The sequence below is a fragment of the Sphingobacterium allocomposti genome (assembly GCF_008124885.1).
In the GTDB taxonomy this organism is placed as follows: Bacteria; Bacteroidota; Bacteroidia; order Sphingobacteriales; family Sphingobacteriaceae; genus Sphingobacterium; species Sphingobacterium allocomposti.
Window position 1 is genome coordinate 1 of sequence record NZ_VNHX01000004.1, and the last position, 57671, is coordinate 57671.

Consider the following 57671-nt stretch of genomic DNA (forward strand, 5'->3'; position numbering starts at 1 on the left):
TCCATAAAGGACGTCGCCCACCTATGTTTTTTGCTTTACCGGCCTCTTAAAACCAAATATGCACCAATGTTTATTTAGGTTAATTGACTCGGTAACGACATTTTTATTCTAGCACTATAAAAATACTTTTTCCGTTTCAATACTCCAAATTGATTTTGGTGATATTTTCCTTTTCGTAGTGAAAGGGAGAGGTCGGTTCTTATCTAGAATGCGACAGTCGAAACCGTATTAGCCCAGCATCAGAAACCGCTGCAGTCGCATTCTTCTTCTTCAACTTTATTACTAACCGGGAACAGGGCAGGAGGCCTGCTGCTTGTCAGCGCCGTACCCGTTCCATAACCAACAACACGAATGCGAAAATTACGCAAAGGGGAGCGGTATGCACTTATGCGATGCCGGCTTGCCCGCACATGGAAGAGATTTTTTTGCTCTCGCTACAACAGGAGCCGCACGTTATTTTGTTCTGCCATCTACTCTTTACTAGATAGTATAAAATTAACCGATCTATCTATGACTCTACATCTACCTATAGTATATAGGCGGGCGGCCGTGTGCCGCCTGCTGACGATCTTTGTGTTTTCGTTGTTTAGTAATCTAGTTCATGCCCAGGAGCCCCGCAAGGACAGCAGGGCCGATGGGCGGCTAGAGATCAGGCCATTAGTTCCAGGGCAGCCTATTCCCGAAGAAATATGGAACAGGACGTTCACCCTGCATTATTTCGATGGCGGTACGAAAGAAGTGAAGTTTAGTGACTTCCGGGGAAAAACGATCTTACTGGATTTTTGGTCAACTGGCTGCGTGTCGTGTATCAAGGGGATACCGAAGATGGAACGGTATCAGCGCCACTACAAGGATGAGTTGGTCGTTTTATTGGTGAACAGCAAACGGAACAAAGACACGCCGGAAAGGATAGCGAACCGATTCAAGGTCTATAAAGAGGTCAATAAGTACGTTCCGGAACTTCCGACCATACTGGACGATACCATCTTTACAGCACTTTTGCCGCATAATACTATCCCGAATATCGCGTGGATAAACCAAGATGGGATTTATCTGGCAAATACGATGAGCGGCTTAGTCTCGGAAAAGCAGTTAGAAGAGGTTGTAAAGACTGGAAATGCAAACCTCATACATAACGGTGTCATGGAGAACCACGGTCGGCGTACGGAAACACCGCCGTTAGTTGACACTGTCGGGTTAACCTCCGTATCCTTATTCGCCTCTTACATACCGAAATACCTTTCCGTTTATCCCAATCTGGTACACAAGAACGGTACGTCGTTTTATCAGTTTGTAAACCAGGACCTGGCTATGGTGCTATTTTTCGCCTTTGGAGAAGAGCTCGATGGGTATAGATGGAATGATTACGTATTCGAATCTGATCTAAAAGAAAACTTAAGAGACAAGGCACTCTTTGGAACGAGGAATGCCGATATGTACAGCTATCAGTTTTTTATTAGAGATTCTGTCGATCAGGCTACCGCACAAAAGATTCTGAAGGAAAATTTTAAAAGGACATTTGGATTTACAGTGGAACGAAAAACTGGCGTAGTAGATGTTTATCGACTGGAGTTGACGAAAGCGATTACCAATATCATGACGAAAAATGAAATGGCTATCGTGAGCGTACAATCAGCTGATTATCCGGTTATGTATGTTAATACACCGCTCTCGATCGTCGTAGGTAACCTTTATTATTGGCTCGATCGTCCCTTGGTCATTGACGACGCGGACAAAGAAAAAATGAATCAATTATATGTGGATCTCACCATACCGGCAAACTTTGATAAACTTCCGTTAGACGAACGTCTAGCATATCTAGAGAAACATGGTATCAAATTGATACCAACACGTACAACCAAAGAATACCCTGTGTTCATGCGAAAATCGATCTGAAATGAAAGCATATTGGTCTTTAATTATAACGATTTTATGGGCAAGCTTGTGCCAGGCACAGGAAAGCTCTGTAATATGGATAGAAGGAACGGTGCTCGCAAAAGACGATAAAACACCTATCCAACATGCCACGGTTTTTGCTAAAGTTCGGGATTACGGTGTATCAACCGCCGCCGATGGTGGATTCCGTATCCTGGTAAACAGCCCCGAAGATTCATTACGTATATCGTCGGTGGGGTTTCGTCAAGTAATGGTCGTCGCTTCTTTCTTCAAGGAGAACAAAACAATCTTTTTGGAGCGGGAAAAGAATACTTTAGAAGAGGTGGTCGTAGAAACAGGCTATCAGCAATTGCGATCAGGGGAATCCACAGGAGCCGCAGAAGTATTGGATAAGGAGATGCTGAATGTGCAGACGGGTACCAATATACTAGATCGTCTGAATAACATGGCGTCGTCCGTTCGTTTTGATAATCAACCGATAGAGAATGCCGACTTACAGAAACTCAATATATCCGTTCGTGGGCTGAGCACTATCAACGGTGCTCGGGACCCTTTGATAGTGCTGGATGGATTCATCTATGAAGGTGATATCAATAATATCGATCCAAACAGTATCGAGAGCGTATCTATATTGAAGGATGCCGCCGCTAGCGCGATATGGGGAGCCAGAGCGGGTAATGGCGTGATTGTCATGACTTCTAAGAAAGGTGCTCTTGGAGCCGCGAGTACAACCAAAGTATCGCTGAATAACACCTTGATATGGAAAGAGCGTTCCGATTATGGGCAACTCTATCAACCGGAGAATCGAGATTTTATTGAGATCGAGCAGATGTTGTATAACGAAGGTTTCTATACACGCCAATTATCCCGATCTCCGTTTACGGCTGTTACGCCTGCCATAGAGATATTCCATAACAGGCAATTGGGACGGATTTCAGCAGCAGACTCGGCCCAGATGATCGAGCGGTTAATGACGGGGAATGGAAGGAAACAATATATGGACAATTTTCTAAGTACACCGCTTATTAACCAACATGCACTTTCAATAACGGGTGGTAACCCCAAAAATGCATATGGATTTGGGTTGGGCTATACGGGAGACCGTAATGAAAATGAAGGACAAAGCAGAAAGCTGAATATTCAGCTATCAAACAGCTTTAAGCCAACGGACAAATTACAGCTGGATGTATTAGTACTTTTTACAAATCAGCGGGAGGAGAGCGGAAAACCGCCATTTTCATCTTTCACTTATGGAAACAAGGCGGTTCCCTACATGTCATTCTTTGATGAAAATGGAGCTCCTCAGCCTTTTGAAAAGGAATATCGCCGATCGTATATGCAGGAGATGTTCGGCGAAGGGTATTTGGATTGGGATTATTACCCACTTTCCGACTATCTGTATTCCCGGACAAACCGGCAGCTCAACGAATGGTTTGCCTCCTTTCGTACACAGTACCGTATCACCCCGTTCCTTGATGCGAATGTCTCGGTCCAATATCAGAACCAACGAAATGAGCGGGTGACGTTGGATGAACAGCAAAGCTATTTTGCTAGAACGTATATCAATCAGTATATGCAGGTTGATCCGAATACGGGTTTGAAGACATATCCCGTACCGATAGGAGGTATAAGGAGTTCCGCTATAAATAGTGGAGCATCCTACACCGTTCGGGGTCAATTAAATTTCGATAAGCTGTTTGCTGATCATAAGATTGTCGGTATGGCAGGGGTAGAGGCAAGGGAAAACAAGATCAATGGACATACCGTAACGGCCTATGGGTATAAGGAAAATCCGCTGATAGCTGTTCCGGTCAATTACGCGGATACCTATACGCTTACTCCTTCGAATAGAAGCCGAACCATTGCGGGAGCACCGGGTTTTTCCCAGCTGACTAATCGCTTTGTGTCTATGTACACGAATTGGAATTATGTATGGCGGCAACGATATGGCGCATCGGCAAGTTTCCGTCAGGACGGCGCGAATATCTTTGGCGCGGCGACCAACGATCGATGGTCGCCATTGTGGTCGGTAGGCACGTTCTGGGATGTGCGGCAGGAAGAATTTATGAAAATAGATTGGGTTGATCAGTTGAAGCTTCGGATCACATACGGGTATAGTGGCAATGTGGATCTAAGGAAAACACCGGAACCTGTCGCGAACATAGGGGGGAGTATGTATACCAACTATCCCGGACAGGTTATCGGTATGTTGAACGATCCGAATCTGCGATGGGAAAAGGTCGGGACGAGCAACTTCGGCGTAGATTTTTCGTTTCTGAACAATCGTATTCACGGTACAATGGATTACTTTATTAAGAATGGAAAAGACCTGTATGGTCTTTCGGAGTACGATTATACGGTCTGGGGACTGCAGGGGACGATCACTAAAAATGTTGCCCGAATGCAGACAAAAGGTTGGGATTTGGTACTTAATACGCGTAACCTCACACAAGGGTTTAAATGGGATAGTCGCTTGGTGCTTAATGTGAATAAAAATAAGACAGTAGAATATTACAATTCACTTAACACGGGGCTGGCATCATTTCTCGGAAATGCAAATATGATTTCTCCGGTTGTCGGCAAGCCATTATATGCACTTGCAGCCTACCGTTGGATGGGGTTGGACAACCAAGGCAATCCGCAAGGCATATTAAACGGAGAGACGAGCACGGATTATTACGAAATTCAGAACCAGTCATACCTCAATTCCGAATCCAGTGGAAGTATCGTATACTTTGGTTCGGCTAAACCGGAGGTTTTTGGTTCGCTAATGAATACGTTCTCTTATAGCGATTTTAGTCTGTCGTTGAACGTCAGCTACCGGGGAGGTTACTTTTTTAATCGGCCCGTAACATGGTATTACGATCTCTATAACCGCGGCATTGCTTTTCCAGATTTCGAAAGGCGTTGGTTAAAAAGCGGAGATGAGCTCATTACTGATGTTCCCAGTATACAATACCCGCTCGATGGAAGTAGGGATGCATTCTACGCAAATTCAGAAATAAATGTATTGCGGGCGGATCACCTCCGGTTGGAGTTCGTATCGCTTCGGTGGAACCATCGATTGAAACTATCGGGACGTACTTATGATATACGGTTGTACACGAATGTAAACAACTTGGGATTGCTCTGGACGCTAAACGACGATGGTATAGATCCTGAATTCCCTTACCAGATTACACCGCCACGCACATATTCCGTAGGCGTTCAGTTTGACTTTTAAAGTAAAAAACTATGAGACAGAAATTGAATATATATATCAGGGGCATTGCATTGAGTTTACTTTTTGCTTTTGTCGCCTGCAATAAATTTCTAGATGTCCAGTCCAACAGTGGATTGGAAGTACCTAATAGTCTGGAAAGCTTTCAGAAATTGCTGGACGCTTCAGGTTTCATCAACATGAATCTTTGCTCTTATGGCGAGATTTCAGCGGATGATTATTTTCTGGAAGAAAACACTGTAAACAGGTTATCCAACGTTTTTCGCCCCTTTTATTATTGGGAAGGTTTTTCTTACTTCTATGGAAATGATTGGGCGACAGCATACATTCCAGTCTACACGGCAAACTTAGTGCTGGATAAGTTAGGTGACATTGAGCGCACACCGGAGAATGCGCTGGAGTGGGATAGGATCAAAGGTAGTGCATTGTTCTATCGTTCCACACAATTCTTAAGTTTGGTCTGGACCTTTGCGCATGTATACGATGAGTCCAGTGCGTCAGAAGATTTAGGAATTGTACTCCGTAAGACGTCAAACCCGAACGTCCCATCAGAACGGGCAAGCGTTGCAGAATGTTACGGGCAGATTCTGCATGATTTCAAAGAAGCTTTGGCATTACTTCCGGAGAAAGCAGATCACGTTATGCGGCCATCAAAAACAGCATGTTTAGCGAGTTTAGCAAGGACATACCTGTCGATGAGTGAATTTGATTCCGCCTATGTGTATGCGGATCGAGCGCTGGCGATAGAGAATGCGTTACTAGATTTTAATGATTTGGCGGACGTAGCCGTAGACGCCGCTATTCCATTCACCCGGTTCAACAAGGAAACACTCGCTTATTTTGAACTGATATCATCGAACCCACAGTTGCATTTTAACAATTTATTGGTAGATACCACGTTATATTCATTATATGAAGACATTGATTTGCGCCTTAAGGCTTATTTTGTCAAGAATAATAATGGTTATGCCTCATTTAAAGGTAGCTATACCGGAGATCAACGGCTTTTCGGCGGCCTCGCAACCAATGAGCTATTTTTGATAAGGGCAGAATGCCTGGCGAGGTTGGAACGTCCGGCGGAAGCATTGGCAGATTTAAATAGACTTCTTAGCAAGCGGTATAAAAAAGATTTGTTCGTCCCTTATTCGAGCGTGGATGGGAAAGAACTTGTAGAGTTGATATTAACGGAAAGAAGAAAGGAGTTGGTCTTCCGTGGATTGCGTTGGATCGATATCAAACGTTTAAATAAAGAAGGGCATAATATTGTATTAAAGAGAAACGTGGGATCTAAAGAATATACCTTATTGCCCAACGAAAATAGGTATGCGCTGCCTCTACCTGAAGATATTATCCGGCAAACAGGAATGCCGCAGAATCCGAGATAAAGAGAGAATGGCAGCCGACAAACGGGCTGCCATTCCTCTTTTTTATTCGCTTCTGTTAATAGGATTAAACAGCGTTTGGCTGCTCCCGCCTGTCCGGGTTGGTGTAAAACCGGAACTTGTACTTGAAGCTCCCAATTGGATTTTAGACGGATCCAATTGGCCACTTGCTGTTAGATCTGTTTCATCAACGATCATTGAACAGGCAAGTTCATTTGCATTATTGCAATTTTCATCATTTGGCTCATCAGTCCATAGTGATTCATTGGAAACCTGTGACGCATTGGCCGGATTGCCATGAAAATAGATCGTGACAGGAGCGAGCGGTTTTCCCGTTTTATCTTCGGCCATTTTAAATGCCGAGAACCCGACTATAGTTGCCATGGCTACGATGGCCATGGCGTTCTTTTGAAGAATTGATGTAATTTTCATATAATGGCCTTTTTTTTACGCTTAAAAAAAGTTTACCGCAAAAAACGCTATGTTTTACGTTTATGGGCTGCGCCGTTTCTTTTACGAGGCGGCGCAGCCTATTTTAACCTCGGTGGCATTTTCTACGGCAACGCCACAAACGTATAATTTAGGTTTACGCGCACCGGCCTGCCCGGGAAGGGCGCAAACTTCTTTGGAAAGCGTTTTCTGAGGATGATTATGGCGTGGTACACCGCCACGGCCCTCAGCGGCACGTGACGGCGGAATCCTATGGCGGCCCTGGGGCGTCCCCGCCCGCTCATGGAGATGGATGGGCCGGTGGTATACCAGCCCAGGATAGACAGGCCGAGGAGCCCGAGGTTGACCGCCAGATGCCATGTCCAGGACAGCCCGCTAAATACCGACGCGCATCCGCACGGACGCTGCACATACAAGCCGGCGACACCCAGGCCTATGTAGATCGTGAAGATAAGCAGCAGCAGGGCGGACAGCAGGAAGGCCGGGCGCCGGCGCTGCAGCACAAAGAGCATGGCGATGCCCAGCTCGGCCAGCGGCAGGCTCCAGTACAGCACATCGGCCCACCAGTCCGGAAAGGGCTGCCGCAGCAAGGCCGCCCGAAACCGTGCCGGCGCCCAGAGCTTGTCCAGCGACACATACAGCCAGAAGACAATATGGAAAACCTGCAGAGCGGCTGGGGCGATATGGTTGAAACGGTTCTTCATGTGCAGCGGTTTTTAGCTGTGCTGTTGGCACGACAATTTTAGGTCACTTTGTGTGGGTAACTATTTGGTTGTCAGTGTTTTATTTGATTTTTTTCTTGCTTTTTCTTTTCTGGTTATGTACTTTTGTTTTAACTAATTGATTATTGATTCTTTTCTATAGGTTACTTGCACACGTAGCACCGTCGTACCTGATATACATGAGTTTTATTTGTAAGTAGCTGATGCACAGTCATAAAAAATTATTGTTTATGGTAAGAGCATAGCCATGAAAGAAGAAAACGGACATAGCATTGGGGATCTGTGGAGAGGATCGACCGAACGGCCGGGTGGAGCGTTGGAGGCTGTCTATGCGCGCTACCGTAGGCCGCTGCTCCGGTACGTACGTTCCGTGATGGGCGATAGCGTGGACGATGAACTCGTGAAAGATGTGGTGTCCGAAACACTGATCGTGTTGTGGGAAGACTGGGAGAAGATTTCCGGGCTGGAGGAGCCCTACTTTTGGATGATGCGCGTAGCGAAGAACAAAGCCCTGCACCGGCTGCGCGAGGCGAAGCGGCATAGGAAAGTGCCGCTCGACGGATACGAAGACCTTCCGGCCGACGAGCGGGCCGACAGGGAGCTCCTGAAGGCGGAGCTGAAACAGCTGATAGAGCAGGCCTGCGAGACGCTGACGCCGGCAGAGCGTGCGATATTCGTGGGATCCAAGATTGAGGAGCTGACCAACGAAGAGCTGGAAAAGCGGTATAAGCTGGCAAAGCAGACGGTGCGGAACAGGCTGTCGCAAGCGCTCAGGAAGGTGCGGGTGGCACTGAGCGAACTACTGGGTGTGGTATTATAGTAAAGCATATAGCGAGTATGGGGATGGTTCAAAACAGAGATTACGTTAAGGGGCTGCTGCGGAAGAAGGTGGAAGGCCGGCTGACGCTGCCCGGGCGGGCGGAGCTGATCGTCGCCCGCGAGATTCATGGCGAGGAGGCATTTGACCGCATGGAGGCCGAGGTGCTCCTCGAGCTGGGCAGCGCGCTGCCCAAAGATCGGCTCGAGGGCTGGGCGCCCGACTTCGCCGCCATACGTGCTGCAGCGGCACGGCGGAGAGAAGGCCACGCCGCCCGGCTGAGGCGCAACGCGGGATGGGCTGCAGCAGCGGTGCTGCTGCCGTTTATCGGCCTGCTCATGTACTGGTATGGGGCACGTGAGCCTGCACCCGACTTGCTGCATGGCCCCTGCGCTGGCCTGTCACGCGATGTGGAGGTGCCGCTCGCCGAGTCGGCACTGACCGTCGTCTGGGACGACGACCGGCATATGGAGGTGGGCCCGGGGGAGCATGGCGAAATACTGCGCTACGGCGCCCTGCAGCTTTTCCGGACCGCCGCGGGCACCTTACAGCTGCGGCAGGCCCGCAGCCAGCAGACGGACACCGTGCCGGCACACAGCGTCATGCTGATGACGGGCGCGCAGCAGCAGGCACTGGTCGAGCTGCCCGACGGCACACGCATACGCCTCAACGCGCAGTCGGCCCTGCGCTACGACCCCCAACGGCCGGAAGGGGAGCGCCTCACCGTACATGGCGAGATGTATGTGCAGCGGCCAACGGACATGCCCATAGCGCCGCTGCTGATCGGCACGGCGAACGGCGTGGTTAAAGCATTTGAAGGTGGCTTTGCGCTGTATGTCGGACGGCAGATCACACGGGCGGCGGCGCTCGACGGGCGCCTGATCCTACTGGACAGCGCCCGGACGCACGAGGTGCTGCTCGACTGTTACGGGGCGCAGGGGGCCGTGACCCGCGTGGCGGCGGCAGGGCAGGAGCTACCGCGCGATACGGTAGCGTATGAGGGCGTGGCCGATCCGGACGACATCCTCGTCTGGACGAAGGCTGTACGCCGCTATGTCGATACGCCCCTGCCTGTATTCGTGGCGCAGATGAGCCGCTGGTATGGCTTCCGCGTGAAGGACTATCGCTGCCTGCCGGCAAGCCGGCGTATCACAGCAACGGTATGCTACCGCCGGGATGCGGAGGCCGTCTTTGCGGCCCTGCGGGAGGCCGGCGTGCTGCTCTATGAAAGCCGCGGGATGATCAGCTTCTGCCCGGAGGATGCCGAAGGCCGGCGGCCCTCCGGCGGCATGCTCGCCCTCCGCAGGAAGCAGGCGCAAGCACCGGCAAAAAGTAAATAGGTGGATGCGCGAAGCCGCCATCTGGTCGTGTCCGTACCGTCCTCGCTGAAGATGAGGAGAGCGTAAGGTTTTGTGTAAGGCTATGTATTCAGCCGTGGGGTTAAACGTTGGCTTCCCCGTCGGCCTCAAGGCTTGAAAACCGTTTGCCGATGACATCCCGCAGCTTCTCGGCATGCGCATCTCCCCATTCGCCGATGGCGCCGATGACAGGTATCAGGCTTTTACCTAATGGTGTGAGGCTGTATTCTACTTTCGGCGGAACGACGGGATAGACCTCACGTGAAATGAGCTCATGCTGCTCCAGCTCTTTCAGCTGCATGTTTAATACGCGGCGTGATGCATCTGGTATTTTGCGCTGCAGCTCGCTGGGCCGTTGATGTCCCTGGTCAATGAACCAGAGCAGGCGCATCTTCCACTTGCCGTATAGTACCTCGCCGATCAGGTCCAGTCCGCAGTTTAAATTGGGGAGTATCTTTCGCTCATACATACAGCAAAGGTAAGGCTATGGGCATATTCCTGCAATAGGCCCTGGGCAACAACGTGGGGAAGGTTGTGTCACCTTCGTTCCTCAGGGCAGATAGCAGATGGCAGATGGCTTATGGCAGATGGCTTATGGCAGATGGCGAATGGCTATAAGCCGTAAAGTCGTTGGTTTGTAAAGTCGTAAATCGAAGGTGTAAAGTTGTTGATTTGTAAGCGGCCTAACTTCTAACTTCTCACTTCTTACTTTCCACTTCTCACTACTCAAATCTCACGTCTAGAATCTGACTTCTCACTTCTTTATAGCCCCTCAACCCGGGGCGGGGTTTTACTTGGAAGGACCCAAGTAAACAAGGTCCTTCGGCCGAGGTTCTTGATGCTACCGTACCTTATCCTAGCCTAAACCGTTCCAAACTCACTTCGTTCAGACAAGGAACGGTTCTTAACGGCTATTATGGCGGCCCGCTGACGCAGTCGAACCGATGCCGGTCCTTTCCCCACGCACAAGGCTGCCTCGCTATGGCATAGCGGCAAAGTCGTAAAGTGAGAGGCTAATAGCGGATGGCTAATGGCAGATGGCTTATGGCAGATAGCAGATGGCTAATGGCAGATAGCAAATGGCTAATGGCAGATAGCAAATGGCTAATGGCGAATGGCTATAAGCCGTAAAGTTGTTGATTCGTAAAGGCCCGAGCTCCTAGGATGAACCGAAAATTACTTCATCCCTAGTTTCTAACTACTCAAATCTCACTACTAACATCTATCTTCTCACTTCTCCATACTAACTACTCAAATCTCACGTCTAATATCTGATTTCTCACTTCTTTATAGCCCCTCAACCCGGGGCGGGGGTTTTACTTGGAAGGACCCAAGTAAACAAGGTCCTCCGGCCGAGGTTCTTGATGCTACCGGGCCTTATCCTAGCCTAAACCGTTCCAAACTCACTTCGTTCAGACAAGGAACGGTTCTTCACGGCTATTATTGCGGCCCGCTGACGCAGTCGAACCGATGCCTGTCCTTTCCGACGCTAATAGCAGATGGCTTATGGCAGATGGCTTATGGCAGATAGCAAATGGCAGATGCAGATAGCTAATGGCAGATGGCAGATGGCGAATGGCTATAAGCCGTAAAGTCGTGGATTTGTAAAGATGTAAAGGCCCCAATGGCTAATGGCAGATGGCAGATGGCAAGTGGCTATAAGCCGTAAAGTTGTTGATTAGTAAAGGCCCGAGCTCCTAGGATGAACCGAAAATTACTTCATCCCTAGTTTCTAACTACTCAAATCTCACTACTAACATCTATCTTCTCACTTCTCCATACTCACTACTCAAATCTCACGTCTAATATCTGATTTCTCACTTCTTTATAGCCCCTCAACCCGGGGCGGGGTTTTACTTGGAAGGACCCAAGTAAACAAGGTCCTTCGGCCGAGGTTCTTGATGCTACCGTGCCTTATCCTAGCCTAAACCGTTCCAAACTCACTTCGTTCAGACAAGGAACGGTTCTTCACGGCTATTATTGCGGCCCGCTGACGCAGTCGAACCGATGCCTGTCCTTTCCGACGCTAATAGCAGATGGCTTATGGCAGATAGCAAATGGCAGATGGCTATAAATCGTGAAGTGGTTTTTGATAGCAACGAGCGTCATCTAACCATTCTAACCCATCTAACTACTCTAACTCCTAATAATAGCCGTAAAGTCGTTGATTTGTAAAGATGTAAAGTGAGAGGCTGATAGCGGATGGCAGATGGCGAATGGCTATAAGCCGTAAAGTTGTTGATTCGTAAAGATGTAAAGTGAGAGGCTGATAGCGGATGGCAGATGGCGAATGGCTATAAGCCGTAAAGTCGTCGATTTGTAAAGTCGTGAGGTGAAGTTAGATGAGTGAGATTTCTCACTTCTGATTTCTCACTTCTAATATCTATTATTGCGGCCCGCTGGCGCAGTCGAACCGATGCCTGTCCTTTCCGACGCACAGGGCTGCCGTGGAATAAAGTCAACCTCTTGCTTTAATAAGATTGCCTCGGTATTCTGCCCCGTAAATTAATCCTCTCTCGAGCCATCGTCGGCCATACGCACAATTTTAGGTACGAAGGTGGCCACAACATCTACAAGGTCCGACTGGGCCGACATGACGGTATGGATATCTTTGTACGCCATCGGGGCTTCGTCCATGCCTGCGCCAAGCAGCGTGATGCCATAGTCGCTGAGCATGGTTTTCAACGCCGTGGGCGACAGCGTTTTGATGGCCTGCGTACGGCTCATCAGGCGTCCGGCCCCGTGGGAGGCGGAGTTGATCGAAGCCTCCTCGCCTTTGCCGCGCACTAAAAAGCCCGGTGTTGCCATGGAGCCGGGGATTATCCCCATCGTTCCACGGCTGGCCGGCGTAGCTCCTTTGCGGTGAACGATGACCTCTTCGCCGTCAAACTGCTCCTTCCACGCAAAGTTGTGGTGGTTCTCCACCTTGGCCAACAGCCCGGCGCCAAGTGCCGTCCTGATCTTATCGTGGATCACCTCATGGCAGGCCGACGCATAGTCGCCTGCGAGGTTCATGGCCAGCCAGTACTCCTGGCCTTCGGCCGTGTTGAGGTCCAGATAAGCCAGATTTTGGGCCTCGTAGGGCAGTTTGCAGATCTCTTTTGCCAGCTTCGTATAATGGCCTGCTATGGTAGCGCCCAGTCCGCGGGAACCGGAATGCGTCAATAGGGCCAGATACTGCCCGCGCCCGACGCCTAACGCATCGTCGCCCGCAGCAAACTCGATAATGCCAAATTCCACGAAATGGTTTCCGCCACCCGATGACCCCAGCTGTGTCCACGCTTTGTCTTTCAGCGACCGGATGAAGCCATGGGTCTTAAACAGCTCGTTGTCCAGCACAGGATGGTCTACGCGCTCGTGCCGTTGGTAACCGTTGCCCGCGCCAAAGCGCGTATTGTCCATGAGCACCTTCTTCAGTTTGTCGTGGTGGGCTGCGATGTAGCTGTCGGGCAGATCGAATACGGACAGCGCCATGCGGCAGCCGATGTCTACACCCACGCCGTAGGGAATGACCGCGTTGTCTGTTGCAAGGACGCCGCCGATAGGCAGTCCATAGCCTTGGTGCGCGTCGGGCATCAGGGCGCCCGCCACCGTTACGGGTAGCTTCATAGCCACCTGCATCTGCTTTTTGGCTCCCTCTTCAATGTGTTCCGCGCCGTATACGGTGTAGCTGTCCGGTGCGTCCTTCAAGGCGACCGTCTCGCGCTCAATGGTGTCTATTTTCAACAAAACCTCGGCCAACGGGTGAAAGATCTTATCGTCAAGGTACGACTCCGGATTATGCAGCACATCCCTGAATTTGTCCAACATCTGTTCGCGGCTGTAGCCCAGCCTTTTTTTGTTGATCTTCAACGCGACGCCCATGGCGTGGTTTTCTTTATATCCTAAGGCAATCAGATCGTTGCCGTTGATGCGCTTGTTTTCCATAATTTTCTGTTTTGCTGACGTGCAAGTCGATATTCATCAAGATACACATTACTCTTTATTGCAAGGAACAACAACCTCTTTCCGTTGTTCTGCTTTTTTCCAAAAAGTGGGTTGAAGATATTTTGATTGCGCTAATCGGACGGACGCCGCTATGATGAGCACCGCCTCCGGCCTTGGTGGCGAAACACACCTACTTCACAGGTCGGAGAAGAGAGGCGGATAACCGAAATTCTTCATGTTCGGGCAAACTTATCGCAGCGGCCGGCTGTTATTTACCACAGAAGTGGCTAAGGGCGGGCCCACGAACGCCATTAACAATAAACACGATGAATAATCAACAACATATGAAACATTTCAGCTTCTTTATCTTTCTGCTTGCAACCTTCCATATGGCTTTTGCGCAGGCACAACGGCCTGTACTGGATATTATGCTAACGAACTATGCTTACCCCTTTGAGGTGCACTACCTGGAACTGAACAGTCAGAACCAACGGCTCAAGATGGCCTATATGGACGTCCGGCCGGAAAACCCGAACGGCAGAACGGTGGTTCTGATGCATGGCAAAAATTTCAATGGCGCCTATTGGAAAACCACCATCGACGCGCTGACGCGGGAGGGCTATCGTGTCGTTGTTCCCGATCAGATCGGCTTCGGAAAGTCGTCGAAGCCCGTGGGCTATCAGTTTACGTTCCAGCAGCTGGCCCGGAATACCAAAGCTGTTCTCGACGAGCTGCGCGTCGACAGGATCGCCCTGCTGGGCCACTCGATGGGAGGGATGCTGGCCACGCGGTTTGCCTTGATGTTTCCGGACATGGTCGACAGGCTGGTGCTTGAAAATCCCATAGGTCTGGAAGACTGGAAGCTGGTGGCGCCGTATGTTTCGATTGATCAGAACTACCAGAACGAGCTGAAGGCCGATTATGAAACGACGAAAGACTATCAGCTGAAATCGTACTACGACAACCAGTGGAAGCCGGAATACGATGAATGGGTATACCTGCTTACCGGATGGACCAAGCACCCCGAATATCCGGTGGTGGCAATGAACAACGCGCAGACCTCGGACATGATATTTACACAGCCCGTCGTATACGAGTTTTCCCAGATTAAGGTGCCTACGCTCCTGATCATCGGGACGCGCGATAGGACGGCTATCGGCAAAAACAATGTGAAAGATCCGAAGGTGGCGGCCAGCATGGGCCAGTATCAGCTGCTCGGAAAGGAAACGCAACAGAAAATCCCGCAATCGCAGCTGGTCGAGCTGGACAACGTCGGGCATCTCCCGCACATCGAAGCCTTTGACCGGTTTATGAAGCCGCTCGTGGACTTTCTAAAACAGCAGTAATTCCGCGCTGTATTATTTCGTGTTCAGCCGGGTTGTCCGACATGGGGCGCTGGAGGATATCAGTTCCGTTTAAGTTTTTCGTTGAATACCTTTTTGAACTTGTCAAGCTTTGGTTTGATGACAAGCTGGCAGTACGGCTCCTCTGCATTGTTTGAATAATAGTTCTGGTGGTAGTCTTCGGCACGGTAGAAAACAGTGTAAGGGTTGACTTCGGTAACTATTTTCCGATCGTAGGCGCCTTCTTCGTTTAACCGTTTAATATAATACGCCGCCCGCTCCTTCTGATGGGCATTGTGATAAAAGATAGCGGAACGGTATTGTGTGCCAATATCGGCGCCCTGCCGATTGAGCTGCGTGGGGTCGTGGGCTACAAAAAAGGCCTCCAGTAGCTCGTCATAGGAAATATGGGCCGGGTCATAAACAATACGACAGGCTTCGGCATGCCCCGTTTTACCCGTGATTACCTGGCTGTACGTGGGGTTTGCGACGTGTCCGCCGGTGTATCCCGAAATTACCGTATCGACGCCTTCCAGCTGTTTAAACTGCTCCTCCACGCACCAAAAACAGCCGGCCGCAAACGTCGCGGTATCGGTACCGGAGCTAGCGGTGCGGCTCGTGGTGTCGCCGCTGGCGGTGCCTGAATGGGTTTGTGCACACGAAATTGAAAGTGCCATGAGCGCGGCTATGCAGAGGTTAATGCTATATACGAGGCAATTTGAGCGTTTCATGACGAGATGTGTTGACCGTTTAAAGTTACTCTTTTTTAGGGAATTTGAAGGCGTACGCCACTTAATTCAACAGGCCGTGTAAAAGTTGAGCGCAATATCACAAAACAGGATAATGTAAAAAAAAAATATTTGTCCTATTTTTATGTGCTACATTTGAACAAAATTTGAACATATGGGACTAGAATCGTATCAGATAGAAAAGGTGGAAAGTGTGACAATGGCAGATATTGTCGAAAGAAGACTGCTCGACTATTTTAAGAAAAACGCGTTCAAGCCTGGAGATGCTATACCGAAGGAACTGGAGTTGGCAGAAGCACTCGAGGTGAGCCGCAATGTCGTGCGGGAAGCCTTGAGCAGATTGAAGATGCTTGGTATGATCGAATCCAAAAAGAAGCGCGGGATGGTGCTTTCTGAACCTGACATATTTGGCGGTTTTGAGCGGGTGCTGGATCCACTTATTTTAGAGCAGCAGACGTTGCAGGACCTGTTCGAACTCCGGATGGTACTGGAAATGGGGCTTGCCGATTTGATCTTCCGGAGAAAAACAGACGGGGATGTAGCTGAACTGGAAAGGATCGTTCAGAAAAGTACCAACCAGAATAAAGCTTCGTTCAAGGTTAAGCACGAGATTGCTTTCCATGGCAAGCTGTATGCAATGACGGGGAATGCCACCATCATGCGGTTCCAGAACCTGCTTCTGCCTATTTTCGAATATGTTGTCGCCGAGGAAGAAAAATTGCACGGTGTTCCGCCGATAAGCCATGTTGGACACGCCGATCTCGTACAAATAATAAAAAATGGCACACCCCAGGAATTTAAGGAAGCGATGCGGATTCATCTTAGCCCGCACTTTGATCGGCTAAGTTAAACTCCCGGCCGCTCCCCGGAAACATTGACTACCCGTGCGGCATGTGTTCGAAGTCTGCCGCGATATCGGCTGAAATGTCTTCTTGAGCCCCGTCGAAAGATACATTTCGGCCGTTTTTATTGTCTGCGACTAAGCCGAAGACCCGCCACACCCAGAGCCCGCCAATATACTAACCAACAAAAAGTTAAAGAAATACCCTAAAAATTTGCAAGTCTGCATTTTAATACTTTATATTTGTTGTTATGTTCTACATAAGTATTAAATAACCAAGTTTTAAATCATTTAAAAATCTGATTATGAGGGGATCAGTTTTAAAGAAATTATTTTCTTTTTTCATGTTATCATGTTGCCTTGTGCCGCTATTCGGCCAGGTCCGGGATCTCTCGGGACAGGTGAAGGACAACGAGGGAACTCCTGTGGAAGGGGTAACCGTAACGGGGAGCGGCTCGTCGACGACGACGTCGGCGGACGGCATGTTCTTATTAAGAGCGCAGCAGGTGGGCGCCCAGGTCGTGTTTTCCGCGATCGGTTACCGCAGGCATGTGGTGAACGTTCCTGCAACGGGACGTCTCGACATTGCGCTGACCAAGGAGCAGACCGACCTCGACGAGGTCGTGGTTATTGGCTACGGCGAACAGAGCCGTGCTACCGTAACCACATCCGTCGGCAAGGTCGACGCCAAGGAGTTTGCAAATGCGCCGGGACAAAATCCCTTGTTGCAGATGCAGGGCAAAGTGGCCGGTGTCTCGCTGCAGGTTTCTAATGGACAGCCGGGTGCCAATCCGCAGATTTTTATCCGTGGAGGAAGCTCTACGTCGCCAGAGGGGGATGCGCCCCTGATGATTGTCGACGGTGTCGTCGGGACGATGCGGAATATCTCCGATTTAAACCCGGACGACATCGAGTCGATGCAGGTGCTCAAAGATGCCGCATCTACAGCCATATACGGCGCACGGGCCGCCAACGGCGTAATTATCATTAAAACAAAATCCGGAAGTGCCGGAAAGCCGACCATTAATTTTAAGATCACGCCTGCACTCGAGCAATTGAGCAAACGGTACGACTTTGCCAGTGCCCGCGACTATATTTATATCAGCCGGCTCAATACCCACAAGTTTAATAAGACCAACCCGGAGATGTTCCTTTCGAGCGGCGCCTATGGGATGTCGACCGGCAATCCACGTAACAGCAGGAACACGCTGGCTTTCCTGGATACCTACCTGCAGGAATACGGTCAGGACTATGTTGCCGACCTGATGGAAAACCACGGTTGGGAAACGATGATTGACCCCGTGACCCAAAGGCATCTGATCTTTAAGGAAACCGACTATCAGGACATGACCTTTCAAAACGGCCGTTCTACCCAATACGATCTGAATGTAAGCGGCGGGGGAGACCTCGGTAGCTATTATCTTGGACTGGGACACAACAACCAGGCGGGTACGGTGGTCGGTACGGAATATAAAAACTACAGCGCGCTGTTCAATGGCGAATATAACCTAAACGAAAAGATGAAGCTGCGTTCGAATTTTTCATACCAGATGAGGAGCTCCAACGCACCATGGAACTATCAAAATGTCCTGTCGCGATCGATCACGATGCCGTTTACCTATCGCGATTACTACGAAGATGGATCGCCGGCTCCGGGCGAGGGGCCAGCGAATTTCCGAAGCCGCCATTATGAGGTGTACTATAAAGAAAAATATAACGATGTAAAGGTATACAGGACAACGATAGGACTGGGACTGGATTATAATATCCTACCGGGACTAAAGTTTGCTCCAGCTTTATACTACAACACGACGGAAGGTATCGAGAACTATTTTGAAGCTTCCAATGAAACAAACCGCAACCGGAACGCGAGTGCAGTGCATGAACAGTTCCGTAAAATTCAGGCCGATGCCCTGCTGACCTACGACAAACGCTTTGCCGAGCAGCACCATATTAATGTGTTGCTGGGGTCTAGCTATATCAACGACCATACGTACCATATGAGCGGCAGTGGCTATAATGCGCCTACAGACTACATTCCTACGTTAAACGCCACGGAACCGGAGACGCAGCGTATCACGACAACGAAAGCAACCGACGTTATTATGAGTTACTTTGGCCGTGCGGACTACGACTACAAGGCAAAATACATGCTGTCGGCGAGTTTCCGTGTGGATGGTTCGTCGCGGTTTGCGGAAAATAACCGGTGGGGCTTCTTCCCGGGTTTCTCTGCAGGATGGAACCTGCATCGGGAGAGTTTCTGGCAAAGCCTGTCGCCGTATGTAAATCAGATGAAACTCCGTACCAGCTGGGGACAGACCGGTAACAATGAACTGTCGATAGCAGATGCCCAAGGCCAGTATGCCGCAGGCTTCCCTTACGACGGCGCAGTGGGAATCAATAATTCCGTATTGGCCAACCGCAATCTGATCTGGGAAACCACGACTTCGTTTGATGTTGGGGCAGATTGGGGCTTCTTTGGAAACAGGCTGCAGCTAACTGCCGAATACTATAACAAGGTGACCAGCGATCGCCTTTTTATGAGGCCATTATGGTCGTCCACAGGATTCGCTTCGATACGAAGCAACTTCGGCTCTATTGCCAACCGCGGAATCGACCTGCAGCTTTCGGGCCAGCCCATACGGAGTGAGCATTTTAACTGGGATCTGGGATTCACGTTCTCGTTTAACCGGGCAACCGTTGTTAAGATGCCGGAAAATCAGGAGGACAAGAATCGCAGCGGCGGAAACTTCGTCTGGGATACCGACAGACAGGAGTATGTCAAGGTCGGCGGATTTGCAGAGGGAGAGCGGTTTGGTGCACGGTACGCTTATCAGATGATCGGTGTGTACAGCACAGACGAGGAAGCATTAAACGCGGAAGAAGATGTGGAGGCTAACGGAAGGCAGAAAGTGGGCGGCGACGCCATCTGGTACGATAAGGATAGAAATGGTATCATCGACTACCGTGATATGGTGTTCATGGGGTACATACGCCCCGATAAACAAGGCGGAATGGTCAATACGCTGCAGTATAAAGCCTTCACGTTCAGATTTGTGGTAGATTATGCCATAGGCCATGTTATTGACAACTCCTGGAAGGCGCGGGTCATGGGCAGCGCACGGAACAACAACATGATAATCAAGGACGTGATGGGCGATAACGTGTGGAACGAGCAGGGCGACGTAGCGGAAATCCCGCGCTACACCGTGCAGAGCGATGCGGATTATAACTTCCGGAACCACTTACGGAATTCAAACGGCATAGGTGGAACATCGGGATATAGCAGCAACAACTCCTTGTATTATTCGAAAGGAGACTTCCTGGCGTTCAGGGAGCTGTCACTATCTTACCAGTTTCAGGGCGACTGGCTGAAGAAGGCGCGCGTTAAGGGGTTAAATCTGACAGTTGCGGCTTTCAACCTCGGCTATTGGACATTCTACGATGGTCTTTTCCCGGAAATTTATAAGGGGAATGATCAAGGCGAATATCCAAGACCAAGGCAGTTTAATGCGGCGCTCTCGGTGACATTTTAATGAAGGTATTCAAAAACATATATATCATGCGTTTTAAAAATATTTTGGTTTTAGTTTGTTCCATCTGTCTGCTGTCGGGCTGCGATAGCATTCTGGATGTGGAACAGGAGTCGGCCATCATTGGTAATGGCTTTTGGAATGCTCCCGACGACGTAAACGGTTACCTGACCGGGATTTATAATAGATTTCGCGGTGGCAGCGGTACGGGAACGAATGGGGTGATGAACACGACTTATTGGTTGGAAGATCGGGGCGACGCTTTTGAGCAGGGTTTAGAATCGGGCGTAACGCCCGCCTGGCAGCAAAACCTGAACAACGCCAATGCACCAAACTGGCTGGAGCTGTATGAAGTGATTCAGCAGTGTAACATGCTGCTTAAATATGCGCCTACCATTACGTACGTAAACGAGCATGATCGGAGCAGGGCAATGGCTGAGACGTTGTTCATCCGCTCGTATGTGTATTTCATTCTGATCCGGACGTTCGGCGATGTCCCGTTGGAGCTCGAACCTACGGAAAGCGACGACAAGCAGCCGTTGCCACGGCTGGCCGCTGCGGAAGTGGCGGAACGCCTACTCGCAGATCTGGATCAGGCCATTGGGCTTTTCCCGGAAGAGGGCGTTCGTGATAAGTCGAGGGCATCTAAAGCCGCCGCTCACGCTTTAAAAGCAGATTTATGCCTGTGGAAGGCTAAGGTGCTGCAAGGAAATCAGCAAGATCTGGAGCAGGCGCTGCAGTCGGTACGCATAGCGCTCGCTGCTGTATCCCCCATGGCTGAGTTTGGCGATATCTTCGCCACCGACCGCAAAAAGAACGCAGAGATATTGCTTTCTCTGCACTTTCAACGGGATGAGAAGTCTGACCACTATAGCAGCCGCCTGAAACCCCGGAACATTTTTGTGCAGAACGCGGTCAACGCCGCACAGATACCGTATGCCTTAAACGGAGCACGCAGCGTGTACGCTCCCAGTAACAAGCTGATTGAAGCCTTCGCTGCATATCCACAGGATAAAAGGACAAATGTATCCATCATCAGGGCTGTAGCCGCAAATGGAAGCACAATCGGTGTGTTCGACAACAAGTTCCGCGGAACCAGTTTTAGCGACGACCGCCATTACGATAACGATATCATTATCTACCGCTGGGGAGGGCTGCAGCTGCTACACGCAGAGGCCTTAGCAGCGCTCGGACAGCTGGAGGAATCGGTAAAAGCCCTTGATGCGGTACGTCAGCGCGCCGCGGTAGGCCCGTACACTGGCCCGATGGCCAAAAGAAGCATCGAGGAGGCTATTTTAAATGAATCATTTAAAGAGACCTACCTGGAGCTGAAACGTTGGCCGGATTTGGTACGCTTTCACTTTGGCGGTACGATAGATGCCTACGAGGAGGTTCCTAGCCTACAAGGAAAAAATATACCGCTGTTTTTTCCGATACCGCAGGCACAGATCGACCTGAACCCGCTGCTCGAGCAGACGGAAGGCTATTCATTTTAATTTCGACAACCATGAAAACTAACAATTATATACGAACGATAATGGGGTTGATAATCGCCTGTTTCCTATCTTATTCCTGTGACGGCGAACTGGGCGAGCGTATCCCCGACGATTATTTTGACCGTGATAACAATGAGCTGGATGCACCCTATATCTACCAGAAAGGCTATAAAGATTATGCCTGTTATCGGATCCCAGCGCTGGTGAGGACGAATAAAGGCACGTTGCTGGCTTTCGCAGAGGCGCGGAAGGACAACTGTGCAGACGACGGCAACATCGACCTCGTGCTTCGTAGGTCCATGGATAACGGGGAGACGTGGGATGATATGTCTGTTATCTGGGATGCAGGCGATAATACCGCCGGAAACCCCGCTCCCGTGGTCGACGAAGTGACGGGAGAGATTCATCTGTTGATGTGCTGGAACAACGACCGTGTGTATGTTACACGCTCGGCAGACGACGGCGTTACGTGGACAGAGCCTAAAGACATCACGGCTTCCGTTAAAAAAGACAACTGGACGTGGTACGCCACAGGCCCCGTTCATGGTATACAGCTTAAAAAAGGCGAGCATGCGGGCCGGCTGGTCATTCCGTGCGACCATACCGGGAATGCACATACTATCTATTCTGACGATCACGGCGAAACGTGGAAACTAGGCGGTATTCCTTCCCATCCTGTCTACAAACCCAATGAATGTACGGTGGCGGAAGTTTCCAACGGTGATCTGCTGCTGAACATGCGCTGTCCGAACAGCGATAAGCGCAGACTACTTTCAAGGAGCACAGACGGAGGGCTATCGTGGAGCTCGCCCGAGGTGCATCAGACATTGATAGATCCTGTCTGTCAGGGAAGCATGCTTACCTTTACCGATACCGACAATAGGTCGATATTGTTGTTTGCCAATCCGGCCCACGAAACGCGCCGCCGGAACATGACGCTGCGCGTGAGCTACGACGACGGGCGAACCTATCCGAAAGAGCAGCTGCTGTACGGAGAATTTGCGGCATACTCAGACATGGCCTTGTTGGACCCTGATAACCTCGCGATGCTTTATGAACGCGGTGTGTCAGATGCAAATGAGGGGATAGCGTTTGAAGTCATATCCTTGGATAACCTTAAATAACGAACCTGATGAAGATGAAAACAATATGGAATGTGGTCGTGTTGTCGCTCCTTAGCGTGTCCATTCTTTCGTGTAGCAAAGAAGAGGCTGATCTGGGGCCGTTACAAGCAGACTTTACAGTGGATAAACAGGAAATTGCTGCCGGCGACTCGGTGATGTTTTCGGACCGGTCTCAAGGGATGCCGTCCCGGCTGCAGTGGATATTTGAAGGCGGATCGCCCGATACGTCGATACTGGCTAACCCAGCCGTCGTTTACGAACTTCCGGGTACATACAAGGTTACGCTTGTGGCCACCCGGGGAGATGCTTCCCATGAGGTGGTTCGCGAAGACTATATAACGGTGGGCTATGGCCCGCTGACAGCCGATTTTGCGACAGCAAATACGACGGTATATATTCAGGAGGAGATTGCCTTTGCAAACCTGACCAAGGGCGTGGCAACGTCTTGGGAATGGGTATTCAAAAGCGCAGATCATGAGATTAAATACACCGACCGCGAACCGAAGGTGGTGTTCGAAAACCCGGGGGTTTACGATGTGACCCTTACTGTTTCAAATCCGGGATACAGCGATAAAACAGAGAAAATAGGCTATTTAACGGTCTTAGATCCCCGGGATCTAAAAGCTGATTTTGATGCGGCGTACAGTACGGTTCCGACAGGATACGACGTGCGCTTTTTCGACGCATCTATCGGTTTGGCGGAAAGCTGGCACTGGGAGTTTGAAGGTGCGTCGTCCGGTACGTCGAACGAAAAGGAACCGGTCGTGCGTTATGCCGCTCCCGGAATGTACCGCGTCAAGCTGACCGTATCCAACGAATACACAAGTAAGACGGTGGTGAAAGAAAAGGCCATCCGTGTGGTCGACAACACCGATCTTGCGCTGCTGATTCCGTTTGACAGGAACGTAACCGACTTGTCGGCAAATGCATTGTCGCCGCAGGTGCAGGGCGAGGCGCCATCGTTTAACGGTGCCGACCGGTCGGGGGCAACCGGAAAAGCGGCTTCCTTTGCCGGGGCCGGTGGTTTGGTGATACCGGACCACGATGCGCTGAACTTTTCGAATCGTAATTACACCATATCGGTATGGGTGAGATCCTCCAATACGTCGAGAATGATGGTATGGCAGGAAAGCGGTAAGAACGGAACAGGAGACAATCAGACGTGGCTCCGGCTCGGGGATAATACGACCGACAGAAAGATGCGATTCAATACCGAGGATGCCACTGGAGGTTTTATACTGAATAGCGACCGTTCTGTCACGGACGGAAAGTGGAACCATGTTGTCTGTGTACGCAATGGCAACCGGTCGTCAATCTACGTCAACGGTGCGCTTGTTCGGGAGGGAACCACGAACACCGTTAAGGTCGTTTCCAACGGGGCGCCGTTTAAAATTGCCCTGCAGGAAATGGTAGCCGGATTTGATAATTATTTTAAGGGCGACCTGGATGATCTTATCATCTATAGGAAGGCGCTGAGCGAAACAGAAGTTAAATCACTATTTGAATATTAAGGATGAGTAAGTTACATGTACAGTTCGTTATAGGTATCTGTGTCCTCCTGCTTGACGTGTTTTCCGGCGGGTGGGTATGTGCAAACGGAAGAGGACCTGAATATATCGAATTCCAACGTCAGGTACCGGTCGTCATTGCCCAGGAGACCATCGTCTCCAGGATTAAAGTCGATGGAAAAAAAGGACAGCGTCTGCAGGAAATTGTTCTACAGCTGCAGGCGGATGCTGCTGCGGGAAATGTGGGGGTGTCTATTTATTATGCGAAATCGGATACGGCATTCCGGAGCAAAGCAGCCGGGGAATGGTCGCTATTCGCACGTAAAGAGCTGCGACCTGGCAGCTCAGCGGTTATAACCGGCGATGCGGTGTTGGACGGCGGAGAATCTTATTTCTACGTGGCGTGCACCTTGCCGCCCACATGGAAGCTGGCCGACACATTTATGTTGAAAGCCGGGCGGATCCGTGTGGCAGGAAAAAACTATAAACCGGAGACAATAAATCAGAGGACGTTCTATCCCGCTGTGGCGGTACGGCGGCATAATCAGGACAACGTACACACATCGCGGATTCCGGGCCTGGCCCGCACAAAGACAGGAGCCTTGCTGGCGATCTTCGATGCACGGTATGAGAGCGCACGGGACCTGCAAGGCCATATGGACATAGGCTTGCACCGGAGTGAAGACGGTGGACAGACGTGGAAGCCTATGCAGATCGCTATGGATATGGGCGAGTGGGGCGGGCTGCCGCAGAAGTTCAACGGCGTGTCGGATGCATGTATTCTGGTGGATAGCACCAGCGGTACCATATACATTGCCGCAACGTGGATGTACGGTGTGTTGGACGATAACGGGAAGTGGATAGAGAACCTGCAGGACACAAGCACGGTCTGGAATCACCAATGGCGAAAGAAAGGGTCGCAGCCCGGTTTCGATGTTAAGCAGAGCGCGCAGTTTATGCTGGTGAAGAGCACCGACGATGGCAAGACGTGGAGCAGACCTGTAAATATTACGCAGATGGGAAAAGAGCAGGAGTGGTGGCTATGGGCACCGGCGCCGGGCAACGGCATCACCCTGCCGGACGGTACCCTCGTGTTTCCTACGCAGGGACGCGACCATACAGGCAAACCCTTTTCGAACATCACCTATAGCACGGACGGAGGCCGGACGTGGAAGTCGTCTGCGAAGGCAATCGATGTGGAAGGCGGAACAACCGAGTGTGCCGTAGTTGCACTACCTAGCGGCGAGCTCATGCTCAACATGCGGGCAAACAAAAACCGGGATAATTGGGGGCCAGATAATGGGCGGGCTGTCAGTGTGTCGTCTGACCTGGGAGTTACGTGGAAGGAACATCCCACTTCTTTCCGCGATTTGCCGGAGCCGACCTGTATGGCCAGCTTGTTCCGACACGACATAGCTTCGGCGGACGGCAGTAGGTCGATCTTGTTTTTCTCGAACCCAAATCACAAGTCCAAAAGAATCCATATGACATTGAAAGCAAGCCTGGATGGGGGGAGCACGTGGCCCGAGGAGCTTCAGCTGCTATTGGACGAAGGGAGCAGCAGGGCATACTCCTGCATCACCTCCGTCGATGAGGCCTATATCGGCATTTTGTATGAGAGCAGCCAGGCAGATATGGTGTTCCAGAAGTTTGCGGTAGCAGATTTAATAAATAAAGCGGATAACAAGTAAGCGATTCAACCGCAGGATCTCGAAGAATAAATTAGACATTTTACATGGCATGAAAAAAGTTAAAGGATTAATAGTAGCGACATTTGCAGCGTACAAACCGGATGGATCGATTAATTTTGATTTGATACCCGCAATTACGGAACACATGGTGGCCCAGAATGTGAAGGGAATATTTGTCTGTGGCACGAACGGAGAAGGACCAAGTCTGTCTACCGAAGAAAGGATGCAGGTAGTGGAGGCTTATATGAAAGCCGCCCGTGGCCGCTTACTTGTGTTTGTGCATGTGGGACATAGTTCCATCCGGGAAGCAAGGCGCCTCGCTGCCCATGCGGAGGCCATAGGGGCCGATTATATATCCGCCGTTTCTGCTTTCTATTTCAAACCGAATACCGTAAACAACCTCGTGGACAGTATGGCAGAAATCGCCTCGGCAGCTCCACGGACACCGTTTTACTATTATCACATCCCGAATATTACCGGCATTCAGGTGGATATGATCGAGTTCCTCGAATTGGCGGGGCAATACATACCCACCTTTGCGGGCATTAAATATACCGCATCGACCATAAACGAATATCAGGCATGTTTACATTATAAAGACGGGAAATACGATATTCTTTTCGGGTACGATGAGCTGCTCCTTCCTGCCCTGGCTGTAGGAGCAAAGGGAGCTATAGGCAGTACGTACAATTATGCCGCCCGTTTATATAACGAGGTGATAAACTTATTTGAACAACGGAAAATTGAAGAGGCCGAACAGCTTCATTTCCATGCTGTAAAGATGGTACAGTTGCTGGTAAAGTATGGTCCGATTCCGACGCAACGTGCTATTATGAAAAAAGTAGGGTTGGACCTGGGAGATCCCCGTCTGCCCCTGCAATCCTTAAATGCGGATACCGAACGTAAACTGTACGAAGACTTGGCATCTTCGGGCTTTTTGGAACTCGTAAATAGCTTATAAATGTAATTATGCGTTATGTGGCTTTTTTCTTACACCTACTTGTTAGTACAATAACGATCTGTCATATGGGATATGCACAGGATAATAAACGCGCGTGGAATTGGTCTATGATGCCTCCTGTTCCCGATGCTTTCGGCTTTGCGGGAGCGTTTGCAGGAAAGCTCGCCGGGGGCTTCATCCTCGCGGGAGGGGCCAACTTCCCGGATGGGAGACTACCTTGGGACGGCGGCACAAAACGATGGACCGACAAAGTGTTTTTTTTAGAAAACAATGGCACAGCATGGCTCCAGCCCGGCAGGCTGCCTGTCCCGTTAGGGTATGGTGCTTCGGCCAGCTGGGATGATGCCTTGTACGTGGCTGGGGGAAGCAACGAAAAGGGGCACCACGATAAGACCTATAAGATAACGGTCGACGCGGGTGCGTTACACATCACGGCACTACCGCCGTTGCCGATGCCGCTCGCTAATATGTCGGGCATACTTGTCGGAAGCTGGTGGTATATCGTTGGCGGCCTGGCAACACCCGATGCACCGGCGGCCGAGAATGTTTGCTACCGGATGGATCTAGCGCATGCCGGGCGTGGCTGGGAGGTGTGTGCTCCGTTGCCGGGAGAGGGGCGGATGTTGGCGGTGCTCGGTACGGATACCGAGGCCCTTTACGTGTTCTCGGGTGTGGCGCTCCGCGAAGGGCAGCGGCAATACTTAACGGACTCCTATCGCTTCGATCCGGCAGCAGGATGGAAGAAGCTACCGGACCTGCCCCGCGCTGTGGCGGCGGCACCCAGCCCGTGCTTCTTTGATCGCCCGAGTAACAGGTTTTTCATCTTCGGAGGAGATGATGGCGGATTGGCGCAGCAGCAACTGGGCGCAGCACATCCTGGGTTTTCCCGCAGCGTCCATATGTTTGATGTAGATGCCGGGGAATGGGATTACCAACAGGTCATGGACCTGCACGGCAGCTTGCCGCCGGTCACGACAACAGCAGTCGTCGATGAAAATACGGTGATATTGCCAATGGGCGAGGTTAAACCCGGTATCCGGACGACCCACGTTCTTCAGGGCAGCATTTTACGTCATGAAATAAAGAAACCATGAGAAATCAATCGACCTTTTATATCTGGTTTGTTGTTGCGGCTCTGTGGGTCGTAGCCTTCTTAAATTACTTTGATCGCATATTGATTACCTCCATGCGCGATCCTATCGTCGGTGAGTTTGGACTCACAGACGCCCAATTCGGACTGCTGACTACGATTTTTCTCGTCGCATACGGCCTATTCAGTCCGCTAGGTGGATATCTGGCCGACAAATATGCCCGGAAAACGCTGATTGTCTTTTCGGTGCTCGTCTGGTCGCTAATGACCATCTGGACGGGCTACTGCCGTTCGTTTGAAGAGATGCTGATTTCACGCTTTTTGATGGGCGTGAGCGAGGCTTGTTATATTCCAGCCGGTCTGGCCATGATTACCGATTACCATCGGGGTAGAAGCCGCTCATTGGCCACGGGCTTACATATGAGCGGTCTATATGCAGGAATGGCTCTCGGCGGCGTCGGTGGGTATATGGCTGACTTGTGGGGATGGCGATTCGGATTTCACCTGTTCGGTTTTATTGGTGTTGCTTATGCGGTCATCCTTTGGTTTACATTAGCCGAATATCGGGAAAAGGATGCCGTCACGGACGAAAAGAACGCGGGTATGGAGAAAAGAATGGCTATCGGACAGACGTTCCGCGCCATATTCCAGCTGCGTTCGTTTTATGTTGTTCTTATCTATTTCGCGATATTGGGCATGGCAAACTGGATTGTGAACGGCTGGATGCCTACCTTCCTGAAGCAACAGTACGCGCTGGATCTGGGAGCGGCTGGACTGTCGGCGACAGGCTATATCCAGATCGGTTCCTTCGCCGGCGTTGTGCTCGGCGGCATTCTTGCCGACTATTGGGTGCGTAAATCTTCTAAAGGACGGCTATATGCCATTGTTCTCGGATTTCTTCTCGGAGCACCCTGCCTGTTCCTGCTGGCGTCGACCTCGACGTTCGGTATAGCGATCGCCGGAATGGTTGTCTTCGGCTTAGGAAGAGGGTTTAATGATGCGAACTTAATGCCGCTCCTACGCCAGATTGTGGAGGGAAGATATGTGGCAACCGCCTACGGATTCTTAAATTGTCTTAGCACCATTGTAGGTGGTATAATGGTATACTTGGGAGGGGCACTGATGGATGCGCAGATTGGACTGTCCATCATCTATCAGTTTACCGCAATCCTGTTGCTCTGCGGAACCATAAGCTTATTGTTGGTGAAGATCAAATGGTGACAGGACTGAACCGATCAATTTTCTGATCGGTTCCTTGCGGTATGTCTGAAACTGCCTGTACAACATGATTTCCCGTCGGTAAAGAAGTAGCCGGCACAGCCGCCTGGTTGTCAATTCGCTGAAGCTGCACAACGACGAAGTAGTCCAGTACTGAACCACATGAGAAAGGTTGCGTCACCTTCGTTCCTCAGGTTCGCCATGACGCCGCAAAGGGCGAGTAACCCGTCACTGCGAGGAGTCACGGCGAAGTGATCTCTTGCTTTATTAAGATTGCCTCGTCATTCTTCCCCGTAATGGGGTTGAGTTTACGATCTCTGTAGGGGCTTAGGGATCAAACCAAACCAATTCTTACCGGAGATCACTATGCGCAACGTACAGAATAAAAATCGACAATCTCTTGGTATTTTCAAAATATATTGCTACACTTGTATTATACAAGTTGAATAGTACTTAATGAGTAAGCATATTGATACGGATCTGGATGAGCTGTTAAAGGCTTGGGAAGACACCTACAAAAAAGGGCAGTTGACATTATGGATATTCCTGGCGCTGAAAGAGGAGCCGAAGTATGTAGAGGAAATCAGGACATTTGTCGTAGAGAAGTCGCAGGGCAGCATGAGTTGCGAGGAGCAAAGCCTGTACAGGGTGTTGCGTAAGTTTGAGCACGTCGAAATCGTCGGGCACGAGCTGCGCAAGGGTAACAAAGGGCCGGATAGAAAGTACTATTTTCTGACGGAACTCGGTGTGCAGCTGTTTCACCGTTTCGTTGAGCGGAATATTCATATATTTTTTCAAGACGATATTAAATCGATTTTAGTATGAAAACTTTAACGCCACCCTTGATCAGATTTGCCCTTGTTGCCGTGGGATGTACGGCAGGCTTTCGGGTAGCCTTGAGTAGTCTTCTAACCCAAGGACATTTTAATTTTGTTGTTCCGGTAGCGATCCTATTTGGCCTGGTCATGTTTCTCGCAGGGAGATACTTTGGACGGAGAGACAACGAATACCTACCGATCTACGATGTTGGATTCCGGTTTCACCTCGTCACATTCTTGCAGTATCATATCGTATCGTACGGCTGGTACTGGTTCGGGTTTCCAAGTGTGCACGAGCACATCGGCGCGCTGAACGCGACGCTTATCATCTGGGGGATCTGCCTGGCCGTGCATGCATATTATTACGTGCAGGCGAGAAGGCATACCATAAAGCACATTAACAGGGACGAGCTTTTTGACTAGCGTATCCGCCCCATGTATGTGCGTTTTGGATTGCGTCGTCATTCATACGCGCAGTGGTGTTCGGAGCTTGATAGCCGTTGTGTTTTTGGTGGCGGATACTCCGTCACTGCGAGGAGGCACGGCGAAGTGATCCAGTCCTTAACAACATGAGGAAGATTGCCTCGCCTTCGTTCCTTAGGTTTGCCATGACGCGTTTTTCATATTGGCGACATTTTTAAGACGCCTTCTTTTTTATAACTTCGAATGTATGATACTAGAACATGTCGCTATCTGGACTAACCAGCTGGAAAGGCTACGGGCTTTCTATGAGACCTACTTCGGGGCTACTTCCAACGCAAAATATGTAAACCCGTCCACAGGGTTGGAAACCTACTTCCTTACGTTTAGCTCAGGGGCGCGGCTCGAGCTCATGCAGCGGGCCGACATTCCGGAGAATAAGAACGATACCATCGCGCAGTACCGCGGCATTATCCACTTGGCCTTTGCTGTGGCTTCACCGGCCGAGGTGGACAAGATCGCCGACCGTTTTAAGGAAGCGGGGCTGACCATCCTGCGCGGCCCCCGCATTACGGGCGATGGCTATTACGAATTTGAGACGCTGGACATAGACAACAACCGGCTGGAGGTGATGGCAAAATACGGCGGCGACGTGTAAACGGTACGCCGCATGGTGGCTGCGCGGCCAAAATTTGTACTTCTCATGAACGAAAGATTCTAAATCCCGTTCCATTGCGGGCCGGTCGTGGCCGGCGTCTGCCCCGTGTTTAAAAGGGAATCTTACCTTGGAGGATATGAGAAGAACGATCGTACTGCTGTTTGCTGTCGTACACCTGTGTGCTGGTGTTTACGGGCAGGAGATGTTTGGAAAGAGGCGCATCATCGCATCTGGTCTGGCTGATCCATGGTCTATCGTGTACGGCCCGGAGGGCTCGCTGTGGGTAACGGAAAGCAAAAGCTACCGCGTAAGCCGTATAGACCCCGCTTCGGGGCGCAAACGGCTGCTGCTCGATCTGGCCGGCAGACGGGAGTTTCCCCGCTATGATACCTTGCGGGTAGAAGGAAAGAGCTGGCCGCAGGGCGGACTTATGGGACTCGCGCTGCACCCGGACTTTGACCGTCATCCTTTTGTTTATCTGGCCTATGTATTCCGTGACCTCGGCCAAAACGACTTTTTGGCCAAAGTGGTACGCTATACGTACGACCGGAAGACAGATAGCCTGATCAACGAGGAGATGATTGATGGCGCGGTGCCGGCAAGCAACGACCATAACGGTGGCCGGCTGGCCGTCGCACCTGAGGGCGGCCGATTCTATCTTTTTTACGCAGTCGGCGACATGGGCGCCGGACAGTTTAAGAACGGAGGCAAGCCGAACCACGCACAGGATTCCAGCCGTAAGGAGGGAAAAATTCTGCGCTACCTGCTGGAGCCGGACAGTAGCGCGCGAGGACCCGAGGCATGGCTGCCGCCGGACAACCCCTTTGGCGCCGGTACGCGCTCGGCGGTATTTTCCGTTGGACACCGCAATCCGCAGGGGCTCGTATGGGCACATACCCGCGATTTCTCGCTGCTGTTTTCGTGCGAGCACGGTCCTTTTTCTGACGACGAAATCAATATTATCGAAAAGGGCGGCAACTACGGCCATCCGCTGATCATAGGCTATGCCGATGGCAATTACAACGGCCTCGCCGCCGCAGCGTCGGATGATCCGTCGCTGCCGGGCGTCTGGAACACATCCTACCCCCTCATTGAGGATGAGTTGCGCGCGAAGGATACGCTTGGCTCTGCCTTCCGTGAACCGATCTATAGCTTCATGCCCTCTCCGCAGAGCTACCTACGGGATATCTTGGAGAAAGTGCGCGCCTCGAAGGAGGCGGAGTGGGAAGCAGTGGCGCCAAGCAGCCTGGCCTTTTATAATCATGATGCCCTACCGGAGTGGCGAAACAGCCTGCTGATTACAACATTGAAAGGGGGATGTGTATACAGGCTGCCCCTGACGGACGACGGACGGCGCGTGAACGGTACGCCGGAAAAACTGTTTGACGAGCGTGTGCGCTACCGCGACATAACCGTGTCGCCCGATGGATCTAAATTATATCTCGTGACGGACAGGTCGGCCGCCACCTCAGAGCCGACATCGGAGAACCCCGATCAGATCGATATGCGCGGGTGCGTTATTGAATATACGCTGACAGCAGGCGATAGCCGCTGACCGCCTGATCCATGCAGGTGGATTGACTCCCAAAAAGCACGACTTAGTCGTGCTTGGTCCAGATCAGGCGGCTTACATCGTATCCGGCTTCGCGGGCTATTCGCAGAAAGTTGCTTTTGACATCTTCGGGAATGGTCTTGTTGCGTGACAGGATCCAGATGTAGTCTGTGTCCTCTCCGAATACCAGGGCATTCTGGTAGGGCGGCTCCATGGCTACGACATTGTAGCCCGAATAGAACGGACCAAAAAAAGACACTTTTAGCGCTCCTCTGTTCTGTTCTCCGACAAACCTGGCTTTGCCTATAGCATCTTTCCATTTTCCCTTTACGGTGTCGAACCCGCGATTAATGACCTTAATGCTGCCGTCGTCGTTCAGCGTGTATTCGGCTGTCACCTGCTTCATGTTCTTCTCCTGCTTGAAGTCGAACCGTGCAATCTCGTACCACTTGCCGGTATAGGCACGCACATCAAAGGGCTCAACGACCTCGACACCGGGGGGTACTTTTACAGGCTTGCAAGCATGTACGGCGAGCAAGGCCAGAAGCATCGCCGGGCCGGCTAGCCACATGTGGTTTCTGTATGATTTCATACTGGTGGTTTTTATTTTATTACTAGTGAACAACCTCAACAAGCTTTTGTTTGCGGCCGTCGCTCTTTACCGCGCCATAGATGCCGTTTGCTGAGAACTAATCTGCGCGGCGTGCAGAATGTTGTTGAAATCTGTTATCTTTGGCATTTAGTATGAGCTTGAGGCACAGTGTGGCAAGCTGCTGCTGATGGGAGAGCTATAGCTTGACAACAGATCTGAAGAAACCTTTTACCGATTGATAAATTTTTCAGATATTTCCGGAACGGGTTCGCTGGACCTGACCATCTCTTCGGTTTTCCGGCGGACAGGGAAAATAACAGGCATTAACAATAAGGCAGGGTGTTACATATGGATATGACTACGCGAAAATTTATAAACTGTGAAGAGGAAGCGATTCATCTTTGCGGCATGGTGCAGCACACGGGCGCATTACTGGTGTTTGACGGTACAGATAGGTGTGTAGCCTGCAGCGATAACGTCGGCGACTTCGGCATTGACGCCGCGCCCGGTGTCCTTCTATCGGAGCTGCAGGGGTCGCTGGCGTTGCCGGAAGATCCCGAGCTGATCAAAAGCCGCTTGACATATCCCGACTCGACAGCCCAAAACAGGCTTGTCTATCCGGTACAGCTGCCTAGCGGCCCCTGCTCGCTAAGCATCTACTACCGGCGGGCGCTGCTCTTCGTAGAGTTCGAAAGGCAGATCGCCGGCGATTTTAATATCAACGAATTATATCAGTATACCAATGCGATCGATGCGTCGGCAAACGACGGCTTTTGGACATCGCTTTGCCTGCAGATTGCCAAGATCATAAAGTACGACCGTGTAATGGTGTACCAGTTTCGGGAGGACCGGAGCGGACAGGTTATCGCCGAATATGTAGAAGAGGGGCTGGAGCCTTTGCTGGGTTACCGCTATCCGGAGTTCGACATTCCTGCGCAGGCCCGCGAGCTGTATAAGATAAATGTGGCACGTGTGACATCGGATGTGCATGCCCCGCGAATTCCGATCCGAGGACTGGAAAGCCGCGACATCGACCTGACGCTGACCGATATCCGGGCGATGTCTCCGGTGCACCTGGAGTATCTGAAAAATGCGGGTATGCAGGCTTCCTGCAGCTTTTCGATATTGGTTGACGGCAACTTATGGGGAATGGTGGCCTGTCAGAACCGCACGCCGAAGGCGGTTGATATCTTCCAGCGGCATGTGGGGACCATACTGACGCAATATGCCGTGAACAGATATGTGGCGTTGGAAAAGGAGAAGGAACTGCGTGACCAGCAGGAGATTGAGGAGATTTTGTTCAACATGAAGGACAAGATCGTGGTAAAAAGCAATATTCTTGAAAGTCTGGAGGAGTGTTCGGATGCGATTATGGAATTCGCGGCGGCGGACGGTATGGCTGTGCTGTTTCAGGATGAACTGGTAAAGTACGGTTCTACGCCTGCCGACGACCAGATCCTGCGTATGCGGGATGAAATCGAACAGAACGGGGAACCGCAGTTTTTCGTAACGGATGCATTTTACAGCAAGGGAAAGGAAGGAGGTGACAGCTTCCTGCCGGGTGTAGCCTATGTTAACGTGGCAAGCCATTCGGAGCTACAGCTGCTATTGTTCCGGAAGGAGGTCATTCAGGAGGAGACCTGGGCAGGAGCTCCGGAAAAGGTCATCAAAACAGATCGGGACACGCTGACGAGCTATGCGTCGCCAAGGACATCGTTTGAGGCGTGGAAGAATGAAATACGCGGGAAGTCCGAGAAATGGGGCCGTAAGGAAAGACGATTCCTCGAGCGGCTAAGTCAGCTTATTCAAGAATCGATTGTAATGAAGACGACGGAGATTCACAAACTGAATGCACGGCTGAAAGAACTCAATCACCTGCACGACACGTTCTCGTATACGCTGACACATGACCTGAAAAATATGCTTTCGTCAATCCGTTTAGCATCCCAGTTCATGACGCAGAATGAGCAGAACCACCAGCTTGTAAAGAAGCTCAGCGAAAACATTCTGGATACCGTGCACCTGATGTCTGACATGTTGGATAAGACCTTGGCGTTTTCCAAAGCGAAGACGATAGCGGTCAGCAAGGAGGATGTTGCGCTGGAAAAGATTGTGCCCAAGATTGTGGACGATAACATCAAGCGGTACGCTCCCGGGGGCGAGGGCCGCTTCGACGTGGTGCTCGGCACCTTATTGCCGGTAAAGTCGGATAAGACGCTGCTGTATCAGATCTTCCTCAATGTTATCGGCAATGCCGTGAAATACTCAAGCAAGGGGGCTGCACCGCGGGTGGCGATACGGAGCTACGTAGAGGAGCCGTTTATCGTATATAGTATAGCCGACAACGGCATAGGAATGCGCGAAGAAGATATCAAGCAGGCTTTCGAGATCTTTAAGCGCCTGCCCAACTCGTCGGGATTTGAGGGGTCGGGGGTAGGCCTTGCCATCGTGAAGCGGATCATGGATAAAATAGGAGGCCGCATCGAGCTGGAGTCGGCGGTAGGCAAAGGAACTACGTTCTACCTGAAATTCCCGCGATAGGGGAGAAAGGCCTGTTCTAAACAAGGTACGCTCAAGGTCAATACACCTGTTGTCGTTATTACCTATTAGGCTTACCAACGACTCTCATCAGAAGAAAGTGATTCGCTAAAATAAAACTTCAGATCTCCGCTATCCATAATTGCCGCCAATTCGACTAAATATCTTATCGGGATGCCACTGTGTGTCGTCTCCATATGTCATCCTTATTGCCGTTGTATGCTGTATTTCGAAGCCCTTCTTTATTAAAAATTGAACCCCTGCGGCGTTATCCACTGGTAATATTGCAGTATCGATGGTGCTGTATTTAAGCTCCATCAACGCCAATCCTGCTCGTTCTGTGACCGCATAAATTGGCCCTTGACCGAGCTTTGGTAAATAATAACCTTCCACACATCCTCCGTGTTCAAAGATTACGGCTTGTTTAAGATGACTGTGTATTAGTTCACGCCTGTTTTCCCCACTTATCTCTTGATCCAGTTTGAGAATTTGTTCATAAAATGCAGGCGAGGATGGCTGAAGCTGGTCTGGCAAAGATTGCTGTAACCATAGACGCTCTCGCTTAAGAGACTGATATGAACCGACTATTCTGAAACCGGCTTTTTTATAAACTGGAGCTCCTAGATCTGTTGCGATCAAATTTATAGACGATGCGCCATTTTCAATGGCGCTATTTACCAAGTGTTTGACTATATTGAAACCAATGCCTTGACCTCGATAAGTTTCGTCTACAATAATATGTCCCAACCATGCAGAGTTTTCGTGCAGTATTGCAGCTCCGACAGCGACAATATTATTTCCATAGACAACTTTAACTGGGCTGCAAAAAGGTTGCAAACAGTATTCCATTAAAGATAGCGTAATGTCTCCCCATCCTTCGGGCTGAAGATGTCGAGTAAAAGGTAAATCTTGGAGAGTGAGCGGATGTATATCCATATTTTTATTAGATATGTGACCATATTGTTTCAAAGTATTCGCAGACGAGTTCCATCGCCGGAGTTGGTTTCAGGTTATGCTCACGCAATTCGCGTGTAATCCCAGTGTACCTTCTTCCAATAGGATAGGCTTTTGTCTCCTTCGCCTTCGATAAAAGCATATTCTGTCGTAATATCTTTAAACCTTACAAGCTCCACTTAATGGTCTTGATAACGGCTTTAGGCGCGCCGTCCCAGTCTGTGACGATGGCAAGATCTCCAATGGTGGGCAGTTTTTCTTCGTTGATTTGCAATCCAGATAAAGAATGTGTAGTAGCCTGTTTAATACCTCGACGTACCAGTTCGGCACATTCGTCGGCATCCTTTTTATTATCGCAAAAGTAATAATAGGGGGGAACTGCTACCTGTTGGTAGGTTGGATATTCCTTTTGAAATTCCCGCCAGTAGATCTCTATTTTATTAATAAGCATCTGCATTCTTTTTAACGGCTTTATAATGTAACACCTGTGGAAAGGGATCATAATAATTATGGAGCAAGGCTTTCCATTTCTGATATTGTGGCGATTGACGGAAACCGACTTCATGTGCTTCGACAGAGGTCCACTCGACCAGCAGGATATACTGGTTATCCACTTCAATACACTTTTGTAATGAATGGCTTATGTACCCTTCGGTGGAGGATATATATTGCACCGCGACGTTAAAGTCGGCTTCGAACATCTTTGATCTGCCGGGCTTCACGTTTAATATGGCTACTTCTAATATCATTGCATTCTCATCGTTTAGTAAGCAGAATCAATCCCGTCGACCAGTTCATTTTGGTTATCTGTATATCGTCGCGTTGCTCAAGGTAAGCAATGAGACGCTCTACATTGTCCTGGTGCCCTTCAGGCCAGTTTTCCTGAGGAAGCATATCGTCAATCAGATAGAAACCACCGGCTTTTAGCATGGCGAGGGTCTCGTCAAGCATACTGTATTTTCCCGGCCAGGCATCGGCGAAAATGAGATCAAAATTCTCCTCCTTGTTCTCCGTTATCCATTGGTTTCCATCTATACATAATAAATGTACACGGGAATCGTCTCCGAAAAAACGTTGTGCTATTAATTGATATGAAGAATCGTTATCAATGGAGATAACGGTGGATTCGTTGTCCATAGCATCTACTATCCAGGAAAGCGAAAGTCCCGTGCCTGTACCTAGCTCCAAAAACCGCCCTGCGGGTTTAGAACAGACCAATGTTCTCAGGAAACTTCCGGTATACATGTCGGAGAGCATAGGAAATCCCGCTTGCTTGGATTGGACTAGTATATCCTCATAGTAACGAGGGAAGGTAAGAGGTTTCTGATTCATTGTTCTTTTATTTGTTTTAAATGATGTTCAAAATGAGCGATATAATCTGTCGCGAGGAATACTAATGTGTTTCCGTTAGCCTTTCTTTGCCACATCTCAGAAGACAATCCTTTCCATAGATAAAGCAATTGCCGATTTAGCCCCTCCCACAAGATAATCATATTATGGAGATCTGCGCCTTGGTAGTAATTATGTCTACACCATAGATCTTGATCGTATTGGATGATCGGATTGTCGTGAAATTGTTATGAGCACTATCAATAAGATATCCTACGATTTCTTTTTTGCTCCATTTATCCATTGAGGGTTTTGATTCCAGCTCGGCTCAATTCAGTGTTTGCAACAATTGAGGAAACTCCACTATGTATTGTTCTAATTCGTGAATAGCGTCTTTGATCATTTGAATATGGGTGAGATATATCGCAATTATTGGTAGTCAAGCTTTTAATGCTATGGTTACGTTCTTTTGTTAGTTTAAACTACTAAATAGATTGGAATAAATTTAATCATTCAGGATCAAAATAGCTTAAAAATCCTAAAATAGCTAATAATAGCCGGATAGAGGGCTCATATCGCATGCATCAAGGCGTGTGCCGCTCATAGCCTTCTTTTGTATGGAATTGATAATGGCGGCGGAGAGATGGCAGAAAACGAATGGAGAGAGGGATATAACTGACCCTAGCGTCTTTTACCGGAAAGGTCTTAATACTTTGAATGAACGTGAAAAAGCACTTTCTGCTGCCATACGGCGCGTCAGCGAATAAATCTATCCACAGACGTGCGACAAAGTTCGGGCAGTCTTTCAGATTAGGGGGCATTTCGGAGGTGCGTTCGTTGGGCCCATTGTCTATCCTTCGACAGGCTCTTGACAATGTCAGGCTCAGGTCTTCGAAGCCTAGCATGACAATGCCCTATACTACCCTCAGTGACGATCCGTTTCACGGGAAGGATAGTGTAGCGAGCTCTTAGGGGCTCGTTCTTTGTCGAAATGACGACGATTTCGTGCTTTATTAGACGGTGTCTTTTTCTCTGCAATGGATATGCCAATCGGAAATCAGCGACGCGCCAAACAAATGAACGGCGGGAATGAAAGTGTCTTTCCGGCCTACTTAAGTGAATTCGCTAAAAAGTCGCACTTAATCGACAAGATGTGTCGTAATTCATAATTTTTTATATATTTGGTACAGTTAACCGCTTGCAGTTTTTTCTGACCATTCAATGAATCCGAAAGCTCGGGTAGTTTAAGATTATTAACTAGCAATAAAATATGAAAGCCAAATCAATTGTACTAGGCGTCGCCTTACTAGTGTCCGCAATGGGCGCAAGATCCCAGAACTACCTAAGACACGGAATCGGAGCAGGAATAGGACTGGATAAGCAAGGGGATACGTTTCTAACATCGTGGGGATTGGAATACGAAATGAGCATCTTAAATCAGAAAAAGGGGTTTGAAAGCGGATTCGTGACCGGCGCCGGTGTTTCGCTTCCAATAGAGAAAGCAGACCAATACGGCCATAGGCCCGGAGCAACATATGATCCACGGGAGTTCGGAGTGTACCTAAAGGCGGGATACAAGCTCGAAATGGTGTCCGTGGGAATTAACGCGGGTATTTATAAGGAAAAGGACAGGGAACTTGCGGACGCGAATCAGTCGAAAGCGATCATCGGCGGATGGGCCGGCATGCAGCCGGCGCGTTTTCTTACCGTTTTGGTAGGATACGATACGTTTAGGGGAATAAATGCAGGAGTTCTGTTTTACGTGAATAAGATACCGTCGAACAGAAGATAGTGATCGGTATGATAGTGTAGTTCGTTCCGTCATCCTGCCGCCATATCGCTACTTTTTAGGACGAAGATGTACACAAGAAAGATTTTTTTCGTACTTTTGTATCCGCACATAACATGGGGTCGACCGGAATTGACAGGATAGCGATGGTTATGTAAGCATGCAGTGCGTTGGAAGTATTGCACTATAATACAAACTTTCAAAACTATAATTGGCGAAGAAAACTACGCCTTAGCTGCTTAATTTAGAATTAAGATAGCTTTTGTCTCGTCAAGCGCTGTTCTACCGCTTGATAATAGAGGCACCGAATCGTAGAACTAGCCTGTGTGACGTCACTAAACATGGGCGAAATCCAGTGGCTAAGGAGAAAGGTATAGGTTAGCGTCTCACCTTCCCTCTCCCTACAATTAAAGAGAAGCTAAGCATGTAGAAAGCATAAATCATACTATGTTTGGACGAGGGTTCGAATCCCTCCGGCTCCACAAAATAAAAGCCCACGAAAAGTTGGGCTTTTATTTTTTAGGAGGGATGAGAACCCGAAAGAGGGTTCGAACTATCTCGTTCCGGCCCTGTGTGCGGGGTTTTGGGACGGAACAAATCCCTCCGGCTCCACAAAATAAAAGCCCACGAAAAGTTGGGCTTTTATTTTTTAGGAGGGATGAGAACCCGAAAGGAGGGTTCGAACTATCTCGTTCCGGCCTGTGTGCGGGGTTTTGGGACGGAACAAATCCCTCCGGCTCCACAAAATAAAAGCCCACGAAAAGTTGGGCTTTTATTTTTTAGGAGGGATGAGAACCCGAAAGGAGGGTTCGAACTATCTCGTTCCGGGCTGTGTGCGGGGTTTTGGGACGGAACAAATCCCTCCGGCTCCACAAAATAAAAGCCCACGAAAGTTGGGCTTTTATTTTTTAGGAGGGATGAGAACCCGAAAGAGGGTTCGAACTATCTCGTTCCGGCAATGCGTTGAGCGTTCATCGCCCCAATAAATGGTCCACTTACTTTACAGTCGTTAAAAAAAAGTATACAAGACAAAATAATCTAAAACCGGAGCAAACAAAGTACTATTTTTATTGTTAGTTAATAAAAATATTCAGCACTATGGCAACCGATAATAAAGCAACAGCCGAGAAAGCTCCGGTAGAGGAGGGAGTACAGGCACCAGCAGCGGCGGAAAAGGACTTGACGAGCACGGAAAAGCCCGCGACGACAGCGCCGGCGAAGAAAGTTTCTACCAGGGCGAAAGCTCCGGCATCGAAGGCGGCAACCCGCAGAACTTCCGCTGGAAAGAGCACTGCAGCAAAGACACCGACGGCCGAAGGACAGCAAGTGACCGCCGACGCGGGGAAATCCGCTGATCAACCGGTGAGCGCTCCTGCGAAAAAGGCGGCAACCTCGGCGCCCGCGGCCAGCAAGAGAAAGACCACGTCTGCGAAAGCGACATCTGACAAAAGTGCCTCAGCTGTGACTAAGGCAACCACGCCGCAGGCCGACAAGGCCGCGGAAGTTAAAGCAGCATCTGCGGGACAAAGCAAGCCTGCAGCGAAAACATCTGCGGTGCCCAAAAAAACAACGGTTGCTAATGCTGCCGCTGCTCCTAAAAAAGCGGCGCCGAAAGCTCCGGCCGGACAGACGGCAAAAGAGAACGGAAAAGAAACCGTAGCTGAGCCGGCGAAGGCGGCAGTTAAGGCGACAGCCACGAGAAAAGCTGCGCCGGCCAGGGCATCGCGAACGGCAGCACCTGCAGTAAAGAAGGCACCGGAAACTGCATCAAACGCAGCCGATACCAAGGCAGAGGGCAAAGCAACCCTTCCGAAGCAGGAGGAGGCGAAACTCGTCAAGGAAGCTTCCTATAAACATGAAGTGGAAGAGAAAGCGAAGGAAAGTAAATCGGCCGATAAGAAAAAAGCAGAGAAGAAAAAATCAGCGAAGAAAGAAAAGGTAAAGGCTAAAAAAGCCGAGTCGCCGAAGAAGGATAAGAAGAAAGATAAAAAGGCGGACGAGGGGCTTAAACAAAAGGTGAAAAAGATTGTTGAGAACGTCCTGAAAAAATTAGACACCAAGGAAAAGAAGGGGAAGAAGAAAAAGTAAGTGGAAACGGTCGAGCATACAGCTCGACCGTTTTGTTATCATTTACCCTTCTATATTGGTTCTGACCTCGTTGGAATCGCGCTTCCGTTCGCTACGGATAATGGTTCGTAGGCCGGAGTTTGCGGAGTAGAACGACCAAAGCCAGTTGCCCATCAGCTTCCATTTGTTGCGGAAACCTGCGATGGGTATCAGGTGAATCAATAGCCATGTCAGCCATGCAAAGAAACCCTTGAACGAGAATTTAGGAAGATCGGCTACGGCGCGGTAGCGCGAAATAACCGCCATGCTTCCTTTATCCCAGTACGAGAACGGCTTTAAATTGCCGTTGCTGTCTTTGGCCACGATGTTTTTAGCCAGTAACGTTCCTTGTTGCATGGCTACCTGTGCCAGCTGCGGATGGCCGTTTGGAAAATTAGGATCCGTTGTCTGAAGGCAGATGTCGCCAATGGCAAAGATGTTGTCGTACCCCTGTACGGCATTAAACTGGTCGACCAGCACCCGGCGGCCCCGTCCGAACTTCTCTGCCGGCAGCCCTGGCAGCTCGCGGGCTATAACCCCTGACGTCCAGATCAATGTTTTCGTTTTTATCTCCTTGCCATCGCCTAAAACGACCGTATCGTTTTGGTAGTCTTTTACGGCGACATTGAGGGTGATCTCCACACCGAGTTTCTCGAGCACCTCTTTTGCCTCCTGCTGTGCCACCTTGCTCATTGGCCCGAGCAATACCGGAGCGGCGTCGACAAGGTGGATTTTCGGTTTCAGGCCGGCGAGTTCGGGGTACTCTTTTCGGATAATCCGGTCGCTTAGCTCGGCAATCATACCCGAGATCTCCACGCCCGAAGGGCCTCCTCCGGCAACAACAATGTTCAGGTAGGCTTCCCGGTTTGGATCGTCTTTATATTGAATATATTCTTCGAGGCAGAGGAGTATCTTGTTACGGATAGCTAGGGCGTCCGTGATGTTCTTCATCGGAAAAGCATTCTTCTTAACGGCCTCCATGCCGAAGTAATTTGTCTCGGTTCCCACAGCCAAGACCAGATAATCGTAGGGCAGCGTGCCCGAATCGGTTTCTATCGTGTTGTTGGCACTGTTGATGTTTTGTAGTTTGCCCAGGTGAAAAGAGAAGTTATTATGTCTCTTAAACATCTTGCGGAAAGGCATGCTGATATTGGAAGACTCAATAAAAGCGGTGGCTACCTGATAAATAAGTGGGGGAAAGAAGTTGTAATTGTTGATATCCACTAAGGTGACGTGGTAGCGGGAGTCGTTACCTAAGGATTTGATGAAGTTTATCCCAGCAAATCCACCACCTACAACAACAATATGTTTTTTACTGTCTGCCATAATAAGCTTTTCGTTTGTTTTAAATATCTGCCTAACAGTTGTTATAACAATGGCGTTTAATCTTTGTTCAGCAAATAAGGTGCAAACCTAAATAAATTCGTCTTTATATGCAATATAATCGTGCCTGCATATGCAATGAATTGTCGGTTTTCTGACCAATGCTGTTGGGTTCTGGAGGCCGCGTGGCGGAAGTGCAGTCGCGGAGTTGCAGTCGCATGGACAACAACGGACAGTTTGCTTTCTCCATCGCTCTGGTCGTGGCTAATGGGGGACGGCATCGATTTGGTCTGGTTGCCGCTGCCGCTGAGCCGGGGAAGCGGTACGCCGGAGCAATCAGCCTTATCGGACACCCGCTGCCATCCAGCTGGCGCCGCAGTGTCCGATAGGTTTTTATTTCCTGATGCTGACCGCGTTCTTGTGGGCGTGCAGTCCTTCGAGTTCAGCAAGGATCTCCACGGTAGACCCGATGTGGTTGAGCCCTTCGCTACTGATGTGCTGAAATGTAATCTTTTTAACAAAGGAGTCGACAGAAACACCGGAATAGGAACGGGCATAACCGGAGGTCGGCAACGTATGGTTGGTGCCCGAAGCGTAGTCGCCCGCGCTCTCCGGGGTCAGATGACCAAGGAATACCGAGCCGGCGTTGACGATCCGCGGTATCAGCGACTCCCATTCGTCGGTCTCCAAGATCAGGTGTTCCGGAGCGTAGGTGTTAGAGAAGGATAGAGCCTCCTGCAAGTTGTCTACAGCGACGGCGTATGAATTGTCTATGGCCATGCGGGCTATTTCGGCACGGGGCAGTACTTCCAGCTGTTTAGCGAGCTCGCTGTTCACCTGTTGGATCAGTGCTTGAGATGTCGCGACGAGAACGGCCTGGCTGTCGGGGCCATGCTCGGCCTGTGCCAGCAGGTCGGCTGCCACGAAAGCAGGCGATGCGGTGTCGTCGGCAATAACAAGTACTTCCGAAGGACCGGCCGGCATATCGATGCTCACGTTGGTCATCCCCTGCACCAAGCTCTTTGCCTTCGTAACAAACTGGTTGCCCGGGCCGAATATCTTGTCAACTTTGGGAATGCTGTCGGTTCCGTAAGCCATGGCTGCTATTGCCTGGGCACCACCTGTAAGGTAAATACGCTCTATCTTGAGCAGCTGAAGGCAGTAGGCTACAAAGCCATTGATCTTTCCGCTCTTCTGCGGCGGGGAGCACACTACGATTTCTTTACATCCGGCGATCCGTGCGGGCACGCCAAGCATCAGCAAGGTACTGGGTAGCACGGCTGATCCGCCGGGAATATATAAACCTACTTTTTCGATCGGGCGCGCCTCACGCCAGCACTTGACACCCGGCATGGTTTCTACCGACCGCTCTTTGCGTAGCTGCACGCTGTGGAAGCGGTGTATGTTCTGGAAAGCTATTTCCAGTGCCCGCTGTTGATCCCGTGTGATGGTCATCGCAAGCTCTTCGATGTCGTCTTTTTCTAGATAGAGCTTATCTAAAGCGATCTTGTCGAACTTCGCCGTAAGCTCGCGGAGCGATTCGTCGCCACGTTCGCGGACATCGTTGATAATCTGTAGTACAGCATCCTGTATCGCGTGGTTTGCATCGGTATTCCGGGCAACGAGTTGCGCGACTTCCGGAGCTGTTAGATTGCGGAGTGAATATTGTTTTAACATCAGAGGATTATTTTTTCGACGGGCATGACCACTATTCCTTGTGCGCCTGCCGCCTTTAGTGTGTTAATCTTGTCCCAAAAGTCGTCTTCTGTAATGACGGTGTGTACGGCTACCCATCCTTCTTCAGCCAACGGTACCACCGTAGGGCTCTTGACACCGTGTAGGAGTTCGGTAATCTGGGGGAGATTGATTTTTTCTACGTTGAGGACGACATATTTTGTTTCTTTTGCACGTAATACCGACTGTATACGTTGGAGAAGTTCGCAGAGGATTGGGTTTTCTTCGAGGCCCTCGCGGCCAATCAGGATGGCTTCAGAACTTCGTACATCCGCGAAGGGCTTGAGTCCGTTGCTCTTCAGCGTGCCGCCCGTAGAGACGATGTCACAGATGGCGTCGCTCAGTCCAAGGCCCGGGGCTATTTCTACCGATCCGGATATCTCCTGGATGTCGGCCTGTATCTTATATTCGTCCAGAAACTGCTGTAAGATGACAGGATACGACGTTGCGATAGATTTGCCTTGCAGGTCGCGGAGTTCGCGGATCTCGGAATCCTTCGGTATGGCGATCTTCAAGGTGCAGCGTCCGAAGCCCAGCCTTTGTAGGTAGGTGACCTTCTCCTGCGTTTCGTCAATAACGTTTTCGCCGACGATTCCGAGGTCTGCTATGCCCTGGGCAACATAACCGGGAATGTCGTCGTCGCGCAAAAATAAGATTTCCAGGTTGAAGTTATTGACAGTGGTGATGAGCGAGCTCTTATAGTTTTCGAAATCAAGGCCACAGTTTTTTAGAAGCTGTACCGATTTTTCGTTTAGTCTGCCCGATTTCTGTATAGCGATTTTAAGGTTTTTCATCTGTATAAAATATCTAATAAGTGTAAACTCTCCATGGTATAATTGAGCTCTTTACACCCGGTTTTCTGTTAGTGGTGAGTTTGTGGATTATGCGTGTTATTATGCTGGATAGACCTCATGTAGGTTTTTATAAATAGGACTTTTTTGTAGTATGTATTATTAATAAAAAGAATATAACCTGGGGAATTTTGCTTCACGTAGAAACACATAACTATTACATATCGCCGCAATGGCGATGATGAAAATGGATGTGATGTGTGAACAAAAATGTCATTGTTTATTAATAATGCAACAAAAGTAAGGTATTGTTGGATGTTTTGCAAATGACGACGTTAAAAAGTTGACAACTATTTAGTGCCGTCTGATGCCGGCCACCGGTCTTTTTCGATGGTATATTCCAGTTGCAGGGAGCCGGGGCATGCCGGTGCCGGGTATTCTTTTGTTCTAACCGCTCCGATTTTCGCAAGGGCGCCCTGTGAGCGGAAGTTTTTTTCGCGCACGTGGAAGACGATGCGGTCTACAAATCGGAATGCATGGTCAATCATTAGGGATTTTACAGCCCGGTTCGCTTCACCTCCCCAGTAGGCAGTGGCCAGAAACGTGAAGCCAATGGCGACTTGTCTTTCCCGTGCACTGTATTCGTAATAAGAGGTTGCGCCGATAATAGCGTGGCGGGCTTTGTCGATAATGAGATAAGGCATATCCGTTTGAAGGAGCTTGTCGAAATAACGGGAGAAGCCGGCAGGCTGGTAGCGATCTGAATCGGGGTGCTGCCGCCAGATTTCTTTGTCGCGTGCCACCTCAAACAGCACGTCCCTGTCTGAAACAGACAGGGGGCTTAGTGCGAACAGGCTATTTTCGAGGGGCTTGAATTCCATTATTTAATAATGCGTTTGATCTTGTTTGATTTTTTGATCAGCCGGTGCAGTCCTTCGTAGTCTTCCTTCTCCAGCTTGTTATATAAGTTCTGTAGTTGGTGTATATGTTCTTCCAACACTTCGAGCACGTTGGTCCGGTTCTGCTTAAAAATCGGCGTCCACATGTCGGGCGACGACTTCGCGAGCCGAACGGTCGACTGAAATCCGGATCCGGCGAGTTCAAAGATGCGGCCTTGGGATTTTTCCTTTTCGAGTACGGTAAGCGCCAGGGCGAAAGACGTCAGGTGCGAAATATGCGACACATATGCGGTGTGCATATCGTGCTCGTCGGCGTTCATAAAGGAACTTTTCATCTCCAGCTGGTCGGTGAGCGCGTCGGCCAGTTCGAAGGCGTCTTCGTCGGATTTAAATGCCTCGACATAGACCATCACTTTGCCTTTAAACAGTCCGGCTACGGCCGCTTCGGGTCCCGAATATTCGGTTCCGGCCATGGGGTGGGCGGCTACATACCGGCCCCGGTTCGGGTGGTCGGCAATAAGCTGTAGGATATTGGTCTTTGTTGAGCCCATATCGATGACCACCTGATCAGTCAGTTTATCTAAAATCCCCGGAAGGACGGCCATAATGGCATCTACCGGAATGGTCAACACGATGATCTTACATTGTTTAAGGGCTTCGTCTAAAGGAAGAAACTCATCGACCAGCCCGAGCTGTAAGGCTTTCTTTTGGTTCGATTCGTTTTTCTCGACGCCGATTATTCTGTCACAAAAGTCTGTTTCCTTCAGACGGATGCCGATCGATCCGCCGATCAAACCAACACCAACTATGGCTATGTTCATGAGGCAGTAAGTAATATTATTGTTGATGAGCTTGACGCCCGTTAAAAACTATGTTTAAATTAAAAGTAGCCCGTGTTAAGATTTTGCTTCAATACGCGCTATTGCAGCGTCCAACAGTTCTTCGCTGGCACATAGGCTGATGCGTATATACCGCTGGCCGCCGCTTCCAAATATTCCACCGGGCGTAATGAAAACGTGGGCTGCATACAGTATCTCATCGCTAAGCGCATAGGCGTCGGCATACGTGCCGGGGATCTCCGCCCAGACGAACAGACCCACCTGCGATCGGTCGTAGCTGCACCCGAGCATATCCATAATATGAAATACCTTGTCGCGCCGTTTGCTATAGACCGCATTAAGGTCTTTGTACCAGGAGCTGTCGAGCTGCAGCGCTCTTGCCGCCGCGAGTTGCATGGGAAGGAACATTCCGGAATCCATGTTGCTCTTAAAACGGAGTATTTCTTCTATACGTTGCTGGTTTGCGATTAGCATACCGATTCGCCAGCCGGCCATATTAGACGACTTGCTGAGCGAATTCAGTTCGATAGCGACGTCTATAGCTCCGGGGACGGCGAGGATACTCTGCGGCGTGTCGTTTAAAATGAAGCTGTACGGGTTATCGTGGCAGATCAATATCTGATGTTTCCTGCCAAACGCTATAATCTTCTCGAACAGCTCTGTTGTTGCTGATGCTCCTGTCGGCATGTGCGGGTAGTTGACCCACATCATTTTTACGGCCGATAGATCCAGTTTTTCGAGTTCGTCGAAATCCGGCTGCCAGCCATTGTCTGCCCGAAGGTCGTAGGTGATAGCTGTAGCTCCGCTGATTCGGACGGCGCTGCTATAGGCAGGGTATCCCGGATTGGGTATCAGCACGTGGTCGCCCTCCTGCAGGTAGGTCATGCAAATATGGACAATGCCTTCTTTAGAGCCGATCAGCGGGAGTATCTCCGAATTAGCGTCCAGTGCGACCTCGTAATATCGTGCATACCATGCTGCGATGGCTTCGCGTAGGACGGGAGCGCCTTTGTAGCTTTGATATCCATGGGTAGTAGGCTTGCTGGCTTCTTCGTGTAAGACCTGTATAACCTCGGGATGAGGTGGAAGATCAGGGCTTCCAATACCCAGGTTGATCACTTGAGCACCAGCTTTCCTCATCTCGTCGATCTCTCGTAGCTTCTTGGAGAAGTAGTATTCTTCCGTATGTTGTAACCTGCGTGCAACGTCCACGTTCATATTGTTGGATTTGAAATTTAGCGCCTAAATTAAAGATTAAAAGGAATAAAAGCGGGTTTTTGTTGCGAAAATATCAAATCATTGCAACAAATGAGCGGTTGTTCGGCGATTGAAAAGCGGTACCTTGCTTTTTTTATTACTTTTGTGGTCTGAACATAATACATGAAGACATACTTTAGACTGCTATCGTTTGCCAAGCCTATTGAGAAATACGCTATTCCGTACATCATCTGTACGGTGATTACAGTTGTATTCGGAACGTTAAACCTTGCGTTGTTAGCCCCGCTTTTACAGGTGTTGTTTAAAGGCACGGGAGACGATCAGCTGGCGCCGGTGGAGATGACGGAGAAGCCCAGCGGTATCGATGATATCGGCGGCTGGTTTACTTACTATGCGGATAAGCTCTACTATGATATCGGTCCATACGAAGCGCTGAAGTATGTCTGTATCGTTATTGTAACTTCGGTTTTCCTTAGTAACCTGTTCCGTTATTTTTCGCAACGGATCATGGAAAACCTCCGCATACACACGTTGCTGAACCTGCGCAAATCGGTATTTGATAACGTTATGGATCTCCACCTCGGCTATTTCACCAACAGCCGGAAGGGTGATGTGATGTCGAAGATCGCTTCGGATGTGCAGGTCGTACAGTTTTCCGTGACGTCTACGTTACAGGTGGCTTTTAAAGAGCCGCTGCAGCTCGTCGCGTACATCGTTGTCCTGTTCGCGTTTTCGGCGAAGCTGACGCTTTTCTCGCTGGCCGTGATTCCCGTTTCGGCTTTTTTTATTTCCAAGATCGTTAAGAAGCTGCGGGAGCAGGCGCGGGAAGGGCAGCAATCGTATGCCAACATGATTTCCTATTTGGACGAAGCGCTTTCGGGCGTAAAAATTATAAAGGCATTTAACGCGGTGCCCTTTGTGAAAGACCGGTTCAATGGAGAGAGCGAGCACTATTCCAAAATTATGCGTCGGATGGTGCGAAGGCAGCAGATGAGTTCGCCTGTTTCGGAGCTGCTGGGCGTATTGATGGTTGCCGTCATCCTGATGTATGGCGGAAGTCTGGTTTTAAGCGGCGAGGGCGACCTGAAGGCGTCGGAGTTTATTACCTACATTGCTGTGTTTTCCCAGGTCATGCGGCCAGCAAAGGCGCTGACCGACGCGTTTTCGAGTATACACAATGGAATTGCGGCAGGCGAGCGGGTACTGGGGCTAATCGACGAACGCAGTGCGGTGACAAACAGGGACAACGCTATTGCTGTCTCCGAGTTCAAGGAAGGCATCCGGTTCAAAGGCGTTAACTTTGCCTACGGCGACAAACGTATACTTAGCGAGATCAACCTGGACATACCGAAAGGAAAGACGGTGGCTTTGGTTGGTCCGTCGGGAGGAGGGAAGTCGACTTTGGTGGATCTTATACCGCGTTTTATGGATGTTACCGGCGGCGCTATTTTGTTCGATGGCGTCGACATACGCGACCTGAAACAGGAGTCGTTGCGTGCGCTGATCGGCACGGTCAACCAGGAGTCTATCCTGTTCAACGATACCATTTTTAATAATATTGCTTTTGCAAAGACCGACGCCAGCGCGGAGGAAGTCGAGCGGGCAGCGAAAATAGCTAATGCGCATGACTTTATAGTAAAAACCGAGCACGGCTATCACACTAACATCGGCGATCGTGGAGCTAAGCTGTCCGGAGGCCAACGACAGCGGATCTGCATTGCCCGTGCCGTACTGCGGAACCCACCGATCATGCTGTTGGACGAGGCGACGTCGGCCTTAGATACAGAGTCTGAAAAGCTCGTCCAGGATTCGTTATACAAGCTGATGGAAAACCGTACGACGGTGGTAATTGCCCACCGCTTAAGCACCATACAAAATGCGGATAAGATTGTTGTGATCGAAGCCGGGCATATTGTGGAGGAGGGTAACCATCAGGAGCTGATAGCCAAACAAGGATTATATAAACGGTTGATAGACATGCAGCAATTTGCTGATTAACATAGAAAGGCGCGCGGAAAGTCGCTTTTTTCTTTGCTAATTGGTACATTTGTTCAATCAGGAGGCAGAAATGAATGCAACGCAGAAACTTGATTTTTTAATTCAAGACAAACACTTGGATGCCGATTTAAAACGCGTAGCACAGAAAGTATTGCAGGGCGAGCGTGTTACTTTTGATGAAGGCGTTTTACTTTACGAACGTGGAGAGCTTGGCTACCTTGGCGTGCTGGCAAACTACATCCGGGAGAAGAAACACGGACACCTGACCTACTTTAACCGTAATTTTCATATTGAGCCGACAAACGTATGCGTCTATGACTGTAAGTTTTGTGCCTACTCACGGCTGATTAAAGAACGGGACCAAGGTTGGGAGATGGATGTAGATGGCATGATGGATATCGTGCGCAAATATGACGGAGAGCCTGTTACCGAAGTACACATTACCGGCGGCGTGGTGCCGAAGCAGAACCTGGAATTTTATGCCGAGTTCTTCAAACGCTGTAAAGCGCACCGCCCGGATCTTCATATCAAAGGACTGACGCCGGTTGAATATTATTATATCTTTAAGAAAGCGAAGCTTAGTCATTATGACGGACTAAAGTACCTTCAGGAGTGTGGACTAGATTCCATGCCGGGGGGAGGAGCAGAGATTTTTCATCCGGAAGTGCGGGAAAAGATCGCGGGCGACAAGTGTACGGCGGAGCAATGGCTCGATATTCACGAACAGGCGCACAAACTGGGTATGCGTACCAACGCAACCATGTTATATGGACACATAGAGCAATTTTGGCACCGCGTGGATCATATGGAACGTCTGCGTCAGCTTCAGGACAAGACGGGTGGGTTTCAGACCTTTATTCCACTGAAGTTCCGTAACCAGGGACACCAGATGTCGCACATACCCGAGGTCTCGGTTGTGGAAGATCTGCGTAACTACGCTGTGTCCCGCATCTATATGGACAACTTTGACCACATAAAAGCTTACTGGGCGATGATTTCGCGCGATACGGCGCAGCTTTCCCTGGCATTCGGCGTAGACGACATTGATGGTACGCTAGATGATACGACCAAAATTTATTCGATGGCCGGAGCCGAAGAGCAACATCCGGGGATGAGCACCCGCGAACTCGTCGAGTTGATTAAAAATGTAGGGCGTCACCCGATTGAGCGGGATACCCTGTACCAAGTGGTCACCGACTATAAGGACGTGGTATTCGACGGCCAGACGAAACCCAGCTATTATTCTTTACCAGTAGTAGAATAACAACATTGAAGAAGACTTTTTATTTTATCCGACACGGTCAAACCGATTTAAACTTAAGAGGTATTGTGCAGGGCAGGGGAGTGAACTCACCCCTGAATGAAACCGGCCTACAACAGGCCAAAGCATTCTATGAGGCTTTCAAGGACGTGCCTTTCGATAAGGTGTACACCTCCACACTGCTGCGTACGAAGCAGACAGTGCAGCGCTTTATTGATCAGGGGATACCCGCGGAAGAGCTGCCTGGACTGGATGAGATTTCCTGGGGTATTTACGAGGGGAAGGAGCAGGACGAGGTGATTATGGCCGGATTTGAGCAGGTTGTGGCGGCATGGCGTAGCGGTAACCTTGATTTAAGCATCGAAGAAGGCGAATCGCCGAATCAGCTGGTGGCCCGACAGAAAGAAGCTGTCGCATACATGGTGGCGCAGCCGAATGAGGAGACGGTGCTTGTCTGCATGCACGGAAGGGCTCTCCGTATCCTTTTGTGTCACTTAACCGACATGTCGGTATGCCTTATGGACGATTTTCCCCATACGAATACCGCGCTTTATATTTTAACATACGAAGATGGTCGTTTTTCCATAATCGATCATTACAATGTTAAACACTTAGAAAATTTGTAGATGAAGAAGATAAGTGTGTCTGCGGTTTCGTATACGAATACCTTGCCTTTTTTGCAGGGGATACGGAATTCGGAGATACTAAGTGAGATTGAGCTCTCGGTAGACTACCCTGCCGAATGTGCCCGCAAGGTAATTGCCAACGAGGTGGATATGGGTATTATTCCTATAGCAGCATTGCTGGACCTGCCCACGTACCATATTATAGGCGACTATTGCATAGGCAGCGACGGTGCCGTGGATTCGGTATTTATCTTTTCTTCAAAGCCGGCGCACGAGATAAACACCCTATTGCTAGATAAGCAGTCCCGCACGTCGAACGGACTGGCACGGATACTCTTGAAGCACCATTGGAAGAGGGACATCCGGGTGGTAACCGAAGGGGAGGCGGATGCGTATGTGCTTATCGGCGACCGTACATTCGGGAAGAAGGCGTCGGTTCCTTACGCGTATGATTTGGGACACTATTGGAAGGAGATGACCGGACTCCCATTTGCTTATGCTGTCTGGGTATCGAACAAGAAGCTTCCGGAGACGTTCGAGAGATCGTTTAATGCGGCGCTGGCTGAAGGGGTTTCTCATCCTGAGGATGTGATTCCCGGATTGCCTGTATACGATAATTTTGATTACAAAACGTATTTGACCCAACACCTCGATTTCCATCTGACGCCCGAAAAGAGGGAGGCCATAAACCGCTATCTAACGCTTTACCGACAGCTGTAATGGTTGTTTGATAGATAGTACAAAATTATACGTTCTATTTCGGTTTGTTTTCGTGGTTTTAGATTTAAGACTTGCTGCCGGTTTAATTAACGGGTTCGACTCCTGCGTGACAACTTTCTGATAAGGTACGATCAGAGATAATAGACCGGAGACAAAACCTTTTGTCTCCGGTCTGATACCTCCAGTCTGTTACACCATTCTTCAATTCCAGCCGCCACCAAGTGATTTGTATAAGTTTATAGCTGCTATAAATTGCGATTTTTGCGATTCAATTAGCTCGAGTTTGGCTTCGATGGCGTCGCGCTGCGTCATCAGTACCTCCATGTAATCAGCATGTGCCGAGTTGAATAAGTCGTAGGCAATCTGCACTGACTCTGTAAGCGCGACGACCTGTTTGCGTTCCAAGTCGGTGATATGCGACGTGTTTTTGTATTTCGCTAGCTGATTGGCGACTTCAACATAGGCGTTTAACAAGGTCTGCTCATAAGTATACACAGTCTGTATCTGTTTAGCATTGGCATTTAGATACTCCGCTTCAATCGCCCGCCTGTTGACGAGTGGGGCGATGAGGTCGCCTGTGATCGTGTACACCAGCGACTGTGGTGTTTTCAGCAGATAAGCAGGATTGAATGCCTGATAGCCTAAGCTTGCAGAAATGCCGACAGCAGGGTAAAACCTCGCTTTTGCAATCTTAACATCGAGTTTTGCTGCGGCCATAAGCAGTTCAGCTCGCCTTACGTCCGGACGATTGTCGAGCAGCTGGCTGGGTAAGCCCTCCTGTACTGCCGGAAGTGTTTGCGCGGCAAGGCCCTGCTGGTCGCGCTCAATGGGCTGTGGGTAGCGCCCGACAAGGTAGTTTAGCTTGTTCTCAACTTCGACGAGCTGCTGATCGATTTTATAACGGAGGCTTTGATTTTTCAGAACCTCGGCCTCAAATTTTTTAACAGGGAGTTCGGTAACGCGCATGGCTATCTTTTGAAGCCGCACGAGTTCCAGCGCATCACGCTGCAATTTCAGGTTCTCATCGACCAGCTTTTTCTGTTGATCCAGCGCCAACAGCTCGTAATAGAGGCCGGCGATCTCCGCAACCAGGTTGGTGACCATAAAGTTCTTTCCTTCAATAGTAGAGAGATATTGCAGGCGGGCTTCTTTCTCTGCGTTATGCAGCTTTTTCCAGATGTCTATCTCCCACGTAGCAAACAAGCTGGCTCCTATGTCAGGCATTGGTTCCGGGTTTTCCCTGCCGTCGCGGATTTGGTTTTGTCTTTCGGCGGCTCCCAGGGGAGTATATTCACTACGTTTCTCGGCGCCGCCTCCCGCACTGATGCCGACGAAGGGGAGGTATTCTCCCTTTCTTGCACTTATCTCGTTGCCGGACACATTGATTTCCTGCAGCATGATATTTAGTTCCTGATTGTGGCTTAATGCCGTGTCAATCAATCTGCGTAGATGCGGATCGGTAAAGTAGTCCCGCCAATTCAGTGTGGCAACGGTTGAGCTGTCGGCTGCCCCTGCGTAAGTGTCCGGCAAGCGCACGGTGGATTTCTTTTCTGCTATCTTAGGAAGGTTGCAGGACACTACGATCAAGCATCCTATAGATAAGATATAGCGGGTGATATGTCGTTTGTTCATCAGTTTTGTATTTCTTCCATTATTATACGGTTTTGTATTTCTTCCAGTAAGGGCTGCTCCTCTTCATGCTTGATCAGCTTCCGCTTGCTAGCGATGCTGCCGAAGATGAAATACAGTCCGGGGACGATGATGACGCCGAATACTGTTCCCAGCAGCATTCCTCCGGCGGCTGCCGCGCCGATTGTTCGGTTGCCGATAGCTCCGGGGCCGTGCGCGAACACCATCGGAATCATCCCGGCGATGAAAGCGAAGGATGTCATCAGGATGGGCCTAAAACGAACTTTGGCGCCCTGAATGGCCGCTTTATATACGCTCATGCCTTCAGCATGTTTCTGCATCGCAAATTCAACAATGAGGACGGCGTTTTTTCCGAGTAAACCGACGAGCATCACTAATCCCACCTGCGCATAGATGTCGTTGGCCAATCCCATGACCTTGAGCAGAAGGAAGGTGCCAAAGATTCCGGCCGGAAGCGAGAGGATGACAGATAGTGGGAGTACAAAGCTTTCGTATTGTGCCGCAAGTACCAGATACACGAACCCAAGAACAATTAAAAAGATGTATACAGCTTCGTTGCCCCGGGCGGCCTCGTCCTTCGTCAGTCCCTCCCAGCCGATGTCATATCCGCGCGGCAACGTCTTGGCGGCCACTTCCTGAATAGCTTGTATGGCTTGTCCCGTGCTGTAGCCCGGTGCGGGCTCGCCTTTGATGGCCGAGGAAGGGTACATGTTGTACCTTGTGATCTCATTGAGTCCGTGCGTCTTTCGCATCTTCATAAAGGCTGAATAAGGCACCATTTCGTCCCGGTTGTTTTTGACGTAAAGCTTCATGACATCTTCTGGTAGCGCCCTCGCCTCGGGCGATGCCTGCACGTATACCTTGTAAAATGTGCCGAAGCGGATAAAGCCCTGTTCGTACGTGCTGCCGATCAAAATGGAAAGGTTATTCATCGCATTTTCGATGTTTACACCCTTTTGCATAGCCGCTTCATTGTCGATTTCTAGTTCGTACTGGGGGTAATTGGCGCTGAAAAATGTGAATAGGCCGGCGAGCTCTTTTCGTTTTCCGAGTGCATCCATAAATTCGTCGTTTACTTTTTCGAGTTCTTTATAATTGTCTGAATTTGTTTTATCCAGTAAACGAAGCGAGAAGCCGCCGGCGGCGCCATAACCGGGCACTGCAGGAGGGCCAAAAAACTCAATAGTAGCGCCAGGTATCTCTTTTGCTTTTTCCTCTAGTTCTTCAATGATTTCCGGTACCGTCTCTTGGCGTTCGGACCAATCTTTCAGTTCAATCAGACACGTGCCCGCATTGGATCCGCGACCTTCTGTCAGCACTTCATATCCGGCGAGCGCTGTCACTGAAGCGACACCGTCTACGTGCTCGCTGATTTTCTGCAATTGGCGGGCAACATCGTTCGTCCGTTCTAAGGTGGATCCGGGAGGCGTCTGGACGATCGCGTAGATCATACCTTGGTCTTCATTGGGAATGAAGCCGCTCGGTAGGGTCCGCGACAAACCGAAGATCCCGAAAGTAAAAGCGCCGAGCAGCACGAAGGTGACAAGCCGTCGGTTGACGATACGTTTCAAAAACAGCGCGTAACGTAGGTTGAGCCGATCAAATTTCCGGTTGAAGGCGTCGAGCGCGCGATCGATCGGACTCTTCTTTTTTCCATTATTCTGGTGGCTTTTCAGGATCATGGCACATAACACCGGTGTTAAGGTGAGGGCAACAAATCCTGATATGACAATTGAACAGGCCATCGTGATAGCGAACTGACGGAAAAACACACCTACCGGCCCGGTCATAAATGCGACCGGTACGAAGACGGCCGTCATTAAAAGCGTGATCGCGATGACGGCACCACTTATTTCACGGATAACCTCTATCACCGCCTTATATGGAGGGAGGTGCTTCTCCTGCATCTTGGCATGTACGGCTTCGACAACAACAATGGCGTCGTCCACCACAACGCCGATAGCAAGCACCAACGCAAACAGTGTAATCAAATTAATCGTCAGGCCAAATACCTGCATAAACATAAAGGCGCCGATCAGGGATACGGGGACGGCGATGGTGGGGATAAGCGTCGACCGCCAATCGCCGAGGAACAGGAAGACAACCAGCGCAACCAGAACAAAGGCTTCGACCAGTGTGTGCACAACCTTATCTATCGAGGCATTCAAAAAGCTAGATACATCATATGTAATCTTATAGTCCATTCCCGGAGGGAAGGAGGCGGTTTTGATTTCTTCTAGTTTGGCCTTTACCTCCTTGATCACTTCGTTGGCATTGCTACCATAGTTTTGTTTGAGCGTTATGGATGCAGATGGCAACCCATCGAGGTTGGAATAGATATCATAAAATTCGCTGCCGAGCTCAACGGTGCCGATATCTTTCAGCTTGAGACTTTCTCCTCCAGGGTTGGAGCGGATGATAATATTCTCGTATTCCTCAACCTTATTGTAGCGGCCTTTGTACGTCAGCACGTATTCGAGGGCTTGGGAGCGCTTGCCGGTGCTTTGGCCTATCCGTCCCGGCGTCCCGA

General features: G+C 49.8%; 44 protein-coding genes, 1 other RNA gene and 1 pseudogene (1 of these 46 running past the window's edge). 28 read left to right on the top strand and 18 right to left on the bottom strand.

The annotated features are described in order from the left end of the window. Window positions 1-510 precede the first annotated feature (510 nt). The 3 genes from BC792_RS04055 to BC792_RS04065 are packed head-to-tail and all read left to right on the top strand — an operon-like array spanning window position 511 to window position 6501. Window positions 511-1896, top strand: a complete 1386-nt coding sequence (locus BC792_RS04055) for a TlpA family protein disulfide reductase (protein WP_170249947.1) — start codon at window positions 511-513, stop codon at window positions 1894-1896. Between the two features lies 1 nt (window position 1897). Then, the gene (locus BC792_RS04060; RefSeq protein WP_148907716.1) at window positions 1898-5119 is read left to right on the top strand and encodes a SusC/RagA family TonB-linked outer membrane protein; all 3222 of its coding nucleotides are present in this window, start codon (window positions 1898-1900) and stop codon (window positions 5117-5119) included. 11 nt (window positions 5120-5130) lie between these two features. Then, window positions 5131-6501 carry a RagB/SusD family nutrient uptake outer membrane protein gene (locus BC792_RS04065; protein WP_148907717.1) on the top strand — a complete coding sequence of 457 codons (1371 nt, stop codon included), beginning with the start codon at window positions 5131-5133 and terminating at the stop codon, window positions 6499-6501. Window positions 6502-6543: 42 nt separating this feature from the next. Here the strand turns inward: BC792_RS04065 and BC792_RS04070 are convergent, their stop codons facing one another. Further along, entirely contained in the window at window positions 6544-6930 is a 387-nt protein-coding gene (locus BC792_RS04070) for a hypothetical protein (RefSeq protein WP_148907718.1), read from the bottom strand. A 122-nt stretch (window positions 6931-7052) separates the two neighbouring features. Continuing rightward, window positions 7053-7652, bottom strand: coding sequence for a MauE/DoxX family redox-associated membrane protein (locus BC792_RS04075; RefSeq protein ID WP_148907719.1), 600 nt, complete (start codon window positions 7650-7652; stop codon window positions 7053-7055). 265 nt (window positions 7653-7917) lie between these two features. Here BC792_RS04075 and BC792_RS04080 point away from each other — a divergent pair, with 265 nt between their 5' ends. After that, the gene (locus BC792_RS04080) at window positions 7918-8490 is read left to right on the top strand and encodes an RNA polymerase sigma factor (protein ID WP_148907720.1); all 573 of its coding nucleotides are present in this window, start codon (window positions 7918-7920) and stop codon (window positions 8488-8490) included. 17 nt (window positions 8491-8507) lie between these two features. After that, entirely contained in the window at window positions 8508-9827 is a 1320-nt protein-coding gene (locus tag BC792_RS04085) for a FecR domain-containing protein (protein ID WP_170249948.1), read from the top strand. A gap of 100 nt (window positions 9828-9927) precedes the next feature. Here BC792_RS04085 and BC792_RS04090 read toward each other — a convergent pair whose 3' ends face one another. Together BC792_RS04090 and BC792_RS04095 are read right to left on the bottom strand one after the other, a co-directional pair. Next, window positions 9928-10314, bottom strand: a complete 387-nt coding sequence (locus BC792_RS04090; RefSeq protein ID WP_148907722.1) for a winged helix-turn-helix transcriptional regulator — start codon at window positions 10312-10314, stop codon at window positions 9928-9930. 2036 nt (window positions 10315-12350) lie between these two features. Continuing rightward, on the bottom strand, window positions 12351-13772 hold the full coding sequence (locus BC792_RS04095; protein ID WP_148907723.1) for an RtcB family protein: 1422 nt from the start codon (window positions 13770-13772) through the stop codon (window positions 12351-12353). Between the two features lie 326 nt (window positions 13773-14098). Between BC792_RS04095 and BC792_RS04100 the strand changes: the two genes are divergently transcribed. Further along, window positions 14099-15118, top strand: coding sequence for an alpha/beta fold hydrolase (locus tag BC792_RS04100; RefSeq protein WP_246154840.1), 1020 nt, complete (start codon window positions 14099-14101; stop codon window positions 15116-15118). A 59-nt stretch (window positions 15119-15177) separates the two neighbouring features. Here the strand turns inward: BC792_RS04100 and msrA are convergent, their stop codons facing one another. Beyond that, complete coding sequence (gene msrA / locus BC792_RS04105; protein WP_148907724.1) at window positions 15178-15846, bottom strand: peptide-methionine (S)-S-oxide reductase MsrA; 669 nt, start codon at window positions 15844-15846, stop codon at window positions 15178-15180. 172 nt (window positions 15847-16018) lie between these two features. On the opposite strand from msrA, the gene BC792_RS04110 reads away from it, so the two are divergent. The 13 genes from BC792_RS04110 (at window position 16019) to BC792_RS04170 (ending at window position 32777) form a co-directional block, all read left to right on the top strand. Beyond that, window positions 16019-16714, top strand: coding sequence for a FadR/GntR family transcriptional regulator (locus BC792_RS04110; protein WP_148907725.1), 696 nt, complete (start codon window positions 16019-16021; stop codon window positions 16712-16714). Between the two features lie 296 nt (window positions 16715-17010). Continuing rightward, the gene (locus BC792_RS04115) at window positions 17011-20241 is read left to right on the top strand and encodes a SusC/RagA family TonB-linked outer membrane protein (RefSeq protein WP_148907726.1); all 3231 of its coding nucleotides are present in this window, start codon (window positions 17011-17013) and stop codon (window positions 20239-20241) included. Window positions 20242-20267: 26 nt separating this feature from the next. Beyond that, on the top strand, window positions 20268-21734 hold the full coding sequence (locus tag BC792_RS04120; protein WP_211357472.1) for a RagB/SusD family nutrient uptake outer membrane protein: 1467 nt from the start codon (window positions 20268-20270) through the stop codon (window positions 21732-21734). Between the two features lie 11 nt (window positions 21735-21745). Continuing rightward, window positions 21746-22858, top strand: a complete 1113-nt coding sequence (locus tag BC792_RS04125; protein WP_148907727.1) for a sialidase family protein — start codon at window positions 21746-21748, stop codon at window positions 22856-22858. Window positions 22859-22866: 8 nt separating this feature from the next. Beyond that, entirely contained in the window at window positions 22867-24369 is a 1503-nt protein-coding gene (locus BC792_RS04130; RefSeq protein ID WP_148907728.1) for a LamG-like jellyroll fold domain-containing protein, read from the top strand. Between the two features lie 2 nt (window positions 24370-24371). Then, on the top strand, window positions 24372-26057 hold the full coding sequence (locus BC792_RS04135; RefSeq protein ID WP_148907729.1) for a sialidase family protein: 1686 nt from the start codon (window positions 24372-24374) through the stop codon (window positions 26055-26057). 49 nt (window positions 26058-26106) lie between these two features. Next, entirely contained in the window at window positions 26107-27018 is a 912-nt protein-coding gene (locus BC792_RS04140) for a dihydrodipicolinate synthase family protein (protein WP_148907730.1), read from the top strand. A gap of 65 nt (window positions 27019-27083) precedes the next feature. Beyond that, window positions 27084-28112, top strand: coding sequence for a galactose oxidase (locus BC792_RS04145; protein WP_148907731.1), 1029 nt, complete (start codon window positions 27084-27086; stop codon window positions 28110-28112). Further along, entirely contained in the window at window positions 28109-29329 is a 1221-nt protein-coding gene (locus BC792_RS04150) for an MFS transporter (protein WP_148907732.1), read from the top strand. The genes BC792_RS04145 and BC792_RS04150 overlap by 4 nt, the downstream gene beginning before the upstream one ends. Before the next feature lie 453 nt (window positions 29330-29782). Continuing rightward, window positions 29783-30151, top strand: coding sequence for a PadR family transcriptional regulator (locus tag BC792_RS04155; protein WP_148907733.1), 369 nt, complete (start codon window positions 29783-29785; stop codon window positions 30149-30151). Next, window positions 30148-30567, top strand: a complete 420-nt coding sequence (locus BC792_RS04160; protein WP_148907734.1) for a hypothetical protein — start codon at window positions 30148-30150, stop codon at window positions 30565-30567. Before BC792_RS04155 ends, BC792_RS04160 begins: the two co-directional genes overlap by 4 nt. A 247-nt stretch (window positions 30568-30814) precedes the next feature. Next, window positions 30815-31222 carry a VOC family protein gene (locus tag BC792_RS04165; protein WP_148907735.1) on the top strand — a complete coding sequence of 136 codons (408 nt, stop codon included), beginning with the start codon at window positions 30815-30817 and terminating at the stop codon, window positions 31220-31222. Window positions 31223-31358: 136 nt separating this feature from the next. Next, window positions 31359-32777, top strand: coding sequence for a PQQ-dependent sugar dehydrogenase (locus BC792_RS04170; RefSeq protein ID WP_148907736.1), 1419 nt, complete (start codon window positions 31359-31361; stop codon window positions 32775-32777). 43 nt (window positions 32778-32820) lie between these two features. Here the strand turns inward: BC792_RS04170 and BC792_RS04175 are convergent, their stop codons facing one another. Beyond that, a complete protein-coding gene (locus BC792_RS04175; RefSeq protein ID WP_148907737.1) occupies window positions 32821-33366 on the bottom strand; it encodes a lipocalin family protein in 546 nt (181 codons plus the stop codon). A 354-nt stretch (window positions 33367-33720) separates the two neighbouring features. Between BC792_RS04175 and BC792_RS04180 the strand changes: the two genes are divergently transcribed. Continuing rightward, complete coding sequence (locus BC792_RS04180) at window positions 33721-35907, top strand: ATP-binding protein (RefSeq protein WP_170249949.1); 2187 nt, start codon at window positions 33721-33723, stop codon at window positions 35905-35907. A 129-nt stretch (window positions 35908-36036) separates the two neighbouring features. Here the strand turns inward: BC792_RS04180 and BC792_RS04185 are convergent, their stop codons facing one another. The 4 genes and pseudogenes from BC792_RS04185 to BC792_RS04200 form a co-directional block, all read right to left on the bottom strand. Then, on the bottom strand, window positions 36037-36840 hold the full coding sequence (locus BC792_RS04185; protein WP_148907739.1) for a GNAT family N-acetyltransferase: 804 nt from the start codon (window positions 36838-36840) through the stop codon (window positions 36037-36039). 80 nt (window positions 36841-36920) lie between these two features. Next, window positions 36921-37360 (bottom strand): annotated as a pseudogene (locus BC792_RS18785) (ASCH domain-containing protein). Continuing rightward, window positions 37299-37607: an antibiotic biosynthesis monooxygenase family protein gene (locus tag BC792_RS04195; RefSeq protein ID WP_148907740.1), complete on the bottom strand. Its 309-nt coding sequence runs from the start codon at window positions 37605-37607 to the stop codon at window positions 37299-37301. The pseudogene BC792_RS18785 and the gene BC792_RS04195 overlap by 62 nt, the downstream one beginning before the upstream one ends. A gap of 7 nt (window positions 37608-37614) precedes the next feature. Continuing rightward, entirely contained in the window at window positions 37615-38190 is a 576-nt protein-coding gene (locus BC792_RS04200) for an O-methyltransferase (protein ID WP_148907741.1), read from the bottom strand. Window positions 38191-39457: 1267 nt separating this feature from the next. Between BC792_RS04200 and BC792_RS04205 the strand changes: the two genes are divergently transcribed. The 3 genes from BC792_RS04205 (at window position 39458) to BC792_RS04220 (ending at window position 42064) form a co-directional block, all read left to right on the top strand. Next, entirely contained in the window at window positions 39458-39979 is a 522-nt protein-coding gene (locus tag BC792_RS04205; protein WP_148907742.1) for a hypothetical protein, read from the top strand. Window positions 39980-40094: 115 nt separating this feature from the next. Then, window positions 40095-40461, top strand: a transfer-messenger RNA (tmRNA) gene (gene ssrA / locus BC792_RS04210). Window positions 40462-41074: 613 nt separating this feature from the next. Further along, window positions 41075-42064, top strand: a complete 990-nt coding sequence (locus tag BC792_RS04220) for a hypothetical protein (RefSeq protein ID WP_148907743.1) — start codon at window positions 41075-41077, stop codon at window positions 42062-42064. Window positions 42065-42106: 42 nt separating this feature from the next. Here the strand turns inward: BC792_RS04220 and BC792_RS04225 are convergent, their stop codons facing one another. Next, entirely contained in the window at window positions 42107-43408 is a 1302-nt protein-coding gene (locus BC792_RS04225) for an NAD(P)/FAD-dependent oxidoreductase (RefSeq protein ID WP_148907744.1), read from the bottom strand. Window positions 43409-43566: 158 nt separating this feature from the next. Here BC792_RS04225 and BC792_RS04230 point away from each other — a divergent pair, with 158 nt between their 5' ends. Further along, window positions 43567-43794: a hypothetical protein gene (locus tag BC792_RS04230; protein ID WP_148907745.1), complete on the top strand. Its 228-nt coding sequence runs from the start codon at window positions 43567-43569 to the stop codon at window positions 43792-43794. A gap of 4 nt (window positions 43795-43798) precedes the next feature. Here the strand turns inward: BC792_RS04230 and hisD are convergent, their stop codons facing one another. From hisD to BC792_RS04255, 5 genes are all read right to left on the bottom strand, one after another. Then, window positions 43799-45082 (bottom strand): histidinol dehydrogenase, encoded by a 1284-nt coding sequence (gene hisD / locus BC792_RS04235; RefSeq protein ID WP_148907746.1) that lies wholly within the window; start codon window positions 45080-45082, stop codon window positions 43799-43801. After that, window positions 45082-45933 carry an ATP phosphoribosyltransferase gene (hisG, locus tag BC792_RS04240; protein ID WP_148907747.1) on the bottom strand — a complete coding sequence of 284 codons (852 nt, stop codon included), beginning with the start codon at window positions 45931-45933 and terminating at the stop codon, window positions 45082-45084. Before hisG ends, hisD begins: the two co-directional genes overlap by 1 nt. A 347-nt stretch (window positions 45934-46280) precedes the next feature. Continuing rightward, window positions 46281-46811 carry a GNAT family N-acetyltransferase gene (locus BC792_RS04245; protein ID WP_148907748.1) on the bottom strand — a complete coding sequence of 177 codons (531 nt, stop codon included), beginning with the start codon at window positions 46809-46811 and terminating at the stop codon, window positions 46281-46283. Continuing rightward, on the bottom strand, window positions 46811-47650 hold the full coding sequence (locus BC792_RS04250; protein WP_148907749.1) for a prephenate dehydrogenase: 840 nt from the start codon (window positions 47648-47650) through the stop codon (window positions 46811-46813). The genes BC792_RS04245 and BC792_RS04250 overlap by 1 nt, the downstream gene beginning before the upstream one ends. 75 nt (window positions 47651-47725) lie before the next feature. Further along, complete coding sequence (locus BC792_RS04255) at window positions 47726-48886, bottom strand: pyridoxal phosphate-dependent aminotransferase (protein WP_148907750.1); 1161 nt, start codon at window positions 48884-48886, stop codon at window positions 47726-47728. Window positions 48887-49048: 162 nt separating this feature from the next. On the opposite strand from BC792_RS04255, the gene BC792_RS04260 reads away from it, so the two are divergent. From BC792_RS04260 to BC792_RS04275, 4 genes are all read left to right on the top strand, one after another. Beyond that, window positions 49049-50884, top strand: a complete 1836-nt coding sequence (locus BC792_RS04260; RefSeq protein ID WP_148907751.1) for an ABC transporter ATP-binding protein — start codon at window positions 49049-49051, stop codon at window positions 50882-50884. A 70-nt stretch (window positions 50885-50954) separates the two neighbouring features. Next, window positions 50955-52148, top strand: a complete 1194-nt coding sequence (gene mqnE / locus BC792_RS04265; RefSeq protein ID WP_148907752.1) for an aminofutalosine synthase MqnE — start codon at window positions 50955-50957, stop codon at window positions 52146-52148. A 5-nt stretch (window positions 52149-52153) separates the two neighbouring features. Beyond that, window positions 52154-52771 carry a histidine phosphatase family protein gene (locus BC792_RS04270; protein WP_148907753.1) on the top strand — a complete coding sequence of 206 codons (618 nt, stop codon included), beginning with the start codon at window positions 52154-52156 and terminating at the stop codon, window positions 52769-52771. Beyond that, a complete protein-coding gene (locus BC792_RS04275; protein WP_148907754.1) occupies window positions 52772-53491 on the top strand; it encodes a menaquinone biosynthetic enzyme MqnA/MqnD family protein in 720 nt (239 codons plus the stop codon). Window positions 53492-53692: 201 nt separating this feature from the next. Here BC792_RS04275 and BC792_RS04280 read toward each other — a convergent pair whose 3' ends face one another. Together BC792_RS04280 and BC792_RS04285 are read right to left on the bottom strand one after the other, a co-directional pair. Then, window positions 53693-55123 carry a TolC family protein gene (locus BC792_RS04280; protein WP_148907755.1) on the bottom strand — a complete coding sequence of 477 codons (1431 nt, stop codon included), beginning with the start codon at window positions 55121-55123 and terminating at the stop codon, window positions 53693-53695. Beyond that, window positions 55123-57671, bottom strand: partial view of an efflux RND transporter permease subunit gene (locus BC792_RS04285; RefSeq protein ID WP_148907756.1) — the 3' portion only. It continues 640 nt past the right edge of the window; 2549 of the gene's 3189 nt are visible here — the last part of the coding sequence; the start codon falls outside the window, past its right edge; the stop codon is at window positions 55123-55125. The genes BC792_RS04280 and BC792_RS04285 overlap by 1 nt, the downstream gene beginning before the upstream one ends.

Excerpts from the sequence above, each read along its gene's own strand:
- BC792_RS04055 (WP_170249947.1), top strand. The coding sequence starts at position 511 with ATGACTCTACATCTACCTATAGTATATAGGCGGGCGGCCGTGTGCCGC.
- BC792_RS04060 (WP_148907716.1), top strand. The coding sequence starts at position 1,898 with ATGAAAGCATATTGGTCTTTAATTATAACGATTTTATGGGCAAGCTTG.
- BC792_RS04065 (WP_148907717.1), top strand. The coding sequence starts at position 5,131 with ATGAGACAGAAATTGAATATATATATCAGGGGCATTGCATTGAGTTTA.
- BC792_RS04070 (WP_148907718.1), bottom strand. The coding sequence starts at position 6,930 with ATGAAAATTACATCAATTCTTCAAAAGAACGCCATGGCCATCGTAGCC.
- BC792_RS04075 (WP_148907719.1), bottom strand. The coding sequence starts at position 7,652 with ATGAAGAACCGTTTCAACCATATCGCCCCAGCCGCTCTGCAGGTTTTC.
- BC792_RS04080 (WP_148907720.1), top strand. The coding sequence starts at position 7,918 with ATGAAAGAAGAAAACGGACATAGCATTGGGGATCTGTGGAGAGGATCG.
- BC792_RS04085 (WP_170249948.1), top strand. The coding sequence starts at position 8,508 with ATGGGGATGGTTCAAAACAGAGATTACGTTAAGGGGCTGCTGCGGAAG.
- BC792_RS04090 (WP_148907722.1), bottom strand. The coding sequence starts at position 10,314 with ATGTATGAGCGAAAGATACTCCCCAATTTAAACTGCGGACTGGACCTG.
- BC792_RS04095 (WP_148907723.1), bottom strand. The coding sequence starts at position 13,772 with ATGGAAAACAAGCGCATCAACGGCAACGATCTGATTGCCTTAGGATAT.
- BC792_RS04100 (WP_246154840.1), top strand. The coding sequence starts at position 14,099 with ATGAATAATCAACAACATATGAAACATTTCAGCTTCTTTATCTTTCTG.
- msrA (WP_148907724.1), bottom strand. The coding sequence starts at position 15,846 with ATGAAACGCTCAAATTGCCTCGTATATAGCATTAACCTCTGCATAGCC.
- BC792_RS04110 (WP_148907725.1), top strand. The coding sequence starts at position 16,019 with ATGGGACTAGAATCGTATCAGATAGAAAAGGTGGAAAGTGTGACAATG.
- BC792_RS04115 (WP_148907726.1), top strand. The coding sequence starts at position 17,011 with ATGAGGGGATCAGTTTTAAAGAAATTATTTTCTTTTTTCATGTTATCA.
- BC792_RS04120 (WP_211357472.1), top strand. The coding sequence starts at position 20,268 with ATGCGTTTTAAAAATATTTTGGTTTTAGTTTGTTCCATCTGTCTGCTG.
- BC792_RS04125 (WP_148907727.1), top strand. The coding sequence starts at position 21,746 with ATGAAAACTAACAATTATATACGAACGATAATGGGGTTGATAATCGCC.
- BC792_RS04130 (WP_148907728.1), top strand. The coding sequence starts at position 22,867 with ATGAAGATGAAAACAATATGGAATGTGGTCGTGTTGTCGCTCCTTAGC.
- BC792_RS04135 (WP_148907729.1), top strand. The coding sequence starts at position 24,372 with ATGAGTAAGTTACATGTACAGTTCGTTATAGGTATCTGTGTCCTCCTG.
- BC792_RS04140 (WP_148907730.1), top strand. The coding sequence starts at position 26,107 with ATGAAAAAAGTTAAAGGATTAATAGTAGCGACATTTGCAGCGTACAAA.
- BC792_RS04145 (WP_148907731.1), top strand. The coding sequence starts at position 27,084 with ATGGGATATGCACAGGATAATAAACGCGCGTGGAATTGGTCTATGATG.
- BC792_RS04150 (WP_148907732.1), top strand. The coding sequence starts at position 28,109 with ATGAGAAATCAATCGACCTTTTATATCTGGTTTGTTGTTGCGGCTCTG.
- BC792_RS04155 (WP_148907733.1), top strand. The coding sequence starts at position 29,783 with ATGAGTAAGCATATTGATACGGATCTGGATGAGCTGTTAAAGGCTTGG.
- BC792_RS04160 (WP_148907734.1), top strand. The coding sequence starts at position 30,148 with ATGAAAACTTTAACGCCACCCTTGATCAGATTTGCCCTTGTTGCCGTG.
- BC792_RS04165 (WP_148907735.1), top strand. The coding sequence starts at position 30,815 with ATGATACTAGAACATGTCGCTATCTGGACTAACCAGCTGGAAAGGCTA.
- BC792_RS04170 (WP_148907736.1), top strand. The coding sequence starts at position 31,359 with ATGAGAAGAACGATCGTACTGCTGTTTGCTGTCGTACACCTGTGTGCT.
- BC792_RS04175 (WP_148907737.1), bottom strand. The coding sequence starts at position 33,366 with ATGAAATCATACAGAAACCACATGTGGCTAGCCGGCCCGGCGATGCTT.
- BC792_RS04180 (WP_170249949.1), top strand. The coding sequence starts at position 33,721 with ATGACTACGCGAAAATTTATAAACTGTGAAGAGGAAGCGATTCATCTT.
- BC792_RS04185 (WP_148907739.1), bottom strand. The coding sequence starts at position 36,840 with ATGGATATACATCCGCTCACTCTCCAAGATTTACCTTTTACTCGACAT.
- BC792_RS04195 (WP_148907740.1), bottom strand. The coding sequence starts at position 37,607 with ATGATATTAGAAGTAGCCATATTAAACGTGAAGCCCGGCAGATCAAAG.
- BC792_RS04200 (WP_148907741.1), bottom strand. The coding sequence starts at position 38,190 with ATGAATCAGAAACCTCTTACCTTCCCTCGTTACTATGAGGATATACTA.
- BC792_RS04205 (WP_148907742.1), top strand. The coding sequence starts at position 39,458 with ATGAAAGCCAAATCAATTGTACTAGGCGTCGCCTTACTAGTGTCCGCA.
- BC792_RS04220 (WP_148907743.1), top strand. The coding sequence starts at position 41,075 with ATGGCAACCGATAATAAAGCAACAGCCGAGAAAGCTCCGGTAGAGGAG.
- BC792_RS04225 (WP_148907744.1), bottom strand. The coding sequence starts at position 43,408 with ATGGCAGACAGTAAAAAACATATTGTTGTTGTAGGTGGTGGATTTGCT.
- BC792_RS04230 (WP_148907745.1), top strand. The coding sequence starts at position 43,567 with ATGCTGTTGGGTTCTGGAGGCCGCGTGGCGGAAGTGCAGTCGCGGAGT.
- hisD (WP_148907746.1), bottom strand. The coding sequence starts at position 45,082 with ATGTTAAAACAATATTCACTCCGCAATCTAACAGCTCCGGAAGTCGCG.
- hisG (WP_148907747.1), bottom strand. The coding sequence starts at position 45,933 with ATGAAAAACCTTAAAATCGCTATACAGAAATCGGGCAGACTAAACGAA.
- BC792_RS04245 (WP_148907748.1), bottom strand. The coding sequence starts at position 46,811 with ATGGAATTCAAGCCCCTCGAAAATAGCCTGTTCGCACTAAGCCCCCTG.
- BC792_RS04250 (WP_148907749.1), bottom strand. The coding sequence starts at position 47,650 with ATGAACATAGCCATAGTTGGTGTTGGTTTGATCGGCGGATCGATCGGC.
- BC792_RS04255 (WP_148907750.1), bottom strand. The coding sequence starts at position 48,886 with ATGAACGTGGACGTTGCACGCAGGTTACAACATACGGAAGAATACTAC.
- BC792_RS04260 (WP_148907751.1), top strand. The coding sequence starts at position 49,049 with ATGAAGACATACTTTAGACTGCTATCGTTTGCCAAGCCTATTGAGAAA.
- mqnE (WP_148907752.1), top strand. The coding sequence starts at position 50,955 with ATGAATGCAACGCAGAAACTTGATTTTTTAATTCAAGACAAACACTTG.
- BC792_RS04275 (WP_148907754.1), top strand. The coding sequence starts at position 52,772 with ATGAAGAAGATAAGTGTGTCTGCGGTTTCGTATACGAATACCTTGCCT.
- BC792_RS04280 (WP_148907755.1), bottom strand. The coding sequence starts at position 55,123 with ATGAACAAACGACATATCACCCGCTATATCTTATCTATAGGATGCTTG.